Origin of the sequence: Nocardia arthritidis NBRC 100137, assembly GCF_001612765.1 — a bacterium.
GTDB lineage: Bacteria > Actinomycetota > Actinomycetes > Mycobacteriales > Mycobacteriaceae > Nocardia > Nocardia arthritidis.
In genome coordinates, this window is sequence record NZ_BDBB01000004.1 from 57,672 (window position 1) to 109,694 (window position 52,023).

Below are 52,023 nucleotides of genomic sequence, written 5' to 3' on the forward strand. Positions count from 1 at the left end.
GCTGAAGGTCACCGTCAAGCGAACCCCCGACGGATACGCATCGAATTGGCTGTGCGACAACGCGACAGCGGGCATGGTCTTCGACGCGCTGCCGCCCGCGGGCGTCTTCACCCCCGCGTCGCTCGACGACGACCTGCTGTTGTTCGCGGCGGGCAGTGGCATCACTCCGGTGCTGTCGATCCTGAAATCGGTGCTGGCGGCCGGGTCCGGGCACTGCACGCTGATCTACGCCAACCGCGACGAGCGCTCGGTGATCTTCGCCGCCGAGCTCGCAGGCCTCTCTGCCCGGTATTCCGGCCGCCTGCTCGTGGTGCACTGGCTGGAGAGTGTGCAAGGGCTGCCGAGCCGCGCGCAGCTCGCGGCGCTGGCCGGACCGTGGTCGGATCGCGAGGCGTTCGTCTGCGGTCCCGGTCTGTTCATGGACGCCGTCCTTGCGGCACTGATCGGGCTGGGGGCAGACCGCGAGCGCGTGCACGTCGAGAAGTTCGTGTCGCTCAACGGCAATCCGTTCGACAGCGGCACACCCGCAGTCGTCGACGCCGGCGACTGCGCCACCGTAGCGGTCGATCTCGACGGCGAGACACGCGAACTTCCGTGGCCGCGGCAGCAGGTGTTGCTCGACGTCCTGCTGGCCGACGGATTGGAAGCGCCCTACTCCTGCCGCGAGGGCGCTTGCAGCGCGTGCACCTGCCGGATCGTTTCGGGGCGGGTGGAGATGCGGCACAACGAAGTTCTCGACGAGGCCGATCTGGCCGACGGGTACGTGCTGGCCTGCCAGGCGGTCCCGATCACCGACACGGTGCAAGTCACCTATTCCTGAGGAGTACGACGAATCAATGGCTGATATCGCCTCGCTCGGCTACGTCCGGATCGCCGTCGCCGATGTGGCGGCCTGGCGCGCCTTCGCTTTCGACGTGATGGGCTTCGCGCAGGCCACCGGCCCGAATCCGGACAGTATGTACCTGCGGATGGACGAGCACGCCTATCGCTTCGAACTCGTTCCCGCGCAACACGATCGCGTGCTCGCCGTCGGCTGGGAGGTGCGCGACTATCGCGCCCTGGCCCGGGTGCGGCACACGTTGGAGCGGGCGGGCGTGGCCGTCGCACCGCTCGCCCAGGAACAGGTCGACGCCTTGCGGGTGGAGGAAGCCTTCATCTTCACCGATCCCGCCGGGTTCACCGTCGAGGTCTTCCACGGCCCGGTGCTCGACCACAGCCCGGTCGTGACCGCGCACGGCAACCGTTTCGTGACGGGGGGATCGGGGCTCGGCCATGTCGTGCTGCCGGTGCCCGACCTCGAGGAGGCGAACCGCTTCTACTGTGAGGTGCTCGGATTCCTGCCCCGCGGCTCGTTCCGGGTGCCCACCCCGCCGGAGGTGGGCCCGATTCGCGTGCGATTCCTCGGCGTCAACCGGCGTCACCACAGCCTCGCCCTGATCCCCGGCACCCGCTCAAACGGTCCGGGCCTGGTGCACATCATGGTCGAGGTCGACGAGCTCGACGCCGTCGGCCGCGCGTTGGACCGCGTCATGCGGGCCGGCTATCCGTTGTCGTCGACCCTGGGCCGCCACACCAATGACAAGATGATCTCCTTCTACGTCCGCACACCCGGTGGCTGGGATCTCGAATACGGCACCGACGGCGCATTGGTCGACGAATCCACCTACAGCGCCGAGGAGATCACCGCGGACAGCTACTGGGGCCACGAATGGTCCCGTGGCCGACCCGGCGAGGCGGTCACGCCGTGAGGTCCTAGACTGTCGATTCGAGGAGGAAGGAACGCTGATGAAGCGAAATCTGAACTGCCCCTGCGGAGAATCGATCGTCGGAACCGACGAGGACGATCTTGTGTCGAAGACGCAAGCGCACCTGGCGGACAAGCACCCCGGACACGACTACTCGCGCGACGAGATCCTGTTCATCGCGTACTGACCGAGAGCTCCGGGCGCGCCCGGAGCATCACGGCCTCGGACGCAGACCCTCGATCATGTGCGTCGTGGTCTCGTCCAGCAGTTCGTCGGCGGCTTCCACGGCGATCACGCCCGAGCCGACGAAGGTGGCCAAGCCCTGCAGTGCGGCGACCGCGGACAGCGCGATGCGCCGCGGGTCGCCGGCGATCACCTCACCCCGCTGCTGCGCTTCGGCGATGAGCGCGACCGGCATCGCGAACGCCGCGTCCACGGCGCGGGACATCACATCGCCCGCGGCAGGGCTGTGCCTGCGTGCGAACATGAGCGCCACGAGCGCGGAATTCTCGGTGGCGAATCGGAGATAGGTCCGGGCCAGGGCGCGGAAGCGCCCCTCGATCGCACTCGCGGCCGCAGTCTGCTCCAAGGCGGCGGCGAGACGCTGGAATCCCGACACCGCGATGGCGTCGAGCAATGCCTGCTTGTCCTTGAAATGCCGGGTCGGAGCGGCGTGACTGACTCCGACGTCACGGGCCAGCCCGCGCAGCGACAGGCCGTCGACACCGGACTCGCGCAGCGTCGCTTCGGCCCGCTGCAGGAGTTCGGCGCGCAGGTCGCCGTGGTGGTAGGACCGGCTTCGAGTGATCGGCATGGTGTTTGCAGGATAACAAAATGTAGGCATTGCCTACTTTGTAGGCGGTGACTACATTTACTCGCATGACGGTTCGGACCTTTACTGCCCCGATCGCGGTGCTCACGGTCTTCGCGGCGCTGCTCGCCACCATGTACCTCGGCTACGCCGGCAATACCGAGAAGAACTTGCACGACTTCCCGATCGCCCTGGTGAATCAGGACGTGGGTGACACGCTCGACGGCAAACCCGCCAACATCGGCGCCCAGGTCACCGACGCGCTGGTCGCCGGCATCCCGGCGGAGAAGGTCGACCTGCGCGTACTCGGCATCGCCCAGGCGCGCGAACAGTTGCAGGACGGCGAGGTGTACGGCGCCATCGTCATCCCGTCCGACTTCACCAAGCGTCTGGCCATTCTCGGCGCGGCCGCCGTGGTCCCCGGGGAGATCGAGCGGCCGGTGATCACGGTCCATACCAACCCGCGCATCGGTCCGTACACCACCGGCATCATGCAGCGCGTCGCCGATCGCGCGTTGAACCAGGTGGACGAGACCGTCGGCAAGAACCTGACCGGTCAGGTGAACGCCGCCCTCGCCGCGGGTCCGGGAGCGCCGGTCGAACTCACCGGCGCCGCCAGGTTGATGCTCGCCGACCCGGTGCAGATCGTCACCGCGCCGTACCGCCCCATGGACGATGGCGCAGGCCAAGGCCTCGTCGCCTTCTTCTACACCTTGATCCTGCTGCTGGCGGGCTTCACCGGCGCCATGATCATCCACACGCTCGTCGACTCGGTACTCGGTTTCACGCCAACCGAGTACGGTCCGTGGTTCGTCCACCAGCCGGCCACCGGGATCTCCCGATTCCGGACGCTGCTGGTGAAATGGGCGGTCGTCCTCACCGCGGCGCCGATCCTGTCCGGGATATTCCTCGCGGTGGCCGCCGCCTTGCGTGTTCCGCTGGGCAGCCCACTGCTGTTGTGGCTCTACGGAACAGTTGCCATCGTCGCCGTCGGCGTGACCGCGCTGGCCGTCCTGGCCACCTTCGGCACCGCCGGACTGCTGGTCAACCTGATCTTGTTCGTCGTCCTGGGCCTGCCGTCGTCGGCCGCCACTGTCCCACTGGAAGCGACGCCCGTCTATATCGCGAAACTGGCCGCCTTCGAGCCGATGCACCAGATCTACCTGGCCGTGCGCGCCATCCTGTTCTTCGACGCCCACGCCGAAGCCGGTTTGGGCCACGGGCTGTGGATGACACTGCTCGGCCTCGGAATCGGACTGTTCCTCGGCGTCACGGCCACGTACGCCTACGACCGCCGGGGACTGCACCGCGCGACAGCGCCTGTCGGCCGTGCCCCGGCCGTGGGCGCGCCTGCCGTCGCCCGGTGAACGGATCCGGGCGATCAGTCGCCGGTGGCGGCCAGCAGCGCGTCGAGCTTCTGCGGGTCGACGCCGAAGCCGGTGAGGTGGTTCAGCGGAATGGAGGCGATCATCCGCATCATGTCCACCCCGAGCGTCGAAGCGTCGCCCATACTCTCGGACATACCGCCGAACATGTCGGCCAGCACGGCCGCCGCCCTCGGATCGGCCAATGCCTCGCCGAGCGTCGACTCCGCCGTGATCGGGAGCCGCAGTTCGTCTCCGGCGACCTCGACCTGCTCGCTGACGCGTAGGTCTCGACTGGAAGCGCCTGCCCACACCCGGTAGGCGCCGCCTTCCACGATCCAGCGGTCGACGCGAGTGTCCCAATAGGCCAGATCGTCCCGGCGTAGCAACATCGAGATCTCCTCGCGTGCACCCGGTTCCAGTTCGGCGGTCACCGCGACGCCCTTCAGCTCGCGGGCCGGACGTGTCACGGAGGAGCGGGGCAGCGCGGTGTACACCTGCACCACCTCGCGGCCCGTGTGGGAACCGGTGTTGGTGACGCCGACGCGCACCGTGATGCCCGCTTGGCTCGCGGTGAGTGTCAGATCGGAGTAATCGAACGTGGTGTAGGACAGGCCGTGCCCGAACGGGTAGCACACATCCATCTCCCGGCTGTCATACCAGCGGTAGCCCACATACAGTCCCTCGCCGTAGCGCACATGCGAATTCTCGCCCGGGAAATTCAGATAGGCCGGGGTGTCCTGCAAGCGGACCGGCACCGTCTCGGCCAGTCGCCCCGACGGATTCACCACACCGAACAGCACGTCGGCGAGTGCGCCGCCCCCGGCCTGGCCGAGCAGCCCGCCGTCCAGGATGGCGGGCGCCGAAGCGGCCACCGTGCCCAGCCGCACCACGCCACCGTGCGCGAGCACCACCACCGTGTCCGGTCGTACCCGCACCACCGCGTCGAGCAGGTCCAGTTGCTCGGCGGGCAGTTCGAGGTGCTCACGGTCGAAGCCCTCGGATTCCTGCGTGGCGGCCAGGCCCAGGAACAGCACCGCGACGTCCGCGTTCGCCGCAGCGGCGACGGCTTGCGCGCGCAACGCGTCGTTGTCCGCGTCCGTGTCGTCCGTGGCGAAACCCCGGCAGTAGGAGACCGTTCCGGAGCCCGCGAGCGCGCGGATCTCGTCCAGCGGCACATCGAGCCGGGTTGGGTTGACGTGTGAGCTGCCGCCCCCCTGATATCGAGGTTCCGTCGCGAATTCGCCGATCACCGCCAGCGAGCGCCCCGGTGTCAATGGCAGCAGGCCACGGTCGTTCCGCAACAGGACGACGCAGCGTGCGGCGACCTCGCGGGCCAGGCGATGGTGGTCATCAGTGGTGTCGCCGGCGTCGGTCATGGCGCGACCGGCCACCACTCGCCCCGCCAGCGTCGCCACGTTCCGCGCGGCACGATCGACGTCCGCCGGATCGAGGGTGCCCGCGGCCATCGCCGCCATCACCTGGGCGTCGGAGACGCCGCTGCCGCCCGGCATCTCCAGATCCAGTCCGGCCGTCACGGCGGCGGGCCGGTCGGCCACCGCGCCCCAGTCGGAGACCACCGCACCGTCGAATCCCCATTCGCCGCGCAGCACGTCGGTCAGCAGCCAGCGATTTTGCGCGGCGGGCACACCGTTGATCCGGTTGTAGGAGCACATCACCGTCCACGGCCGGGCCGTGCGCACGATGTAAGCGAACCCGCGCAGGTAGATCTCGCGCAGCGGGCGCGGGTCTACGTCGGAACTCGACCGCATCCGGTCGTGCTCGGCATTGTTGGCGGCGAAATGTTTGACGGAGGCGCCCACTCCGGTGCTCTGCAGCCCGGTAACCCATGCCGCGCCGAGCAGGCCGGTGAGCAGCGGGTCCTCCGAGTAGTACTCGAAATTGCGTCCGCAGCGCGGATCCCGCTTGATGTTGACTCCCGGCCCGAGCAGCACGTCCACGTCCAGGGCGCGGGCCTCCCGGCCCAGTGCCGCGCCCACCCGGCGCACCAGTTCGGTGTCCCAGCTCTGCGCGAGCCCCACCGCGGGCGGGAAGCAGGTGGCGGGCAGGCTCTCGGCCAGCCCCAGGTGATCGGTCGCCCCCGCCTGCCTGCGCACACCGTGCGGGCCGTCGGTCATGGTCACCGAGGCGACGGGACCGATCGCCTTGGTGGTCCAGAAGTCCGCGCCGCTGCCGAGCGCGGCGCGCTGCTCCGGCGCCAGGTCGGCGAGGTCGGGCGTGCTCGTCATCGAGGCTCCTCGGGTCGAGACCGTTACCGAAAACAGTATGCCATTCGGTTTTCGTAGCCGTGCTGTTCCGAGTACAGTCACGGCGTGGTTCGGCGCGGCGCGTATTCGAAAGGGATCGCCAAACGTGAGGAGATCTTGGAGGCGGCGCTGGAGATCGTGGCACGCGTCGGATACAGCAGGGCGACCGTGCGTGAACTCGCCGAGACCGTCGGCCTGAGCCAGACCGGGCTACTGCACTACTTCGGCAGCAAAGAGCAGCTTTTCACCGCCATCCTGGCACATCGCGACGAGGCCGACCGCGAGGTCTTCACCACCCCGGCCGCGCCGCCCGATCTGCCCGCCGCGCTGCTGGGCCTGATCCGGCACAACGCGGAAGTCCCCGGCTTGGTGGAGCTCTACACTCGCTTCTCCGCGGAGGCCGCCCGCCCTGGCCACCCCGCCCACGAGTACTTCCGCGACCGCTACCGCACCGTCCGGGACGTCCTCGCCCGCGCCGTCGCCGACCTCCGTGAATCCGGCCGCCTTCCCGCCGATCTCGACCCCGGGCGCTTCGCCGTCATCGCCATGGCCCTGCTCGACGGCCTGCAGACGCAATGGCTGTACGACCCGGACGTGGACATGGCCGACCACGTGGCGTACCTGTGGGAGCTGATCGAGCGCCCGGCCGATCGGCCCGAACGGTTTCCCTCACCCCGGTAGTATCGAACTCAGCGGTTTCGCGTCGGCCGTACGTCATCGGCCGGGCGGCAGCCACGGGAGTGGGAAATGAGCGCACGCGACGGCCCCAGCCTGCGGCGGTGGCATCGCAGCACCCGGGTGCTGGTGCTCGCCGCCACGGTGTTCGTCGTGTCGTTGTTGATCGTGCCCCGGTTGATCAGGGGCTATGTCAGCTGGCTGTGGTTCGGTGAAGTCGGCTTCCGTGGCGTCTGGCTCACCGTGCTGCTGACGCGGTTGTCGCTGTTGTTCGTCATCGCGCTCATCATCGGCGGCGTCCTGTTCGTGGCGATGTGGCTCGCGTTCCGGTTCCGCCCGCTCTCCCTGCCGGAGTCCGGCGAAGAGGACAGCCTCCGGCCGTTTCGGACGATGGTGATCCGCCGTCCGCGGCGGTTCGGTCTGGGTGTCGCTGTCACGGTGGGACTCATCTGCGGCCTCGCCGCGCAGTCGAGCTGGATGACCATCCAGCTGTTCGTCCACGGCGGGTCGTTCGGTGTGTCGGACCCGCAATTCGGGCATGATGTCGGGTTCTTCGTCTTCGACCTGCCTTTCTACCGATTCGTCGTCAACTGGTTGTTCGTCGCCGTCCTGCTGGCCTTCGTCGCCGGGCTCGCGACGCACTACCTGCTCGGGGGGCTGCGGCTGTCCGGAAAAGCCGGCGGCCTGTCGCACGCGGCCCGCGTTCAGCTCGCCGTACTCGCCGGCGCCTTCATCGTGTTGAAGGCGGTCGCCTATTGGCTCGACCGCTATTCGCTGCTTTCCAGTAGCAGCAAGGAACCCACCTTCGCGGGCCCGGGCTACACCGACATCAACGCGGTGCTTCCGGCTCGCCTGATTCTGTTCGCGATCGCGCTCATCTGCGCGGCGGCGGTCTTCGCCGCGGTCGTGGTGCGGGATCTGCGGATTCCGGCGATGGCCGCCGCGCTGCTGCTGTTGTCGTCGATCCTGGTCGGAGCCGTCTGGCCGTTGGCCGTCGAGCAGTTCTCCGTCCGCCCGAACGCCGCCGACATGGAGCGCGTCTACATCGAACGCAATATCGCGGCTACCCGGCAGGCCTATGGGATCGGCGGCGACCGAGTCGAGTACCAGCCGTATTCCGGCGTCGGAACCAAGCCGCCGTCGGAGGTCCCCTCGGACGTCACGACGCTCGCCGACGTGCGTCTCCTGGACCCGAACGTGCTTTCCCGGACGTTCACCCAGCAACAACAGCTGAAGAACTTCTACAGCTTCCCGCCGCATCTGGACCTGGACCGTTACCGCATCGGTGGACAACTGCGCGACTACGTGGTCGCGGCGCGGGAGCTGACGCCGAGCGCGCTGAGCGGTAACCAGCGCCATTGGGTCAACCGGCACACCGTCTACACGCACGGCAACGGGTTCGTCGCCGCACCGGCCAACCGGGTCAACGCGGCGGTCCGCGAGGCCGCGGGCGATGCGGCCAGCAGCAACAGCGGATACCCGATCTACGCGGTCGGCGACATCGCCTCCCAAGCCGCCGGGCATCAGGTGATCCGAGTGGATCAGCCCCGCGTCTACTTCGGCGAAGTGATCGCCCACGCGAGTCCGGACTATGCCATCGTGGGCGGCGGCACGGCGCCACGCGAGTACGACACCGACACCACCTCGTACACCTACACCGGCGCCGGTGGCGTCCCGATCGGGAACTGGCTCGATCGCCTCGCCTTCGCCGCGACCTACACCGAGCGCAACATCGTCTTCTCCAAAGCGATCGGTCCCGGGTCGAAGATCATCTTCAATCGCGATCCGCGCCACCGCGTCGAACTCGTCGCACCGTGGCTGACCACCGACAACAATCCCTATCCTGCGGTGGTGGACGGCCGTATCGTCTGGATCGTCGACGCGTACACCTCGATCGACGGCTACCCCTACGCCAAACGCAGCTCGCTCGAAGCGCTCGAACCGGGGGACGATATCGACCGGGGATCGCCTCGGCAGGTCTCCTACGTGCGTAACTCCATCAAGGCCACCGTCGACGCCTACGACGGCACAGTGCGGCTCTACCAGATCGACCGGCATGACCCGGTCCTGGCGGCCTGGATGAAGGTCTTCCCCGGCGCGGTCGAACCCGAGGAATCGATCACCCCGCAACTGCGCGCCCACTTCCGGTATCCGGAGGACTTGTTCACGATCCAGCGCGAGATGCTCGCCAAATATCACGTCGACGAACCGCGGGAGTTCTTCACCACCAACGCTTTCTGGTCGGTGCCCAGTGATCCCACCGTGGAAACCAACCCGCACCAACCGCCGTTCTACGTCCTACTCGGTGGCCAAGGCAGCGCGGAGCCGTCGTTCCGGCTGGCCAGCGCGATGGTCGGCTACAACAGGGAATTTCTCTCCGCCTATGTCTCCGCCCGCTCCGATCCCGAGAACTACGGCAAGATCACCGTCCTGCAACTGCCCACCGACACCCTCACCCAGGGGCCACAGCAAATCCAGAACTCGATGATCTCCGACACCAGGGTGGCATCCGAGCGCACCCTGCTCGAGCGCTCGAACCGGATCCAATACGGAAATCTGCTCACCTTGCCGATCGCCGACGGCGGCGTGCTCTACGCCGAGCCACTGTTCACCGAGCGGATCTCGACGGCGCCGAACGCCTCGACCTTCCCGCAGCTGGCGCGAGTGCTGGTCAGTTATCGCGAACCCGGCACCGGCGGCGTCCTCGTGGGGTACGCGCCGACTCTCGCCGAGGCGCTCGACCAGGTGTTCGGGCCCGGCACCGGCCGGCTCGCCACACCACCCGGCGGCGGCCCCGGCGCTCCGCTGCCACCGGGCCAGCAGCCGGTGGCGCCGCCGTCGGGGCAACCGCAGGCGCAAGGGCAACCGCCGGTGGATCAAGCGAAGATCGCCGAACTGAACAAGCAGATCGATGAGATCCGCGCTGCCCTCGAGCGCTTGCAGAAGCAGCTGAACGAACTCGATCGCAACGGTCGCTGACGCGGGCGTCAGCGACCGTTATCGCGGCAGAACCTGATCCGATTGCGTTGCCGCCGAGACGCTTTCGGGGCCGGGGATACGCTGGGCGTCGGGTAGGTGAACGAGGATCAGGCCGACGCCCGCGATAAGGAAGTTCTGCAGCGCGGCCGACGACGCGTTCACATCGTCGTTGGCCCACATGCGGAACCATTCGCCGCCGACGGTCAGGAACCCGCCCAGGAACAGCAGCACCGCCATGGTCCAGCCCAGGCTGGACAGCCGCACGGCCGCATCGAGACCGGCTCGAAGCCGGCGCGGCCGTCCGGCCAGCACCCGGACCCACGCGGCTCCCGCGGCCAGTAGCACGAAGGCGATCAGGAACTCCCAGATCACGACCAGAATGTAGGCGACGAGCGCGACGTTGCCGTTGGTGATCGCGCGCCAGTCCGTTCCCGGATTGTGGATCGTCGCCTTCATCGACAGCACGGCGGCGACCCCGTTGCGATTGGTGTCGGTGTCCACGCAGTTGGTGAACGCGACGAACAGATAGTAGAAGCCGGTGATCGTGGCCAGTGTCGCCACCGCCATCCGGCGGCTACCCGCCACATCGAGAAACCTTGCGCCGCTGCGCGTCATCTGCCTACCTCGGGTCGACTGGCATGAAGGTCCGGACATCCAGGCGCCGACGATCATATCGGCGTACGCGTGCGTCTTCTCCCCATGGCGGGGGAGTCGGAGGCGGTCGAAAACCCTCTACCGCAAGTCTTTCCGTCCGCCGGGCGGAACGGCGATCTCGCGTGCCCGCCTCGGCCCCGGCGGGTTCCGCGGAACGGGTCGGAACGCGGCGACTGCGCCAACCGGGAGGGTGGCGCAGTCGCATACTTGCGGTCGGACGTCTCGGCGGCTACCGGGGCGCGGCGCCGCCGAGCCCGCGCCTCCTACTGCGCGGTGGTCTGCCGCTTCGGCAGCTTCCAGCCCGGGCGGGGGAAGTGGCAGGTGTACCCGTCCGGGTAGCGCAACAGGTAGTCCTGATGCTCCGGCTCGGCCTCCCAGAACTCGCTCGCCGGGGTTACCTCGGTGACCACCTTGCCGGGCCACAGGCCGGAGGCATCCACGTCGGCGATGGTGTCCAGGGCGACGCGCTTCTGGTCCTCATCGAGATAGAAGATCGCCGAACGATAGCTGGTCCCTATGTCGTTACCCTGGCGGTCCTTCGTCGAGGGATCGTGGATTTGGAAGAAGAACTCCAACAGGTCCCGATAGTCCGTCCGGGCCGGGTCGTAGACGATCTCCACGGCCTCCGCATGGCCCGGGTGGTTCCGGTACGTGGGATGGTCGTTGCGCCCACCGGTGTAGCCGACGCGTGTCGACACCACCCCCGGCTGCTTGCGGATCAAGTCCTCCATGCCCCAGAAGCATCCACCGGCCAGGATGGCCTTCCGTGTGTCGCTCACGCCTCCTCCTTCGCGAAGAGAGTCCTGTACTGCCCATAGCCTTCCGCCTCGAGGTCGTCGAGGTGGATGAACCGCAGCGCTTTCGAGTTGATGCAGTACCGCAAGCCGCCCGCCTCGCGGGGGCCGTCGGTGAACACATGCCCGAGATGACTGTCTGCGTGCGCCGAACGCACTTCGGTGCGGACCATCAGGTGGCTGAAGTCCCGCTTCTGCACCACGTTCCCGGCGTCGATCGGCTTGGTGAAACTCGGCCATCCCGATCCGCTGTCGAACTTGTCGACCGAGGCGAACAACGGCTCACCGGAGACCACATCCACATAGATGCCCGGCTCGTGGTTGTCCCAGTACTCGCCCGTGAACGCCCGCTCGGTCCCGTTCTCCTGAGTGACGTGGTACTGCTCAGGGGATAGGGCGGCGACCGCCGCGGGATTCCGGTTGTACTCCCGTGCCACATGACCTCCTCATATCGGCCCCACGTACAACCCGGGCGCAGGCCCGGAAAATCCCGGGCGAGCCGGGCGTCACACCACGGCCGGGCCGACCGCATGGCAGGGCCGCCCCACCTCGGCGCTACCGGCGGCTCCGGTTCCTCGCCGCCTGCTATGCCATGGGACTCGCGGCTGTTGCCGGAGCGGTGGCAACCGCGCTTTCCGCCTGCTTCGGCCGTGGCACCGTGAACACGGCGATCACGCAGAGAATCGCGACCACGAAGCAGGCGAGTGTGTACCAGAGATTCCCGATCGGGTCTCCCTCGCTCGTCCTGCCGTCGACGGCGCCGAAGAAGTCGGGCAGCGCGGTCACCCAGAGCAACGCCATCACGCCCAGGTACACCACGCTGTAGATACGGACGAAGTCGTTCGAATAGGGCACGCTGTCCGCGCCGTCGCGCCGCAGCCGGAGCCATCGGCGGGTGAGAATCAGGACGGCGACGACAGTGAGGACGACCAATTCGGCGGCGTAGAGCACTCCGCGCACGGTGGTACTCCCCATGCCGAATACCGTTGCGGGTATCGGCAACACGCCTGTGCCCAACGATGCCAGCACGCCGATGACGACCGTACGCCAGACCAATTGGACCCCGGAGAACGTCTGTCCCCGCTCGACGTGCCGGCCGACGAACCATTGGACGCAGAACGCCAGCGACATCGGCCATAGGGCGGCGAAGACGACCACACTCGGCAGCGGCACCGAATCGAACATCGGCTGATTGATCGGATTGTCGATCGACCATTCCCACCAGCGCAGCTGCGGGCCGAGATGGTCGAAGATCTCATAGAAGGCATGGTGGACGAAGCCCACGCAAGCGGACCCGATGAGCACCCCGTGCCGTCGGAAGACTCCGAGTATCCGGACGATCTCGAAGGCCAGAGTGGCCATGAACGGGTAGATCGCGACGATGTAGAGCGGTAATCGGCCCCAGAGGAATTCCACGGTGAACAAGTTGTGCGCGAACATCGTATCCACGTGTTCGTCGATGCCGAAGGCCGCCGGGAAGTACAGCGGGGGTTCGATGATGAACAGGTACGCGGTCGCGCCGAACCAGAGCACCAGGTTGGTGGGATCGCCGTGGCGGCGCAACCGCACGATCGCGTAGATCAGCGCGAGTACCGCGCCCAGGACGATCGTGACCTCGAGAACGGGCAGCGTCCAGTTCTCCAACGCGAAGGGGTTTCGCACCTCGACCGGTCCGCCCGCCTCCTCGCACGAGAAGCCGAGCGCCGTGGCGAGCCGGTCGAAGGTGGGTGCGCAATGATCAGCCATCGGTCCGGCTCCTAGGGGGCGACCGTGCCGGCGGTGTACCAGTGCGAGACGTCGTAGCCGTCCTCGTAGCGCTGGAACCACACGTCGGCGAGCGCGGGCAGCTTCTCGTGGTCCGGGTTGTGTTTGGGCAGCTGACTGCGCACGACGCCCGCCAACGCGACGAGTTGCTCACGGAGCGGGAGATGGTCGAACGCCCGCGGCATCGGACCGTGGTCCTCCGACTGGAGGAACGGCAACCACGTGCGTAATTTCTGCCTGCGACGGTAGGACGCGAACATCGACAACGCGTCGACCTTCCGCTCCTCCAGCGGGACGTGCCGGTTGAAGCCCGCGCAGGCCACCCTGATCACCTTCAGCACGTGACGGAAGATCGACGGCGCCATGCGCATCCGATACACGTCGCTCCCGACGACGGAGTCGAAGATGATCAGCGCCGAACTGCGATGTTCGACTTCTTCGACGAAATGCCAGATGAACAGGGACGCGACCCGGTCGTCTCCCGGCCGGAAGAGGGTCGCGTCGTTGTCGAGCATCAGTTTGAACACCGGGGTGAAGGTCGCCTCCAGATCGGCGGTGTAGGCGAGCCGGTATTCGACCGACGTGTTCACGGTGAGGCGGTCGAATTCCGCGATCACTTCGTTGAGCGTCTCCTGCAACCCCGGGTATCGCCGGATCAGGGCGTTGGCATGTTGGCGGTGCGCGGTGGAGTGCTGGCCTTCCTGCCGCACGAACGCGTCGGCTTCCTCGGCGACCTCGGGATCGGTGATCAGGGGCATGGCCTCGCGAATCATGTTGACGATCATCTTCTCGAAGCCGATCGCCAGGAATGACACCGCATTGGCCATCGAGGAGAAGGCCGGGTTCTCCTCGTTCCACAGAAAGGGCACGTCGTAGTCCGCGAACGCGAAGCGCATCTTCCGGACTTGAAGATCGGTCACTGGGCTGTACCTCGTCTTTCGGGATCGAACAGGTCCGGCGGCGTCTTCCGGTGCCGCCGAGCCGCGTTGGACGTGATCATACATACGACGACACCTGTGTATGATCAGAATCGATGCTCGAATCGCAGGAGGGTCGACGCCACCGCATTGTGATACCGTCGGTCCCTTGATCAGGGGTGTCGGCAGGCTTTCTGATCAGCGGGTTCGCAAACGACAGGCGTCGAGTCGAGGAAGCGGGCAGTGGCAGGAAGGCGCGGGTGGGGCGGGAGCCCGCCGAGAGACGACGAGGAAGCGACTCGTCGCATAGTCGCCGCCGCCGTCGACCTGATCGGCCGGACGGGGTCGGAGATCAGCATCGCCGATGTCGCGGAGTCGCTGGGCGTCATCCGGCAAACGGTCTACCGATACTTTCCCAGTGCCGATGCGCTGATGACGGCCGCGGCGATCGCGTCGGTCGACAGTTTCCTCGATCGGCTGGCACGACACGTCAGCGGTATCGAGGACGCGGTGGAAGCGATGACAGAGGGAGTGGTGTACACCCTGGCCGAGGTGCGTCGAACACCTCATCTCGGCATCCTGCTGTCGAGTACCTACTCGAACGTCCACCCCGAAAGCTTGACGTCCGAAGAGGCGCAAGCCTTCGGAATGACGATGATCAAACGCTTCGACGTCGATTGGGAGCGGTACGGCTACGACGACGAGTCGCTGCACGAGCTCGTCGAATACGTCCTGCGGACGATGCAGTCGTTCTTCATTTCCCCCGGCAATCCACCCCGCGGCGAGGAGGATCTGCGGCGGTATCTACGACGCTGGATGGGCGCTGCGATCATCGCCCAGCTGAAGCCGTCCGCAAGCGTCTAGCGCCGCTGGGTGGCACCCTCGGGCGTGGCCGCGTCACACGCGCTTGCTGTGCCGGCGGGGGAGATGCGGCGATCAGGTCGCGTTGTCCAGCCGCACCTTCACGAGCACCCGGCCGCGTTCGTCGCGCTGCGCTACCGCGTGCCCGTGCCGCTGAGCGCCGTCGAGCCGCAGCGTGATCGGGCCGCCCTCGTCCAGAAAGTTCCGCCACCAAGATTTCTTGTCCGGCATGGCGACCCCGATGACGAGTTCGTCTCCCTTGCGCCGGTAGTTGACCGGTGTGCTGAACGTCCGCCCTGATCGCCGCCCCACATAGGTGATCACCACGAATCCCTTGCCCAGCAGCTGCCCGAGCAGCGGCACGTCGAGGAGGGAAGCCACCCCGGCGTTCAGCGCTCCCACGGTGCGCCCCAGCGCCGTCTTCGGTTCCACAACGTCCTCCTGGCCGGTCCCGCGGACAAATCCGAACACGCCACTCTAACCGCCACACCGGTTCTCGGCCGTGCCGGCGGGTGGACCGTTCGGTCGACGTGCCCTCACCCGGGTCCGGAATTTCGTTTTCCGACGCTCGAGTTCTGGTTGGAGGCAGGATCCGTCCGTTGCTCGGCTCCTCGGCGGAACGCGCCGTGATACTCGTGCACGACCGTCCCTACGACGGCTGAAGGGTTCACGCGCAGAAGGGAATTCCCCATGACAACCAGCCTGCCCGCATTTCCCGCACCGGACGAGGATCTGCTGGACACCTGCATCCGGCTCCGGGAGATCGCGCCGGTGGTCGAGGTGGCGTTTCCCGGCGGCGTGCCCGCCTACCTGGCGCTGACGCACGACGCGGTGCGCGAGATCCTCGCCGGGGACAACAAGACGTTCGCCCGGGATCCCAAGCACTGGCCGGCCCTGTACGACGGTTCCATTCCGGAGGACTGGCCCCTGCGCGCCATCGTGCAGGGCGATCATTTGTCCACCAAGGACGGCGACGACCATCGGCGGCTTCGCGGCCTGATCAGCAAGGCATTCACCCCTGGCCGGGTGCAGGCGCTGGAGCCGCGGGTCCAAGAGATCATCGACCGGTTGCTGGATGAGGTCGTGGCCGCCGGTGACGGCGTCGACCTGGTGCCCACCTTCACCGAAGCGCTGCCGATGGCGGTGATCTGCGAACTGTTCGGCGTGCCGGAGCGCGAGCGGGATCGACTGCGGCGCTGGACCGCGACTCTGCTGGCGCACACCACTGCGCCCGAAGAGGCGTTCGCCACGCAGAACGCGCTCATGCTGTACCTGTACGAATTGGCGGATCGCAAGCAGCAGCAACCCGGTGAGGACCTGACCACGGGACTGGTGCAAGCCCGCGACGAGGGCGACAAGCTGACCGCCGAGGAACTGGTCGCGGTCCTGTGGATCATGCTGGTCGCCGGCCACGAAACCACTGTGCACATGCTCGGATACGCCATCTTGGCGCTGTCGCGACACCCCGATCAGCTCGCCCTGGCCAAGGCCGAGAATCGCTGGGCCGACGTGGTCGAAGAGACTGTGCGATACCGGCATTCGGTGATGATGACCAGCTGGCGGTTCACGTTGACCGACGTCACGGTGGCCGGCGTGTCCATTCCCAAGGGCAAGGCGGTCGGCGTCGCCTACCAGGCCTGTGGGATCGATCCCGCCGAATACGGCGAGACCGCGAACGAATTCGACATCACCCGCGAGCAGCGGGGCGGACATCTCGGGTTCGGCCACGGACCGCGTTACTGCATCGGCGCGGGCCTGGCCCGTCTGGAGGGCAGGCTCGCGCTCGCCTCGCTCTACCGGAGGCTGCCGGACCTCGAGCTCGCCATCGACCCCGCCGATATTCCGTACTCGCCGTCCTTCTTCACCATCGGTCCGCTGTCCGTGCCGGTCAAACTGGGTGGCGGAGCGCGGTAGCGCTCACCCGAGGACGAAAGGGAGCCGCGCGGCCAGCTCGTCCAGTTCGGCCTTCTGCGTCTCGGTCGGCGCCCGTCGACCGGTGCCGATCAGCAGCGCGTCGGTGTCGGAGAACGAGAGGGGGAACGCGGCCCCGGCGATCTTCTCCAGCATCGCGCGTGACCGGCCGAGACCCTCCGCGGGCGGCTCGGTCGCGGCAGGGAGGTGCGCGATCAGATCGAGGTGGTGCAAGGTGCTCTCCAGGACGTACGCGCACAGGTAGTCGCCCGCGGTGAGGACCTCATCGCGGGTGCCGACCCGCAGGTCGGGGTCTGCGAGGCGGGCCGCGCGCCCGGCGGCCGCGCCGACGTCCTCGAAGTGAATTTTCAGCAACCGCGGCTCCCGGTACGCCGCGGCCAGCCGCACGATCAGCGCGTCGAGCGGGTCGTCGCCGGTCGGCGCCGTATCGGCCACCTCCCAGTAGGTCACCGCGTCGCGCGTCGGTTCGGCTTCGGCAGGGGTCACGAGGGTGATCAGGATGTCCTGGGCGTCGATGATCAGGTGGCACACCAGGTCTCGCACGAGCCAGCCGGTGCAGCCGGACGGCTGCGCGAAATCCTCGTTCGAAAGGTCGGCGACCGCCGTGCGCAACGCTGTCCAGGAGCGTGAGAAGTCATCCACGGCCCGGAAGCTAGCAGTGCGCGGCGCGGCCCGCGACGAATTCGGCGCTCCGGGCTCGCCGAGTGGCCGAGACCGGTAGCTCGCGGCGGAAGGCGCGGCCATCATATTTGCGGCCGGGTAGTCGAATCTTGCAACGTTTTCGCAGGTCATCGGCCTGTTGCGAACAAGGAACGCATCAGCGATTCCTGGGACAACTGATCACATGCCGTGTCACGCTGCTGCGGTCCGCAAATTCGCAGCAAACTGGCACGGAAGGATCGATGACGTCTATGTCGCAAGGAGATCCGATCGTCGGGACGACGTCCGAACAGCTCTCGCGGATCGCCGTCGAGGGAGCATGGGACGCTCGGGGGCAGGTCCGCCCGGAAGCGGTGCAGTTCGCATCGAACCTGGTGACCGCGGTCCGGAAACGCAGTGGCGAGGGGCTGGTGCCCGACGACGTGGCGGACCTGGTGAGCCGGGCGCTGAACGTTGCCGTGCCGACGTTTCCACGCATCGAGGCGTCGGATGGGGTCGGGCTGTCGGCGCACATGCTGCGGCAGACAACCACCCGGCCGTGCCCGCTGGTGGTCGTTCCCGCCGGATGGACACCGTTCGGGTGGCCGTTGTTCGAGTACGCCTACCTCGTGCTGGCCGCCAAGGGTTATCACGTGCTGGCCTACACCCCACGCGGCATCGGCCTGTCCGCCCTGCCGGGGACGAACATACCGTGGTTCGGCACGTCCGAAGGCACGGTCGACGTGGCCGGTCCGCGGGATCGGGTGGACGGTTCCACGGTGCTGACTTACGCGATCGATGAGCTGGCCCCCAGCCGCGTCGCCTTCATGGGCGAGTCGTACGGCTCGGGCATCAGCCAGATCGTGGCCGCGCACGACCCACGAGTGAACGTCGTCGTCGCCCTGAGCACCTGGGGCAACCTCGCCACCAGCATGTACGACAACGGCACCCGCCACCTCAGGGCGGTCGAAGCGCTGATCGGGTTGACCGGCGGAGCCAAAGAGGACAAGTTCGACGACGAGGCGCTGGAGATCCTGGCGAAATTCGCCGAGGGCGACGACATGGACCCGGTGGTCGATTGGGGCACCGAACGCGCTCCGGAAAGTTACGTCGGTTCCCTCGCGGTTCCGACCTTCTTCTCGAACACCTGGCACGAGGGCCTTTTCCCGGTCAACCAGGTTCTGGAGACCTTCGAGAAAATCCCGGGCCGGAAACGGTTGAACATGTGGATCGGCGACCATGCCGCGCCGGAAGGTCCCGGCTTGATCGCTCCGCCCGCGGCCGGTGCCGGGCCGAACGTGCCGCTGCTCGAGGCGTACGCCTGGCTCGATCACTACCTCAAGGACGAGCAGAACGGTGTCGACGGGTGGCCGGAGATCAGCAATCAGGTCATGTTCACCTACGTGACCACGCCGGCCTCCGGGAACGATCAGAACGTGATCATCGAGCCGGCGCGCCGCGAGGAGAAGGCGTCGTGGGCCGACGTCACGACCGACGGCGAATCACTGGCCCTGACCGATGAGCGCGAGGGTGGAGACGGCGCGCTGAGCCCCGACGTCGCTTCCGGATGGGAACGCAGTTTCATCGTGGGCGAGCAGCCCGAGGTCGTCGCCATGGACAAGCTCATGGTGACCGGCCAGGAGGAGTGGGCGGGCAACCCGAAGATCTACCGGACCGCCGAGATCGACCGCACCCACGCCCTGGTCTGGTCGACGGGGCCGCTACTGGCGGCGCGCGATGGCGCAGCGCGGCAGATTCGCGGGATCCCCCGGCTCCAGGTGACCGTGGACAGCACCGACGAATCGGCGACCGTGGTGGCCTACCTGCTCGATGTCGACGAGCACGGTTCGGCGACGATCGTCACGCACGAGCCGAAGACCATCGAGTCGGACCTGCCCGCCACCGTCTCGTGGGAGTTGCAGGCGGCCGCCTACGACGTGCCGGACGGTCACCGGTTGATGCTGGTCATCGACGGCCTGGATCCCTTCTATTCCAGCGCCAACAGCGTCGGCGCACGGATCACCATCAGTTCCCCGGATGGCGCTCCCTCCTGCCTGGAGTTGCCGCTCGGCTGACCGCTGCGCGTGGCCCGGGACAGCCCTCGGTTCCGGGCCACGTCCGAGGTGACGGCCGGGGGAGTCCCGTGCCATCGGCGGTCGAGCGGTCGATCGCAGCACCGCCGGGAGCCGGAGTCGGACGCGACCGGCATCGGTCGCAGCGGCCCGGGCGCGTGGCCGGCTCGGTAGTCTGCAGAGGTGTCCGCCGCGCCTGCCGACGCCGACGCACCGATCGTTCCGGTGCGAGACGGAGTGTTCTTCACGCTTCCGGCGGCATTGCCGCGCGGTCGGCACAATCTGGGGCGCGAGCAGGTGATGGCCGCCCAGCGGGAACGGCTGCTGGCCGCGGTCACCGAATTGCTCGCCGCTCGCGGTTACGCCGGATTCGGGCCCACCGACGTCGCGAAGCGGGCCGGCGTCTCGCTGGCGGCCTTCTACGACGCGTTCGCCAACAAGGACGAATGTGTCTTCGCGGGATACGACCGCTTCATCCAGGTGCTGCTGACCCAACTGACCGGCGCTGACATCAGGGGCCGAGACCGCCGGTCCATCGTCGCCGACGCGCTCGGTCGGTACCTTCGCTCCTTGCAGAACGACCTGGTCGTCGCTCGCGCCTACCAGGTGGAGATCGACGCGCTCGGGCCTGCGGTGCGGCGGCGCAGACGGCGCTCGATCCGGCTGTTCGCCGAGTTCATTCGCGGTCTGGTGCAGGCCGCGACCGGCAATCGGCAACCATTGCTGTCCGTCACGGCTTACATGGGCGTGGTCTACGCCGTTCGCCAACTCACCGCCGACGCGCTCGACGAGTCGGACGCACCGGATCTGCCCGCGCTCAGCGCCGACCTGGAACCCTGGCTCACCGATCTCTTCCGCGAACGCTGAGGCGACCGCGTCGCCGGCTTGACACGACAGTCACCGTCCCTCAGCATTGGCGTAAATAATTTTACTCCGATACCTGCCCCGCATCCGCGTGGCCGCAGCCGAATGTCCGATACCGCCGTCGTCGTTCGCGACGGATGCCTGTCGTCGAAAATGACCATCGAATGGCCGTAACAATCGCACTTTTCACGCGTGACCTGCGCGTGCACGACAATCCAGCCCTACTGGCCGCGGTGCGCGAGGGTGCCGGGGTGGTTCCGCTCTTCGTCGTCGACGACCGGATCGTCGGCAGTGCCCACCCGGCCGGGAACCAGCTGCGCTTTCTCTCCGCCGCGCTGGCCGAACTGGATGCCGAACTGCGCTGCGCCGGAGGGCAACTGGTGATCCGGCACGGTGACTATGTCGACGCGGTGGATCGGGTGGCGGCACAGGTGCACGCCGACAGCGTCCACATCGCCGACGACGCCACCTGGTACGGCCGGTGCCGAGCACGAGCGCTGCGCGAACGGCTGGCGCGACGCAGCTGCCTACTGCACACCCATTCCGCCACCCTCACCGCCGTCGATCCGTTCGATTGCGCCTCGGGCGGACCGAACGACCCGGTTCCGGACTTCGCTACCTACTTTCGCCGGTGGCTGGAGGTTCCCAAGCGGCGTCCGCTGGACACGCCCACCGAGTTGATCGTCCCGCGCGTCGACAGTGATCCCGTACCGAAGTTCGACGAACTCGGCGACGCCGCTGTCTCACCGCAACTGGCCGTCGGCGGCGAGATCACGGGTCGCGCGCTGTGGCGGGGCTGCACCACCGACCGGAAACAAACACGCGACCCCTCCAGCGGCGATCTTACGCGGGAGGGATGTTCCCGGCTGTCGCCCTACCTGCATTTCGGTTGCCTGTCCGCGGCGGAGATGGTGTATCGCACCGACATGGCGACGGCGGACGGACGCGCCTTCGTCCGTCTGCTCGCCCGGCGCGATTTCCGGCTCCAGTTCCTCGCCGCCCGCGCCGGTATCGCGCGGTCCGGTGACCGCCCACGTGATCGACAGGCGCACGATCCGGTCGCAGCCCGTGCCTGGTGCGACGGCCGTACCGGATACCCGATCGTCGACGCGGGCATGCGGCAATTGGCCGCGCAGGGATGGATGCCGGAACGCGCCCGGGCGATCGCCGCCGGTTTCCTCACCACGACGCTGCGGGTGGACTGGCGAGTCGGCGCCGACCATTTCCGGCGGTGGCTGCTCGATGCCGACGCAGCGAGCGACCGCTGCACCTGGCAGCAGGCGGGACGTCTGTACCGGGGAGCTCTCGGCACGGCCGAACGCTACGACCCGCACGGTAACTATGTGCGGCGCTGGATACCGGAACTGGCTTCGCTGCCGGGTTCGGAGATCCATCGTCCGTGGCGCCATAGCGTGCCGACCTCGGTCTATCCCGCTCCCATCACGGGCACCACCAGCAACTGACCGGCCGGTCCCGCGGTTTCGCGTGCTCGCTGCCGGGTACCGCCGCGACGGACGTAGTTCGTCAGCCCGACTCGAGAGCCCGAGGGGAGATCAACTATGGCAACCACGATCGACTCCACCACCGACGCGATCGATTTCCTCATCCATCAGCACGGCCGGATCAAGCAACTGTTCATCGAGACCGCCGACACCTCCGACCCGGTGGAGCGGGAGAGCAAGTTCTTCGAATTGCGACGCCTGCTCGCCGTGCACGAGACCGCCGAAGAAGAGATCATCCACCCGCGCGCCCGGCGTGAGATCGGTGATGGCGCGTCCATCGTCGACGCACGGCTGGAAGAGGAGAACAAGGCGAAAAAACAGCTCGCCGAGATGGAATCGCTCGACATCAGCTCGATGGAATTCCAGGTGCGGCTGGCGAAGCTGCGTGCAGCGGTGCTGGCGCATGCCGACCACGAAGAACGGGAGGAATTCACTCGGCTGCGCGAGGAACTCGACGACGAAGCCCTGCGACGATTGTGTAAGGCGGTCGAACTCGCCGAGACGATGGCGCCGACCCGGCCGCATCCCGGCGTGGAATCGGCGACCGCGAACGTGCTGGTCGGTCCGTTCGCCGCGATGATGGACCGGGCCAAAGACATGATCAGCAAGCCGCGGCACTGATCCCGACGAATGCCCGCGGCGTGCGGCCCCGAAGTGCCGCGCGCCGCGTCGTCGGACGCCCGACTGCCCGTCAGGCCCGTCGCAGGTCAGTCCGGGATGTGCAGTTCATGGGTGAACGGTTTGGTGCCTTGGACCGCGGGCTCGCCTTCCGGGTTGGTCTCGGCGCCGTGATTGACTCGCTCGTCGGAGTCGAGCCATTCGGTGACCGGATTATCGATGTAGCGCCATTCCGTGCCCGCGGGCCACGGTCCCTGTCCTTCGTTCCAGGGGCCGCGGGCGCTCGCGGCGCCGTTGGACATGTTGAACGCGACATTCTGGAACCGGTCGTCGCCGGGCAGTGCTCCCGGCGGGAAGTTGACCGGCAGTTCGTTCAGCGCCGCGGTGAACTGCTGGAAGTGCGCGATCTCGCGGGTCATCAAGAACGAAAGCGTGTCCTGCACACCGGGATCGTCGGTGAATTGCTTGAGATACTCGTAGACGATCTTGGCGCGAGACTCCGCCGCGAGATTGCTGCGCAGGTCGACCGAGGGTTCGCCGTTGGCGTCGACGTACGAACCCGACCACGGCACGCCCGCGGCGTTCGTGACCACGGGCCCGCCGCCGCTCAGCGCGAAGTACAACGGATTGGCCGCGGCCTGATGGATCACCTGGTTACGTCCGTCGGACGTGGACACCATCGGCATCCAGTCGCACCGCTCGTTGGCTTGCTTCAGATCGTCGTTGAGCCCGTCGAGCAGCATGGTGATCATGGCGCCGACGATCTCGAGGTGACTGAGTTCCTCGGTGGCGATGTCCATGAACAGGTCGTAGGTTTTCGGATGCTTACCGCGCAGCAGGAACGGATGCGTTACGTGTTCGCCGGCGACGATACGGGCTCCGATACCCGGTCGTTCGCAACGACACGAGCGGCGGAAAGGGGCACAGCACTGTGTCGCTTTCGGTCACGGGCGGTGACGCCGCTAGCGGCGGCGTGGCCGCTGACTTTGGTGAGACGGACGTCCGATCCGCATCCGCCGGGACGGCGCGAGCGGTGCGCTGCGACCGGTCTGCCCGGTACGCATCGCGGATACCAGTTCCGCGCAGATCTCATGCGCGCCGAAGCGAGGCGCCCAACCGAGTTCCCGTCGCGCCTCCGACGAGTCGATCAGGCAGACGCGGTCGGCCAGGGTCAGCCATGCCGGGTCTCCAGCTCCGCCTTGGACACGCTGTAGGCACTGCCTGGCACCCCCGACAGCCGCCATCCTTCCGACACCCGCCGCCAGCGTTCGGCCGGGGTGTAGGCGGCGCACGAGGAGGCGGCGATGAGCTGGGGCACTGCCGCGTCCGCCACGGCACGCAGCACATTGTCGGTGCCGATCGAGTTGGTCCGCCGCATCGGCGGATCACCGCGACGCGGATGGATCGCCCATGCCAGGTGAACGAGGAACATGGGCACCGGCGCAGGCGGCACGCAGGGTCTCGACCGAGCCGGCGAGCCCGATATCGCAGGACACCCACCGCACCGATGAATACGGTTCGCGTGCGCGGTCGGGGATGCGGCGAGCGATTCCGACGATCTCGCAACCATCGGCCCGCAACGCGCGCAGCAACGCCGTCCCCACATTGCCGCTGGCGCCGGTGACGACCACCTTCATACGCGGCGCCGCTCGAACCCGTTCCGGACCATTGCCGGGGCGTCGTGGTGATCGGCGACCTCGAGCCAAGCCGCGCCGTCGGCGGGCAGGGCGTCCGCCGTCAGAGGCTCGCTGGTCAGCAGCACCCGCTGGTGCCGGGGCAGCGCGATCGGCGCGCTCGAAATGTTCACCACGCAGACCAGGCCCGGGGAGCGATGGAGGGCCAACACCCTTGGAGCGCTGGGCAACCACGACCAGGCGCCTTCCCCGAGCGCGGGATGGTCGCGGCGCAGACGCAGCGCCCTGTGGTAGAGGTCCAGTATCGAATCCTGTTCCCGCATCTGGAGTTCGGCTGTCGATGACACCCAGCGCTGGGGCTGTGGCAGCCAAGGTGGCGTGCCGTCCGGACCGAACCCGAAGGGGGACCGGAACCCGCTCCACGGCAGTGGGACTCGGCACCCGTCGCGGCCGCGCACCGTGTGGCCCGAGCGCTCCCAGGTCGGGTCCTCGAGCACCTCCACGGGAAGATCCTCGACCTCCTCCAAACCGAGTTCCTCCCCCTGATAGAGGTACGCGCTGCCGGGGAGCGCGAGCATCAGGAGCAACGCCGCCCTGGCGCGCCGCCGTCCCCGCGCCACGTCGACAGGGCCGTGCGGTTCGTGTTGCGAACCGCCACCGCGGGTGGACGCCCGCCCGTAGCGGGTCACATGCCGGGTGATGTCGTGGTTGGACAGCACCCAGGTCGGTGGGGCCCCGACCGCCTCCAGTGCTTCGGTTGTGCAATCGACTACGGCCCGCAGCGCGGCGGCATTCCAGGAGCACCGCAGGAAGTCGAAGTTGAACGCCGTGTGCAGTTCGTCCGGTCGCACGTAGCAGGCGAGGCGCTCGGGTTTGGCCACCCACGCTTCGGCGACGAAGACGCGATCCGGCCCGTAGGAATCCGCGATCTCGCGCCAGCCGCGGTAGATTTCGTGTAATTCCGGCCGGTCCCAGTGCGGGTGGCCGGTCCGATCCGGCGGTTCCATGATGTCCTCGTGATCGGTCTCGATATCCGGCAGATCGGCGTGTTTGACCAGCCCATGGGCCGCGTCGACGCGGAAGCCGTCCACGCCTCGATCCAGCCAGAAACGCAGGATCGACTCGAATTCGGCACGGACATCCGGATGCGCCCAATCCAGGTCCGGCTGGTGGACGTCGAACAGGTGCAGATACCACTGCCCGTCCGTCACCCGAGTCCACGCCGGGCCGCCGAACACGCTTCGCCAATTGTTGGGCGGACCGCCGGTGGGCGCGCCGTCCCGGAACAGGTAGCGGGCTCGCTCCGGCGAACCCGGCCCGGCCGCGAGCGCCTCCCCGAACCAGGGGTGCCGATCCGAAGTGTGATTGGGGACCAGGTCCACAATGACGCGCAGGCCGTGCGCGTGCGCTTCTTCGATCAACGCTTGCGCGTCCGCCAGCGTGCCGAAGCGCGGATCGATGTCGCGGTAGTCCGCGACGTCATAGCCTCCGTCCGCCATCGGCGACGGGTACCAGGGAGTTATCCATATCGCGTCCACCCCGAGGTCGCGGAGATAGGGCAGCCGAGACCGGATACCGGCGATATCGCCCACGCCGTCGCCGTTACCGTCGCAGAAGCTTCGGATGTAGATCTCGTAGATCACGGCGTCGCGCCACCAGGGGGCATCCGCAGCCATCGTCACGCTCTCCTCTCGGTTCGCTGCAGGTCGGGTACCCGGAATCGAAAGTCGTAACGTCGCGTGTTCCGAGGGCGGGCAGGGGTGGCCGCGACCGCGGGTGTGGTCGCTGCCCGGCCGGGTAGTCGCGGAGCATGGCTACTACAGCTCCACTTCCGGAAGATCGAGCAGGCGCTCCGCGGCGAGCCGTGGTGACCGGGGGAGACTCCGGGATCGGTGCGGCGATCGCGGTCGCGCTCGCCGCAGGCGGGACCGACGTCGGTCTGACCTTCCACAGCGACCGGCGCGGCGCGGAGGATACCGCGGCGCAAGTGCGCGAACAGGGGAGGACCGCCGCCGTGCGCCACCTCGACCTGGCGAACCTGCCGTCCGCCGCGTCGGTCGTCGACGAACTCGCCGACGAACTCGGCGGCCTCGATGTGCTGGTGAACTGCGCAGGTACCGGGTCGGCTCAGAAAGTGATGGAGATGGACTTCGACACCTGGCGGCACGTGCTGTCGGTCGACCTCGACGGCAAGCTATGTCACCGGCGCGTCCTACGTCGTGGACGGCGGCATGCTTCTGATGGGCCCGCAGGCGAGCAGCCTGCTGACCGACGAGAAATGGCGCACGCCCTGACCTCGGATCCGGCTATCCCTACCCGCTGCGGGGCAGCGCGCTGAGTTCGAGCAGTCTGTCGACCAGGGTGCGCGCGTCGGGAAAGCCCAGCACCCGGGCGGCGATGTGCAGGTCGTCGAGAGTGTACGGATGCGGATCGGCCACCGGGACCCAAGTCTGATAGCGGGTAGTTCGCTGTCGAGAGAACTCATTTCAGCAGACGGCATAGCGGGCACTTCTCCTTTCCAGGGGGAGTGCCGGACCGATCGCCCGGTCAGCACTCGAGCCAGGCAATGACGCGAGCGCCGTGACTGCTACCGCTCCGCTACCGGGGGGAGGCAGCTGGCGGGTGGATCGACGAACACGCAGATGGCCGGGCCACGGGTGGGGCGATAGTCGCCGGCGACTCCGCCCGCGGCGATCACCTGCGTGTAGGTGCCGACGGCGTCGGTGGGGCGGCGAGTGAGGCCGGGGTCGGTGCGCACGTCCACGGTGTAGAGCCCGAATCGTGGTGTGTAGCTGCCCCATTCGTAGTTGTCGGTGAGACTCCAGTAGTTGTATCCCATGATGTTCATGCCGTCGGCCGCGGCGCGCTGGATCCAGTAGACGGTGTCGCGCAGGTGATCGCTGCGGGTGTACCCGTCGGCGCGGGGGCGGCCGTTCTCGGTGGGCATCCCGTTCTCGACGATGTAGAGCGGTTTGCCCGGCAACCGGCGCGAATAGTATTGCAGCGCATAGTAGATGCCCTCGGTGCGCAACGGCAGGTCCCAGATCTGCGGTCCGGGCAGGTTGGGCATCGCCGAACCGCTGGCCCGGGCGATGGACTCGATCAGCGACTGCGCCGGGTCGTAGGCGAAGTAGTAGTCGACGCCGACGTAGTCGAGGCGATCGGCGATGCGATCGATCAGCGGGCCGTTGACCTGCGCCTCCGAGCCGGCGACGTAGCCCACGTTGCTGGTCACCTGCGCACCCGGCTGCCTCTGATGGATGTAGTCGTAGGCGGCGTTGTGTACCTGTGCGACCCGGTCCAGCATCTCGCCGGCGTCCGCGGCGCCCCTGCGGACCTCGTGCACGATGTAGGCGACGGGCTCGTTCACGGTCACCCACAACGGGTTGCGGGTGGCGTAGCGGTCGACGACGGCGCGCATGTTGGCCAGCCAGTCGTCGACCATGCGCGGGTTGCGCCAGCCCCCTCGGTCGGCGGCCCAGCCGGGATACACCCAGTGATCGAGCGTGATCATGGGTCGCATCCCGGCCTGTTCAACGGCGCCGATGACGGAGTCGTAGAAACGGAATGCGGCGTCGTCCCAGACTCCCGGCGCGGGTTGCAGTCGGGCCCATTCGATTCCGATCCGGAACACCCGCGCACCGAGGTCCGCGGCGAGCTGGATGTCCGACGCGTATCGGCCGTAGAAGTCGACCGAATCGCCCAGGCCGTCGTATCCGGGGGTGGCTCCGATGTACCGCGTCCAATTGCTGTCGGGCGCATGGCCTTCGGACTGGAAACCAGAAGTCGATACGCCCCAGAGGAAATTCCCGCCCAGAGCCGGTAGGCCGGCCACCGGCTGTACGGGCGGGGTGGCCGGCGATTGCGTGGCGAGCAGCAGCGTGGATGCCGCGCCGGCGAGCGCGGCCAGGACGTACCGACGGAACCGAGATCGCATTGGCCCAGAGTAACTGGGGCAGTCCATCGAGTGGCGGAATCCGCGTATCAGCGCGCGATTCGAAGACGCGGACGATCCCGGCCCCTGGTTTGCCGTCGCTATTGCATGGCGAAGCGCAAAAGTGCTTGCATGTCACCTTGTTTGATCTTGCCTTGGCGGTTGAGGACTTCGAGCTGCCATTGGTCGCCGTTGCGGAAGGCGCGGGCCACCGCATTGGCGTTGTCGGTGCCGAGCAGTGAGGGCCAGATGTCGGCGACCTGCTGGCTGTTGCCGCCGGTGGCGTCGTAGACCTTGAAGGAGATGTTGTTGGCCTTGTCGAAGGAACTGCCCTTCTTGAAGGCGGCGGCGACGAAGATGATGGCGTCGATCGCGGTGGGGACGTCGGCGAAGGTGACGTGGATGGTCTCGTCGTCGCCGGAGGCGGCGCCGGTCTGCTCGTCGCCGGTGTGCGCGACCGAGCCGTTGCCCAGTGGGTCGAGCGAATCGAGTCCCGCGAAGCGCACCGGTTCGCTGCCCTGCATGAGAACGGCGACCAGATCCAGGTCAACACCGCGTTTGCGGCGCGCCCAGCCGAGTGCGCCGCCGCTCGTGCCGGAGGACGGATCCCAGCTCACCCCCACACTCAACTTCGTGATCCCCGCGAGGTCCGCGGCACCGTCTTCTTTTCTGAGCGTAATCACGACATCAGGATACTGATGCAGCCCCGCCGCGCCCGCGATGACGAAAATCCCGGCTGCTCACGGCGCTCCGGATTCGTCGCGGAACGCTATCGCAGGACCCGGCCGCCTGCGCGCCGGAACGATCACCGCTGCACGCGGCGTGCCCACCATGCCTTGACCAGGCCGGTCGCGCCGACCTGCGCGCGCCTCCGGTTCGGCACGGTGGCGCGGCGGTCGAACACCGCGAAATCGCTGTCCTCGATGCGGTCGAGGATCTCCGCGTACAGCGTGGTGGCCGTAGTGACGCACGGGCGTGAACGAGGGTGCAGCAAGGCGATTCCGGCGTGTGCGAAGCGGTAGATGTCGCGGGTGATCGCATGCTGCGCCGCCAAGGCTCCGCGGACCCGAGGCTCGGTGCGCCGGTGCTTCAGGCACCAGCCCAGGAGATCGCGGTCGACGCCGAACGCGGCCAGTTCGTCGGCGGGCAGATAGACCCGGCCACGAACCAGGTCTTCGGCGATGTCCCGCAGGAAGTTGGTCAGTTGGAACGCCTTACCGAGCGCGGCGGCATGGGGTGCGGCCTCCTCGGCGCAGATGGCGCCCAGGACCGGGAGCAACTGCAATCCGATGACTTCGGCCGAACCGTAGATATAGGTGTCGAGTGCGGCACGGTCGGGATAGTCGGTCACCATCAGATCCATCCGCATCGAGGCGAGGAAAGCGTCGAACAGGGCCGCTGGAATGCGATACCGATCGGCGGTGTCGAGAATCGCGGGAAGCACGGCGTCGGCACCGGCGTCACGATCGTGGAAGTGCCCGGCGAGTGCGTCCAGCTGCCGGGCCCTTTCGGCAGGTTCGCGACGCGGGTCGAACTCATCGAGGATGTCGTCGGCGCGGCGCGCGAATCCGTACAGGGCGTGCACCGCCGGGCGCTGATCGGGCGCCAGCAATCGGGTCGCCAGGAAGAAGGTCTTTCCGTGGCGTGCGTTGAGCTGCCTGCAGTACCGGTAGGACCGGTGCAGAGGCGGTTCGCTGATTCCGGTTTCGGGTGCGGTGCGGGTCATCTCGGCTCCCATCACTGTGATCGATCGATTCGGCTGGTGCTGAGCGTGGCTCGCACGGGTACGGTGCGCCGGTGCCGTTGCGGCTGGAGACCGGTGACGCGATCCGCGGCGAGCCGCCCGGAGATCAGCACCGGCGGAATCCCCACTCCCGGCACGGTCGAGCCCCCGGCCAAGACGACGTTGTCGATACCGCGGATCATGTTGGCCGGCCGGAACGGACCGGTTTGGGCGAACGTGTGCGCGAGCGCGAACGGGCTGCCCGCGCGCATGCCGCGGCGCGCCCAGTCGGCGGGTGTGTCGACCCGCAGGATCTCGACATCGCCGAGTCGTGCGCCGAGTCGTTGCTGAGCGATCGTCAGGATCTGCTCCGCGTAGCCGGTGCCCGCTCGCTGCCAATCGATCCGGCGGCCTTCGAGATTCGGCACCGGCGCGAGGACCGACAGCAGGTCGCGTCCTGCCGGAGCCGTAGCGGGATCGGTAGCGGTGGGCCGGGTGACCAGCAGTGAAGGATCACCCATCACCTGTCCGCGCACGATGATGTCGTCGAACGATTCCTCCCAGGCCGTCCCGAACAGCAGGCTGTGGTGCGCGATTCCGGCCGCGGGCGCGCACGCGAGATGGGCGATCAGCGCCGACGGGGCGGAGGTCAGCGGGACCGGACGCCGCGGTGCCCGCGCGAGGAGGCGGTACGCCTCGTGCAGTTCGGTCGTCAACACCACGGCGTCGCAGGGGATGCGGTCGCCGTGCTGTGTGAGCACGCCGGTGATCCGCGAGCCTACGCGGTCCAGGGCGGTGACCGCGGTGTCGTAGCGGAAGCGGACACCCGCATTTGTCGCCGCGCTTGCCAGCGCAGCAGGAAGCGCACGCATGCCACCACGCGGGAAGAACACCCCGCCGACGGTGTCCATGTAGGCGATCACCGCGTAGGCCGCCAGCGCCCGGTTGGGCGCGACGCCCGCGTACAGCGATTGAAAGGTGAAGACACGTCGCAGGTCCGGGTCGCGGATGTAGCGCCGGACGGCGCTATCCCATCGCCCGAACCCGCCCGCGGCGATCAGCCTGGCCAGTGCGGGAGTCGCCATCGACAGCGGCGAATCGAAATTCGCCGAGATGAACCGGTCCATCTCCGCGCGATACAAACGCGTCAGCCAGCGCCGCAGACGGCGATAACCGTCGGCCTCGCCGGTCCCGGCGAACCGGCGGATCTCCTCGTGCATCCGCTCGGCGTCGGTGTGCACCTCCAGCGTCCGGCCCTCGGCGAAATGCGCCCGGTACGCCGGTTCCACGGGTATCAGCCGCACATGGTCGTCAGCCTGTGCTCCGGCAGCGGCGAAGACACTCTCGACGATGTCCGGCATGGTGAGGACCGTCGGGCCGGTGTCGAAGTGGTAGCCGGCGACCTCCGCGTGCCCGGCTCGTCCGCCCGGCACCGAGTCGCGTTCCACCACGATCACTTCGCGCGATCGGCCGGCCAGGTGCAGGGCTGCGGACAACCCTGCCAAGCCTGCCCCGACGATCACGATTCGGTCGGTAGCGCCTTCGACGGTGCGCATCGGTTCAACCTCCGGTCAGGCGACGCGTTCGGTGCAGGCGGCTGCCATGTACGCGAGGGCGGCACGCATCGGTGTGGAAAGATTCGCGGCGTCCAGCGCGCCGTGTGCGCTGTCGACCAGTTCGGCGATCATCGTCTCGATCCTCGCGGGGGCGCCGGATTCGGTGATCAGCGTTCGTGCCCGGGCGATCTCGGCGGTGCCGAGCCGGGGACGATGCAGCAGATCCGACAGTTCGGCCCGCGCCGCCGAGGTCGCCAGTTCGCGCGCGAGGACCACAACGCTGGTCGCCGTCCGTTCGGCGAGGTCGCTGTCGGCGGGTTTCCCGGTCACGGCCTGCGACCCGAAGATGCCGAGAATGTCGTCGCGCAACTGGAACGCCTCGCCGATCGCGGCGCCGTAGCGGCCCAGGGCGTCCACCACGGTCGCGCCGCAGCCGGCCATCGCGGCGCCCATCTCCAACGGGCGTCGCACGGTGTAGTTGCCGGATTTGGCTCGTGCGATCGCCAGGACCGAGTCCAGCGCCGGCTCGAGGCGCGCGTCATTGAGCAGATCCGCGAACTGGCCGGTCGCCAGCTCCACCCGCATGCTGTCGTAGCGCGGCCATACCCGCGCGAGCGCGGACTCGGCGAGCCCGCTTTCCCGGAGCATCTGCTCGGCCCACACCAGGCACATATCCCCGAGCAGTGTCGCGGCGGATTCGCCGTACCGGTCGGAGGAGCCGGGCGCACGGGTGCCGCGGTGCGCCGCGGCGAACCGGACATGCGCGGACGGGGCGCCGCGCCGCGTCGCGGACTGGTCCATGACGTCGTCCTGCACCAGTGCGAACGCGTGCAGCAGTTCCAGACCGGCCGCCGCGCGCAAGGCTGCCGGGTCATCCGGCGCCCCGCACAGCCAGCCGAGGTACATGAACGTCGACCGCACGCACTTGCCGCCCAGGGCGTATTGGCGCAGAACGTCCTGCGCACCCAGGCGAGTGAGCGCGACAGGGCACGCTCGCGCGAGAAAATCAGTGATCTCGTCGAGTACCTTTCGGCGCACCGCGTCCCGCCACAGCGAAAGGGAGGGTGCGGCACCGAGCGCCGGAATTCCCCTGACCGAATCGGTTGCTGCCGGCTCGGACGACACGACGCTCATTCCCGCTCCCCTTCGTTCGCCTCGGACGCCTACTTCTAGCTCCGCGATTTTACTCATAATGATGCACTATCGAGGCGAGAAGCAGCCCTGCCATGTCTGAAAGTCACCCGCGAAGCCGAAACCGCCGCTACATGTCGGGGTCGAGACGCCGGTGACCGCGACCGTCGCGCCGGGACCGGCGATTCCGATCGACAACCCCGGGCGCACACCGGTTGTCGTGACCGTCGCGCCGGGGCCGAGCGCGATCGCAGCCGGGCCGGACAGCGCCGCCGAGTTCGAAGCGGCGACGCCACCGTTCTGTGCTATCGCCAGGGACAGGCTGGTCGGCGCGGCATCCGCGGTGGCTTTTCCATCGAAGCCGTACGCGGCTGCGGCGCCGCCTGCGCCACTGGTCGCCGAGCACGAGGCGCCACCGTCGGAGTTCTGGGTCGCCGCGAGGCCCGGAGCGGGGCAGCCCGCCGGGGCGGCGGTGGCGGCCGGTGCGGCGAACAGCAGGCCCAGTGACGCCGCGCCCGCACCGGCCGTCAAGCCGATCGAGCGCGTGAGGGTAAGTCGGTCCATGACGTTCTCCTTCGGGAGTTTTGATGTTCCGGGCTTCACACTACGCGCTTAATGATGCAAAATCGACGCATCAACTGATTGTTCCGGAAGGAGTGCAAGACGTGCTGACGCGGAGGCCTCCGGACAGCCGCTGGGTCTGCGGCGTCATGGGAGTTCGGCCTCCGGTATCCGCGCACGTCGGTTTCCGGCCGGGCGCGGACAACTCGCCCGGCACTCCGGACCATCACCATCCCGGGGGGAGGCGGTCCGGCGATGGGTGACGAACAATCCGCCCGTTACACAGTGGGTGCGGTGGCGGCCAGGCTCGGCGTTCCGGTCGCCACCCTGCGCAGCTGGAACCAGCGCTACGCGATCGGCCCGCCGAGAGATCGGCCGGGCGCACACCGGCGCTATTCCGAATCCGATATCGCCGCCTTGCGGCGCATGATCGAACTCGTCGGAGCCGGCGCCACACCGGCCAGTGCGGCACGACAAGCACGCGCCGAAGCTCCGGAAGGGGCAGCGGGTCGCAGCGCCCTCTTGGCGGCGGCCGAACAGCTCGAACCCGATCTCGCGCTCACCGAGGTCATGGCCGGTTTGGCGCACGACGGTGTCGTCGCGACCTGGAACCGGCTGTGCCGTCCGGCATTCGCGACGATCGTCACCGGGCAGGCCGGTGGCCGGGGTCTGATCGACGTAGAGCATCTGCTGTCCTGGGCGGTGCTCGCCGGCCTGCACCGCATGTTCCCGCCGGTGCGGCGCCCGCGTTCCCAGCCGCCGATTCTCCTGTCCTGCACCGCGGGGGAGTACCACGTGCTGCCCTTGGAGGTGCTGCGGGCCGCGCTGGCCGAGCGGGGTGTCGTGGCGTTGCTGCTGGGCGCGGCGGTGCCCGACTCGGCCCTGACCGACGCCCTGTCGCACCACGACCGCCCGTGCGTGCTCACGCTCTGGTCACAGGTGCCCGCCACCGCCACGGCGGAAACGATCTGTGCCGTGCGCCGGAACGCGGCACGGGTGCTGGTCGCCGGACCGGGCTGGTCCGCGGTCCGCCTGCCGCCCGAGGTGCCCTACGTCCGCACGCTGGAGGACGCCCTCGCGGCTCTGCGCGAGCTCGGGCGCGACGCCGGGTGAATGCGTTCGCCACCGGCCCGGCGCGTCTCGAACCGTTGACGTCGCAGCGCCGACGGCGCATCCGCGGTCGCGTGCGTCATCCGCTCCCGCGAAGCGGTCGCGTGCGTCGTCACGGGCGTGCGCCGCAGGGGGAGCGACCGAGACAGCGCACCGCATCTGGCTACGGGCGGCAACCGCCTTCATCGAACGCGGCATTTCGGCAGGGGATTCACTGCGGTGGACGCAGAAGGTATTCCCCGGCGAGCTGGACGGCTTCGCGTTTGCTGTACCCGGGGTGGTCGGCGACGATGAAGTGGCGGCCGATCGCGAGGGCGAACGTCAGGGTGGTTCGTGCTTCGATCTCGTCGGGGTCGGTGACGAAAGCTCCGAACATCGTGCGCAGGAAGTCCATTCGCTCGTTGTCGATACGCCGCAGGCGCGCCGCGACGGACTCGTCGTGGCGCGCCCAAGCCCGCACCGCGATATCGATCCGGTGCAGGTCCTCCGCGAAGGTCAGTTGTCCCGCTCGGCGGATCCGCTCGGCGGCATCGCCGCCCTCGGCCTCGGTCTGGGCGATGACCGCCGTCGTGCACCGGCGTTCCCACTCGTCGAGCATCGCCGTGAGCAGCGCGGGACGGCCGTCGAAGTACCCGTAGAACCCGCCTTTCGTAACGCCGAGCTCGGCGGCGAGCGTCTCGACGCGGACGGCCTCGGGGCCTCCGCGGGCAAGAGCCTCGAGGCCCGCCTCGATCCAGCGGGCGCGTGTGGTGCGGGGTACGGCTGGAATCTGGCCACCTCCATTGATCGCGCTGATGTTATACGTTACCGTACAAATCAATTATACGGCACCGTACAAAAGGTGCTGCGCAGCAGCCATCGGAAGGTCACGATGAACACCAGGAAACGATTGCTCCGCTGGGCCGCCGCGATCATGGTCGTGCTGGGTACCGGGCACCTGTTCTTGCTGGCGCTAACCGCCTGGGCGGACATCACCGGCTGGGTCGATCGGGGGATATGGGCGGCCGTCCCGCTCGCGCTCGCGGACGGAGATGCCGTACAGACGACGGAGTCGCTGCAGAACAAGGTCACATTCTGGGCCGGCCCGGGCTGTTTCGCCGTACCGCTGATCCTGTTGGCTGTGCTGATCTGGCATCTCGCCGGCCGCGGCGTGCCCGTGCCCACCGGGATCGGCTGGGGCCTCGTGGCATGGTGCGCGCTGGGGGGCGTTCTTCTGGTGCCATCCCCGTTCTTCGTCGGAATCATCGCCGGGGTACTCGTCATCGTGGCGGCGCGGAAGGATGACCGACCGGCGGCCGTGTCAGCTTCGAGTACGGAGATGCGAAGCTGACCTGTCCGCGCCGCTTCACGGCCCGAGCGCGCACGCCGACGGCCGACCTGTTCTGCGGCGCGAGTGCGATAGGGCTGATCGTCTCAGTCGGCGACCAGCCCGTCGCCCGGCTACCTCGACGGCACGATCGGGGTGGCTCCGGCCGGTCCCGGCGCAGGAGGTACCAGCGCACCGGCCGGCGTATTCGTACTCGGTGCCGACCGCCCGGGTGGCGGCGCCAGTATTTGCAGTGGCAGTGCCGGTGCCTGCGCGGCGGGCCCGCGGCTGCTGGGTGCGGGCTTGTCGTCGCCGCACGCGGGAGCACTGTGTGCTTCGGCGCAGGTGGACCCCGGACCGGCCGGAACGATCGGCTCGGCGGACGCGCCGGCCGCGGCGATGATCAACGAGACCGACACGCCGACCGGCGCCATCCAACGGCGCATGTGGATCACAGCCATATCGGGTCACCGTAGACAGCGACCGAATTGTCGGCTGTGGCCGTGGATATCGACACAATCGCGAACGAGCGCAGGCTCACTGCGCCCGCACACGCATCGATCTTGATCTGGATCTGGTCGACCGAGATCGAACCATGCGCTCCCGCAAGCGGTTTCGTACCGAGCGTGATGCTGTTGATGGTGCCGGGCTTGATCGTCGTCGACATGTTCGGCAGGGCAAGCGCGCTGCCGCCGACCGCGAGACCTGGGGAGGGGGCCACGGTCACCATGGCGTTCGGGCCGATCGCCGCGGACAGGCCCACGGTGAGGCCGTTGGACACGTCGGCCTGGCAGCCGATCTGATATCCCAGCTGCAACGTCCCGGAGTTCACCGCTTCCCGGCCCTCGCCGCCGATGTCGGCGGCCGCCGACAAGGTGACGAACCCTTCCCTGCTGAACGGCGTCGCGGCGAGATTGGGTACGCGCTGCACGTCTTCGGCGGTCTTGCTGATCCGCAACTCCCAGCCGTCCTCGGTCTCGACGACGCGAGATTTGTCTGCCATTTGGTCCGCGGTCGCGGGTGCGGCGGTCATGCCGAGCGCCGCGGTCGCAGCGATGCCGAGCATCGCTATCGTCGAGCCGTTCAATGAAGTCCTTAGTGCTGGTAACAGTTCGACGTGATAGTACTGATCCGTCTCGCGCCGTGGCGCGCCAAACACCCAGCACTGGGTAGCAGGGGATTCGCTGGAGTGGAGCGCCGGTCAGCGGTGGATATATCCCCTGGTGAGCGGGGCGTCGTCCAGGCGAGGGGCGATCGATTCACCGCCGAGCGCCTGCCGCAGAATCGCCTGTTCGTCCTGGATGACGTGCATGACGGCGTTGATCAAGGCGAGGTGGGTGAACGCTTGCGGGTAGTTGCCCCAGTGGCGGCCGGTCCGGGGGTCGATCTCCTCCGCGTACAAACCCAACGGGCTCGCGTAGCCGAGGAGTTTCTCGCACAGTTGTCTGGCTCGTTGCTTCTCGCCTATCTCCGACAGCGCCGAGACCAGCCAGAACGAGCAGATCGTGAAAGCGCCTTCCTCGCCTGCGCATCCGTCGTCGGTCTCACCGACGCGGTATCGCAAGACCAGGCCGTCTTCGGTCAGTTCGTCGGCGATGGCCAGCACGGTGTTGCGTACCCGATCGTCATCGGGTGGCAGGAAACGGACCAGCGGGATGAGCAGGGTCGACGCGTCCAGCGCCGTGCTGCCGTAGTACTGGGTGAACACCCGGCGGGAGTCGACGGCATGTGCGCAGATGTCGGCATGGATCTCGTCGGCGGCCTGTTGCCAGCGCTGTGCCCGGTCCAAATCCTGGTGGATGCGAGCCAGCCGGGCGCCGCGATCGGCGGCGACCCAGCACATGACCTTGCTGGAGGTGAAGTGCTGGGCTTGCCCGCGAACCTCCCAGATGCCATGGTCGGCCTCGCGCCAGTAGGTGAGAGCGCTCTTGACCGCGCGGCCGAGCAACGGCCACGCCCGGGCGTCGATTTGATCTTGATGGCGGGCGTAGAGGTAGACCGCGTCCAGCGCCGCGCCCCACACGTCGTGCTGGCGTTGCCGGTATGCCTCGTTGCCGACGCGCACCGGGGTGGCGTTGTCGTAGCCACGCAGGTGGGGGAGGGTCTGTTCGGCGAGATCGGTTTCGCCGCCGATGCCGTAGACGATCTGCATGTCCTGGGCTTCCTCGGTCAAGTCGAGGATGTAGGAGAAGAAATCGTTCGCCTCCCAGCTGAAGCCCAGTGTGTACAGGCCCCACAGGGCGAAGGCGGAGTCGCGGATCCAGGAATAGCGATAGTCCCAGTTGCGCTCTCCACCAGGGGTTTCGGGCAGTGACGTGGTGGCCGCGGCAGCGACGGCGCCGGTCGGGGCGAAGGTCAATCCCTTGAGGGTCAGTGCGCTGCGGGTGAGTTCCGCGGTCCACGGATGATCCGGGAATCGCCCGCCGGCCAGCCAGTGCCGCCAATGGTGGATCGTCCGCAGCAGCCGCTCTTCGGCCTCCTCCGCATCGCCCGGGGCGTCGCGACTACCCCAGGCCAGGGCGCAGAACCGGGTGTCGCCCGTCTTCAATAGTGTGCGGGCGACCGCGTGCGTGCCTTCCAATCCCAAGCGCATGTCGGTGCTCAACGTCAGTTGCAGATCGGTCCCCTCGGCGCCGGCCTGGGCGAGGTGATAGCTGCCGAGATAGTCCCACCGAGCGCGATACCTGCCGTAGTCGAAGGCCGGTTGGCAATCGAGCCCGAACTGGATCTGACCGGTCTCACAGTGCACCGTGCGCAGCAGGATGTGCTCGGCGTCGTAATCGGTGGGGGTGCGTCGATGCGCACTCCGGCCCGGTGTCTGGTGCCGCCATGGCCCCACCAGCAGCACATCGCGCACTGTCGCCCACCCATCGCCGCTGCGCCAGCTCGTCTCCATGACCATCGTGCCCGGGATGTAGCGACGGTCGGTGGGCACCACGAAATCGGCGGGAGCGAAGCGGAACGAGCCGGCGGATCGATCGAGAATGGCCGCGAACACGCTCGGAGAGTCCATGCGGGGCAAGCACATCCACTCGATGGCTCCACTGGGGGAGATCAGGGCGGTGACCTCGCAATCGGAGATGAAGCCGTAGTCGTCGATGCGCGGGAACGCCGTGAGCCGCGGTGTGCGTTCGATCTCGTCCATGCGTTTCTCCATCGTCGTCTCGGCGCTTACCGTCCGGTCGGAGTCATGTGACGCTTACACCAGCCCACCATCTCTCGGGTCGGCTCGGCAAGCCCTCGGCAACTAACGAGCCTCGTCGGCCGGGAACGCCTCCGGGCTGACCAGCCGACGGGCGGCCAGGACCGTGGCGGCGCGGCGTTCGGTGCGGTTGCGATGGTCGATGCGGGTGGCGTGCATGGCCGCGGTACGGGCCAGGTCGGTCAGCATGACGATCAGGGTGATGGGCTGGAATTCCGCCGTGATCAGCCCTTGGCCTTGCCCGCGCCGGATCTCGGTGAGCTTTCCCGCGATGATCCGGCGGATGGCGTCTTCGGCGGCGGGGATGTGGGTCTGTTCGATCTCGGCCCAAGCCTGCAGGCGAGCGTTGTCGGGGTGCGTGACGTAGTGGTCGAAGAGTCGTCCCACGTAACCCGGCAGGTCCGCGGCGTCGAGGGCGGTTTCGTTGGTGGTCTGGGTGACCCATTCCTCGGTGACCGCGGCGTACAACTCGTCTTTGCCCGCGAAGTACGCGTAGAGCCGGTCTTTGCTCGCCTTGGCCGCCTCGGCGATGCGATTGATGCGCGCGCCGGCGATGCCGTACTGGGCGAACTCCGCTTTGGCCGCGGCGAGAATCCGTTCCCGGGTGGCCTGACCTGCTGCGCGCATGGACGAATCCTATCTTGCCGAACCTTTTGGTTCGGATATACAGTTTCCGAACCAAAAGGTTCTGGAAACCGCACGTGGGAACGAGGATGGTTATGGGCGCTACAGGGACTGACTGGCGAGATCTCGCCGCGCGAGAGACCGGGGTGACCGCGGCCGAGTTGGATGCGCTGTGGGCCGATCTGCCCGTCGCGCGCGCCGAGGACATCCTGGGTGAATGGAAGGGAGCGGCGTTTCCGACCGAGCATCCGCTGCGTAAAGCGCTCTCGGTCAGTCGCTGGTACGGCAAGACGTTCCACAGCGTGTCCGACGCGAAGCCGTTGATCTGCCGCGCGGAGGACGGGTCGCTGTTCTCCGATATCGAACTCGGCGGTGGTGGGGAAGCGACGCTGTGGAATATCGAGTTCCGCGGCGAGGTGACCGCCACCATGGTCTACGACAGCCGCCCGGTCTTCGACCACTTCAAATGGCTCGACGAGAACACGCTGATGGGCATCATGAACGGCAGGCCCGACGTGGTGCTGGCCCATGGCGAGTACTTCTACTTCCTGCTCGAGCGGGTCTGAGCGATGGTGACCACCACCGCGGTGCTCTCGCGTGACCCGGCCGCGCCGTTCACCGTCGAAGCCGTCGAGATCGATGAACCGCGCGTCGACGAGATCCTGGTCCGGGTCCAGGCCGCCGGGATCTGCCACACCGACCTGGTCGCCCGGGCGGCGGGCGCGGCCGACCGTCCCGTGCTGCTCGGGCACGAGGGCGCCGGAGTGGTGGAGGCCGTCGGCGCCTCGGTGACCGGTGTACGGCCCGGTGACCGCGTCGTGTTGACGTTCCGGCACTGCGGAACGTGCCGGAATTGCCGAGCCGGACGGCCGGCATATTGCGTACGTGCTGCGAAACTCAACCAGTTCGGCGCCCGGGCGGACCGCTCTTCACGGGTCACCATCGCGGGCACTTCGGTGCTGGACGGGTTCTTCGGTCAATCGAGCTTCGCCGCGTACGCGTTGACCACCGCCGACAACACGGTGGTCGTCGACACGCAGGTCGATCCGGCAATCCTGGCTCCACTGGGCTGCGGCTTCCTGACCGGCGCCGGAGCGGTACTCAATGTCCTGCGACCGGACCGGGATGCGCGTGTCGCGGTCTACGGCGTGGGTGCGGTCGGGATGGCGGGCGTGCTGGCGGCTCTGGTGAGCGAGGTCGCCGAATTGGTCGTGGTGGAGCCGTCGCCCTTCCGGCGGGCGCTGGCGCTGGAACTCGGCGCCACCGCGGCCCTGGATCCGGCGGCCGACGACATCGTGCCCGAGGTACGGAAGCTGACCGACGGCGGGGCGACCCACGCACTCGATACCACGGGATCGTCGCGTGTGCTCGCCACAGCCGCCGCCGGGGCGGCGCTCGGCGGCACCGTGGTCGCGGTCGGCCTCGGTACCGGCGTCCCGGAGATCGACTTGCGGGATATCGTGCTGGGCGGCAAAGGGATCCGCGGCTGCCTCGAAGGCGACGCGGTGCCCGCGACCTTCATCCCGCACCTGCTGGACCTGTACGCCGCCGGGCGCTTCCCCATCGACCGACTGGTGACGACGTACCCGCATACCGACATCAATGTCGCGCTCGCGGAGCAGCGCGACGGAAAGGTCGTCAAGCCCGTCCTGACCTGGTGACCGGACCGTGGGCATCCCCGTCGAGGACCAGTTGCGCTGATGCGGGGACACAGATGCTGTCAGCGTCCGCCGCGCTTCGGCGGGCAGGTCCCGCGACGCTGCATGATCTCCGGAACGTGTGGAACCGCCGGGTTCCGCGCACCTCGCGACGGATCCGCGAAGTGGTACCGAAAGAACGGTTTGTTTGTGATCGCGGGTGGTATCCGCTGCACGTATCGGCTCGACAGCGCGGTCGTGCCGGTACGCGATCGGGGCATCCCCGCTGCTCGACGACCGGCCGGTTCGACCTACGTCACGAATAGCTCGCGCCGCACGAGACGAGATGCCCTCTTCCAGAGGATGAACGGCGCGAAGGATTGCATCGTGATCGAGGACATGAACACGCCCATCTCCGACGACGACGACCGAGACCGGATCATCTGGCCCGAGTCCAGCGCTTCGAACGCGTGGTGGGCGGATGTCATGGGCCACCGATTCCCGCGATCCCAGACCACGACCTCGAGTTGACCTCGCTCCGGCCCAGCCCGGACGCGGTGCCGAGGGCGGTCACATGAACCGCCCACCGGTCACCTCGAGCACGGTCCCGGTCATATACGACGACAGATCCGAAGCCAGGAACAGCGCGACGGAGGCGATCTCGCTCACCTCCCCCGCCCGCCCGAGCGGTATCTCGGCCATCTTCTGATCCCACACGTTCTGCGGCATCGCCTCGGTCATCGCGGTGCGAATCAGGCCGGGCTGGATCGCGTTGACGCGCACGCCCAGGTGCGCGAGTTCCTTGGCGGCGGCCTTGGACAGGCCGACGATGCCCGCCTTGGCGGCGGAGTAATTGGTCTGGCCCGCCAGCCCGATCTTGCCCGACAGCGACGACATGTTGACGATGGCTCCGCTGCCGCGCTCACGCATGATCGCGCCGGCCAGCCGGGTGCCGTTCCAAGTGCCCTTGAGGTGCACCGAGATCACCTGGTCGAACTGGTCCTCGGTCATCTTGCGCATGGTGGCGTCGCGGGTGATCCCGGCGTTGTTGACCATCACGTCGAGCGGAGAGAAGGACTCCGCGGCCGCGTCGAGCAGAGCCTGCACCTCGTCGGCGACGGTGACATCGCAACGCACGCCGCGCGCGACGGCCGCGCCGCCGAGACGTTCGGCGGCCCGCGCGGCGGCGGTCCCGTCGATGTCACCGACGACGACGCGCGCGCCCTCGGCGACGAATCGCTCGGCGATCGCGTAACCGATTCCCTGGGCGGCGCCGGTGATCACGGCGGTCTTGTCGCGTAGCAGTGGGCCGGTCATGAATTTTCCTCACGGTTGTCGGTCTCGGGGACGTCGCCGATGTGCCGGATGCGCTGGGCGCGTCCGATTATCGGCTTGTCGACCATGATCGACGACCGCCGCGGGTCGCGGTGCCGTGCACCGCGCCCGCCACTGCCGCGGCGTCAGCGCGAGGCCATCACCCGTGCATACCGGAAGCAATGGCGTGGCCATCCAGCCGAGCAGGGGGTGCTACCGGGGTGCTACATGCCGGAGTCTTCTTGATCCGGTGAACGGTGCAGGTTGCGCAGTCCGTCGATGATCTCGATCGCTGTCAGGGGAGATGGCGCGGCAGCGTTGTGGATCCGGGCGGCGAGGCCTGCCGGGCAGCCGGGGCCGGGCCTGGAAGTGGTGGCGCATGCCGTACAGCCCTCGACGGCATCGGCGAGATGGGCTTCGACATTGCGCGCGTCGAGCGCGGCGATCAAATCGAGCCCACTCAGAAAGTTGATCGGCATGTCGATGGGTTCCTCTTGCTGAATGTCCGATCGGGGCGTGCGAGTCGCCCGCGCTTGTTCCGGCCGTCTTCAGGCCGCACAGCCCGACTCGACCGAGGCGGGACGGGCTGCAGCGGTATCCGGGGGTGAATCCATTGCACGGCCGACGGCATTGTCGGCCTGCCGACGGCATTGTCGGGGCGGATGTCCGGTGACGGCGTTGTCGTTCGGACGAGGAGCAGCACGCGTATATATAGGCTCCGCATCGGTAATGTAACAGATGGATATACCTATTGGGAACCCTCCGGCAAACTGTGCCTCAGCGGCGTAAAGGCGCGGCTAGGCGAGGTGGTGCGTGGGTGTGACGGTGCGGATCCGAAGCAGGATGTCGAACCAGTCGCCCACTCCGGCGCCGGCGATGTGATGGTCCGCGTCGCGGTCCGGGCGGTAGGTGCCGATGATCAGGCGCAGTCTGGTCGCTCGGTGTAGCCATCGCCGGACCGGGCCGGGCGGCGCGGTGCGCAGGTCCAGTAGATAACCGGCGTGGTCGGGATGATCCAGCACGCTGTCGGCGAACTCGCGCGAGGGAGCCGGGACCGTCAGATTCGCGCGCAGCTCGCCGGAGTGAAACGCGATCGCCAGGGACAGGTAGCCGGTGCCGAAGCGCTCGCGCAACAGGAATCCGGTGGTCGGGAACTCCTGGGACATCGCCGCGATCGTCAGCCGCGGGGCAACCGCGGTGTTCGAGATCCCCTCCCAGTACACGATCCGCTGTCCGGTGCGCTCGTGCCAGGCGGCGATTCGGTCGGCGGCGTCCGCGGCCTCGGCGGCGAAGTCACGGCGCCCGGAGGCGGTGCTGAATTGGTGGTATCGCACGATGAGCCGCGCCGCGTCGAGCGCCGTCGGTTCGTCGGCGACCCCCGGTAGCGATTCGACCAGCGCCAACGCGTCCCGGGCGTGGTCGACGAAGGGGCGGCCGGGATGGGTGCCCCCGGCCCGTTGCAGGTGCTCACCCACTCGGTGTGCGGAGAGTATCGGGTCGTAATGCGCGCGCAGGTCGGCGAGCCGGTCCGGCGCCACGGCGGCGACGAAGTCGCAGACCTGCGCGTAGTGCGCCGGCCGGGCCGCTTCGGGCGTCAATCCGAACAGCCGCACCGGATCGTCCTGATGCGCGCGATTGAACTCGCGTATCCACTGCAGTACGGCGAGGGTCTCGGTATTTCGCCAGGGAACCCACGCGTCGCCGAGTAGTTTCCGAGGATCGCCCTGGCCGGTGCGGGTGTAGTCGTCGAGGGCGGCGACCACCGTCTCGTCGTCCAGCAGGGCCAGCGCACGGAAGCCCTTGCGCTCCACCAGCGTCCGCAGGACCCGGTGTGCGGTGACGGATACTTCGTGCCCGGCTCGGGTGGACATGCCGATGCCTGCGACCACAACGTCTTCTATCAGGTCGGCGAGCGCGGGCAGCGTCTCGGGTGACCTGTCGGCGTGCGGCACGTCGAACGGTCCGGCCGCGTCACGAAGCCACTCGGCGACCTCGACGGCATCGGATTTCCGCTGCGTCATCGTGCACTCCCGACGGTTGAACAGCTGCCTACGCCGCGTGGCGTCACCCGCAGCGCAAAGCACCTTTAACATCAAAGGCAATTACGTTTGATGACAAATTAAATTGGCGAGCTGCCGATGTCAATCACGCGCAGTCGCGGGGAGTCGATCGAAGCGCGGTTGCTGATCGAAGCGTTCGATGCGGATTCGGCGGCGTAGCCGCGCACCGAACTGTCCCGCCGCAGCGGAGTCGCCGAGGCCACGACGCACCGGCCGGCGAACACTCTCGTCGAGTGGGGCGTCCTGGAGCGCGCCGGCAGAGGACAAGGCGCAGTGGAAGAACGAGTACGACCGTCAGCAGGCCGCCTGGACCGGCCAGACCAGCGCCGCCGGGGAAAGTTGTTCAGGCGGTGGGCATGCCCAACAGCCGGGCCCGCCTGGTGAGGGTGAGTCCGATTCCCTCGGCGGCCGCGCGGACCGCTGCCGCGTGGTTCTCGGGATGGAACCGGTGGGACGGCCCTGCCACACTGATCGCGGCCACGACCTGGTCGGCCTCGCGAACCGGGGCGGCGACGCACACGAGGCCGGGAGTCGATTCCTCGAATTCGAAGGCCACGCCGTCGGCCGCGATCCGATCGAGCTGGTTGCGCAGCGTGCCGGGCAGGATCATCGTTCGCGGGGTGTGGCGCCGAAGCGGTCCTGTCAGCACCTGGTCGCGCAGCGCCGCGTCGGCGTTGGCCAGCAGCACCTTGCCGATGGCCGTGCAGTGCACCGGCATGCGGCCTCCGATCCGGGAGGGGGCGCTGGCCTGACGACGCCCGCCGATCTTGGTCAGGTACACCACATCCGTGCCGTCCAGAACGCCCAGATGCACGGTCTCGTGAATGCGCGCGTTCAACTCCTCCAGGAACGGAATCGCCACCTCTAGCAGGCTGCGCTCGACCGAGGCGCGCATCCCGAGCTCGAACAGATGCCCGCCGAGCCGATATCCGGCCTCGGTCCGGTCCAGCAACCGCACCGCCACCATGTCCGACAGCACCCGGTGCAAGGTGCCCTTCGGCATCCGGGTCCGCCGGGCGAGCTCGGCCAGGCTCAACGCGGTGTCATCGATCGAGAACGCCTCGAGCACCGCCATGGTCTTGCCCAGAACGGTCGAGCCGTCTACCGCACGACCGGCAGCCGCAGATGACACCGTCGACCTCCAACCCTTCGTGCCCGATTCACTCTACTCGGATGGCGTTCGGCTCAGCGGAACGCATCGCTGGCGGGCCTCTCCCGCCTGCGGCGACAGTGGGATCACCGTTCCACACTTCCTCACGAATTCCGGGATCCCGATGCCAACACCTCCAGGCCCTGACCGACCTTCGGCGGACACCGCCACGATTGCCGCCGCCGACCTGCTCGGCGCGGCGGCCCGCTGCGGCACCCCGTGCGCGCCGGTGCGCGATCTGATCGGTTCCGACGATGTGGCCGCGGCATACGCGGTGCAGGAACTGCTGACCGCCGAGCGCGTCGCTGCGGGTGCGGAGATCGTCGGGCGCAAGATCGGCTTGACCTCGCCGGCGGTGCAGCGCCAGCTCGGCGTCGATCAACCGGATTTCGGAGTGTTGTTCGACGATATGTACTACCCGCAAGACACACCGGTGCCGCTGAGCCGGTTGCTGCAACCGAAGCTCGAAGCCGAGGTCGCGTTCGTGCTCGCCGCGGACTTGGTGGACGGCCCGCTCGATGACGAGCAGATTCGCGGCGCGGTCGGCTACGCCGTGGCCGCGCTCGAGATCGTCGACAGTCGCATCGCGGGCTGGGACATCACCTTCGGCGACACCGTCGCCGACAACGCCTCCAGCGGCCTGTTCGTCCTCGGCGCCGACCATCGCACGCTCGATTCCTTCGATCCTGTCTCGGCGCAGATGCGCATGTCCATCGACGGCGCCGAAGTGTCGACGGGAGCCGGCGCCGCCTGTCTCGGCGATCCGCTGCACGCCCTGGCCTGGCTGGCGCGGACCAGTCGGGAGTTCGGCCGTCCGCTGCGCGCCGGGCAGATCGTTCTCTCCGGAGCGCTCGGACCGATGGCCCCGATCCAGGGCCCCGCCACCGTCACCGCCGACATCACCGGGCTCGGCTCGGTGACCGCGACCTTCATCCAGGAGTGAGACCCATGAACGACAACCCCGCCAAGCGCAAAGTCGCGGTGATCGGGTCGGGCAATATCGGCACCGATCTGATGATCAAAGTGATCCGGCACTCGACGGTGCTGGAGATGGGCGCGATGGTCGGCATCGACCCCGAATCCGACGGCCTCGCCCGCGCGCGCAGGTTCGGCGTCGCGACCACGTTCGATGGCGTCCATGGCCTGCTGGAGTTGCCGAACTTCGACGAGATCGAGGTGGTCTTCGACGCGACCTCCGCCAAGGCCCACGCCGCGCACGCCGCCGTGCTCGAACCGCTCGGCAAACGCCTGATCGACCTGACGCCGGCCGCCCTCGGCCCGTTCGTCATACCGGCGGTGAACCTGGACGAACATCGGCACGCCCGCAACGTCAACATGGTGACCTGCGGCGGGCAGGCTACCATCCCGATCGTCGCCGCCGTCTCCCGCGTGACGCCGGTCACCTACGCCGAGATCGTCGCGTCCATCGCGTCGAAATCGGCGGGGCCGGGTACCCGCGCCAATATCGACGAGTTCACCGAGACCACCGCGCACGCGATCGAAGCGGTCGGTGGCGCCCAGCGCGGCAAGGCGATCATCATCCTCAATCCGGCGGACCCGCCGCTGATCATGCGCGATACGGTGCTGTGCCTGATCACCGCGCCCGACTCCGGCACGCACGAGGCGATTCGCGAGTCGGTGGAGCAGATGGTCGCCCATGTGGCCACCTACGTGCCCGGTTACCGCCTCAAGCAGAAAGTTCAGATCACCGCCGTCCCGCAGGATCAACCGGTGCACACCCTGCTCGGCCCGGACGCCGCGGCCGCGCCCACCCATCAGGTGACGGTCTTCCTCGAAGTCGAAGGAGCCGCCCACTACCTCCCGGCCTACGCGGGCAACCTCGACATCATGACCGCGGCGGCCGTGCGCTACGCCGAATCCATCGCCGACACGATCGCCGCCGCACCGGCAGGACGGGAAGCGCTCCGATGACCACCCAGCTGTTCATCCAAGACGTCACCCTTCGCGACGGCATGCACGCGGTGCGCCATCGCATCACTCCCGACGACGTCGGGCGGATCGTCGCCGCGCTTGACGCGGCGGGGGTCGACGGCATCGAAGTCGCCCATGGCGACGGCCTCGCCGGAGGCAGCTTGAATTACGGCCCGGGGAGCAACACCGACTGGGAATGGATCGAAGCAGCGGCCGCCAATCTCACGCACGCCCGGCTGACCACGCTGTTGTTGCCCGGTATCGGCACCATCGAAGAACTGAGGCACGCCTACCGGCTGGGCGTCCGGTCGGTACGCGTGGCCACCCATTGCACCGAAGCCGATGTGTCCGCTCAGCACATCGCCACCGCACGGGAACTCGGCATGGACGTCTCCGGATTCCTGATGATGTCGCACATGGCCGCACCGGCTCGCCTGGCCGAACAAGCGAAATTGATGGAATCGTATGGGGCGCATTGTGTCTACGTCACCGATTCCGGCGGCAGGTTGACGATGAACGGCGTCCGCGACCGGGTCCGCGCCTACCGCCAGACGCTCGATCCGGGCACCGAGATCGGTATCCACGCGCACGAGAACCTCTCGCTGTCGGTGGCCAATTCCGTGGTGGCGGTCGAAGAAGGCGTCACCCGGGTCGACGCCTCGCTCGCCGGCCACGGCGCGGGAGCGGGCAACTGCCCGATCGAACCTCTCGTCGCCGTCGCCGATCTGTACGGCTGGAAGCACGACTGCGATCTGTTCGCTCTGCAAGACGCCGCCGACGACTTGGTGCGGCCGCTGCAGGATCGCCCGGTGCGTGTGGACCGCGAAACCCTCACACTCGGCTACGCCGGTGTCTACTCGTCCTTCCTGCGCCATGCCGAAACCGCGTCGCGGCGCTACGGCATCGACGTGCGCACCATCCTGCTCGAGGTGGGACGCCGCGGGCTGGTCGGCGGACAAGAGGACCTCATCGTCGACATCGCGCTCGACTTGTCGGCCGGCGCCAGCGGGTAATCGCCCGGATATCGCCGGGTTCGTGGAGGAGCCTGTCCGGCGCTTCCTTTGCGCGCGTGCGAGACTCGCTCCGATGCTCACCTACTTTCAAGCGACTGTCATCGGTGCGGTGCAGGGGGTCACCGAACTTTTCCCGATTTCCAGCCTGGGGCACTCCGTGCTGGTCGCGGCATGGCTCGGAGGCGATTGGGAGAAGCTGACCGGCGAAGGCGATTCCGGTACAGGCACACCGTATCTGGCGTTCGTGGTGGCGCTGCACGTGGCGACGGCGGTCGCGCTGCTCGGCTACTACTGGCGGGACTGGTGTGCCATCGTCGCAGGTTTCCTCACCACGCTGCGAACCGGGCGCCTCGACACCATTCCGCAGCGGCTGGCGTGGCTGATCGTCATCGCCACCGTTCCGGTCGGCGTGCTCGGCTTTCTGCTGGAACATCCCTTGCACGCCTTGTTCGGGGCGCCGATCTACGCCGCAGTCTTCTTGGCGCTCAACGGTGTCGTGCTGATCATCGGTGAGGGACTGCGCCGACGGAACGAACCGTCACTGGCCGAATACGGTCGGCGGTTCGCCCTGCGGGAGGCCCGCAACGGCACTCTCACCGCCGAAGCGGAACCTCGCCGCCAATCCGACCGGCCCTTGGCCGCCCTCGGACCGAGGGACGCCCTCGGTATCGGCTTCGCCCAAGTCGGCGCGCTGCTGACCGGTTTCAGCCGGGCAGGCCTGACCATGGTCGGCGGTTTGTGGCGTGGCCTCGCACACGAGCATGCGGCCAAATTCGCCTTCCTGCTGGCCACTCCGGCGATTCTGGGCGCGGGGCTGCTCGAGATACCGGAGCTGATCGGCCCGAAGACCGACGGCATCAGGGGGCCGGTGCTGGTCGGCGCCCTCGTGTCCGGGGTGTCGTCGTGGCTGGCAGTGCGGTTCCTGGAGAGGTACTTCCAGACCCGCACGCTGCTGCCGTTCGCCGTGTACTGCCTCGCGGCGGGCGCCGTCTCGGTCGTCCACTTCAGCTGAGGTCTCCCTCCGCTGGGCGCTCGAGTGACCGAGGTGCGATCAACTGGCTTCCCATTCGTCGGCCTGCGCTTCATTGTCGGGGTCCAGGATGACCGTTGCGCCGACGGTCCCGCCTGAGATCAGTTCGATCAGTGCGGCGGAGGTTCCCGTCTCGCCGCGGTGCAGGATCTGCGATTCATAGGTGAGTTCGGCTTGGTCGCGCAATTGTGCGGCGGCCGTGGCCAAGTCGTCGTAGCTGAGGGTCCGCTCCCCGAGGAAGGCGGTGTCGCTCCCGCGAAGTGTGCGGGCGCGGTGAGCGTAGGTGACCGGCCGGGGTGATTCGGCGGCGATCTCGGCGACGACGGTCGGGTCGTCGAGGGCGAGCCAATCGACCGTGTCGCTGGACCGGCTGTCGCCGACCGTGAGGCCGACTTTGATCTCGAGCTCGTGCGGCAGCGGTGTGTCGAGTGCGTCGACCGGGACCACGGCGGCGCCTGTTTTGAGTACCGCCCAGGTGGCGATGACCGCTTCGATGCCGCGATCCAGCCGCACCGCCACGCCGGCGCCGGGGCCACAGCCGCGCGCGATGAGCACCCGCGCCAACCGCGACGAGCGGGTTTCGAGGTCGTGGTAGGACACGTCGATATCGTCCGCGACGATGGCGGGGGCCTCCGGGTCGTCTTCGACCGCGGCGACGAGTGCCTGGGCCAGTGTGGTGCCGGCCGTCGTTGCCGCTGCCTGCGGTGCGGCGGCATCCGTTCTGGTTGTGATCCGTTCTCGTTCGGTTGGGTCGAGGATGTCGATGTCGCCGATGGGGGTGTGGGGGTTGGTGGCGATGGTGGTGAGGATGCGGTGGAGGCGGTGGCCGAGGGTTTGGATGGTGGTTTCGTCGAACAGGTCGGTGGCGTAGGTGAAGATGGTGTCGAGTTCGGCGGGGGTGCCGTCGTGGTGGTGGCGGGGGTTGATGTTGACTTGCAGGTCGAATTTGGCTGCGACGGTGGCGGTGTCGAGGGCGGTGATGGTGAGGCCGGGCAGCTGCAGGGTGGGTTGTTCGTTGTTCTGGAACGACAGCACGACCCCGAACAGGGGGGTGTGGGTGGTGGCGCGGCCGGGGGCGACGACTTCGACGACGCGTTCGAAGGGGATGTCGGCGTTGGCGAAGGCGGCGAGGTCGGTGTCGCGGGCTCGGTCGATGAGTTCGGTGAAGCTCATGGCGGCCTCGACGCGGGTGCGCAGGGTGAGGGTGTTGACGAACATGCCGACCAGGTCGTCGAGGGCGCGTTCGCCGCGTCCGGCGATGGGGGTGCCGATCGCGACGTCGGGGTCGCCGGTGAGGCGGGCGAGCAGGACCGCGAGGGCGGCGTGGACGACCATGAACAGGGTGCAGTTGTGTTCGCGCGCCAGTTCGGTGAGGGCGTGGTGGATTTCGGGGGAGACCCCGAATCCGGTGTTCGCTCCGCGCATCGAGGGGATCGGGGGGCGGGGGCGGTCCAGGGGTAGTTCGGCTTCGCCGGTCAGTCCGTCGAGTTGGGTGCGCCAGTAGGCGAGTTGGCGGGCGGCGACGGAGGTGGGGTCCTCGTCGGTGCCGATGACGTGGCGTTGCCAGATCGCGTAGTCGGCGTATTGCACTTCCAGCGGCGCCCAGCGGGGGGAGTTGCCGCCGATGCGGGCGAGGTAGGCGGTGACCAGGTCGCGGGCCAGGGGTGCCATGGAGGCGCCGTCGGCGGCGATGTGGTGGGCCACCATCGCCAGGAGGTGTTCGTCGGGGCTGGTTTCGGCCAGCAGGGCGCGGACGGGGACTTGCTCGGTGACGTCGAAGCCGGTGAGCATCAGCTCGGTGATCGGGGTGATCGGGTCGTCGGTGGTGATGACGTCCAGCCCGGCGGGCAGGGCTTGGTCGACGGTGAGGATCTGCTGGAACGGCAACCCGCCCGGCCCGCCGGCCGGATACCGGGTGCGCAGCGATTCGTGGCGTTCGAGCACATCGGCCAGGGCGTAGCGCAGCGCGGACACATCCAGCGCGCCGTGCAGGCGGATGGCGAGGGGGATGTTGTAGGCGGGGGAGGTGGGGTCGAACTGGTTGAGTACCCACATCCGTTGCTGGGCCAGCGACAGCGGGATCGGTTCGGTGCGTTCGGTGCGGGTCAGGCGGGGGCGAGCGCCGCCGCCTGCGCCGGGCACGACCCGCGCGGCCAGCGCGGCCACGGTGGGTGCTTCGAACAGCTCACGTACCACCACGTTCGCGTCGAGGGCTTCGTTGATCCGCGCGACCACCCGGGTGGCCAGCAGCGAGTTGCCGCCCAAGGCGAAGAAGTCGTCATCGAGCCCGACTTCCCCGGCGCCCAGCAGCCCGGCGAACACCTCGGCCACGGCCTGCTCCACCGGCGAACCCGGCGCTCGGAAAGCGACGGCGCTGTTGACCTGCGGGGCGGGCAGCGCGCGGCGGTCGAGTTTCCCGTTCGGGGTCAACGGCAGCGCGTCCAGCACCACGATCGCGTCGGGCACCATGTAACCGGTCAAGAACTCCGCGACCTGCCTACGCAGCACCGACGCATCCGAACTCGTCCCGGCATCGGGCACCACATACCCGACCAAGCGGTCACCGGCGTGCTCGTCGGCGCGCACCACTACCACCGCCTGGCTGACCCCCGGACACCGCAGCAGCGCCGCTTCGATCTCCCCGAGCT

General features: G+C 68.0%; 51 protein-coding genes and 1 pseudogene (1 of these 52 cut by a window edge). 23 read left to right on the forward strand and 29 right to left on the reverse strand.

Annotation, left to right across the window (positions count from 1 at the left end; genetic code table 11):
* The 3 genes in view from NA8_RS03825 to NA8_RS32410 are tightly spaced (at most 37 nt apart) and all read left to right on the forward strand, a layout consistent with a single transcriptional unit that may run on beyond the window.
* Positions 1-820 carry the 3' portion of a ferredoxin--NADP reductase gene (locus NA8_RS03825; protein WP_281198947.1) on the forward strand. Its footprint begins 248 nt before the window's first position, so the window shows 820 of its 1,068 coding nt (coding positions 249-1,068); its start codon lies off the left edge, out of view; the stop codon is at positions 818-820.
* 16 nt (positions 821-836) lie between these two features.
* A complete protein-coding gene (locus tag NA8_RS03830; protein WP_063048964.1) occupies positions 837-1,748 on the forward strand; it encodes a VOC family protein in 912 nt (303 codons plus the stop codon).
* A gap of 37 nt (positions 1,749-1,785) precedes the next feature.
* Positions 1,786-1,932, forward strand: coding sequence for a DUF1059 domain-containing protein (locus NA8_RS32410; protein ID WP_084466500.1), 147 nt, complete (start codon positions 1,786-1,788; stop codon positions 1,930-1,932).
* Positions 1,933-1,959: 27 nt separating this feature from the next.
* Here NA8_RS32410 and NA8_RS03835 read toward each other — a convergent pair whose 3' ends face one another.
* The gene (locus NA8_RS03835) at positions 1,960-2,559 is read right to left on the reverse strand and encodes a TetR/AcrR family transcriptional regulator (protein WP_063048965.1); all 600 of its coding nucleotides are present in this window, start codon (positions 2,557-2,559) and stop codon (positions 1,960-1,962) included.
* 65 nt (positions 2,560-2,624) lie between these two features.
* Here NA8_RS03835 and NA8_RS03840 point away from each other — a divergent pair, with 65 nt between their 5' ends.
* On the forward strand, positions 2,625-3,923 hold the full coding sequence (locus NA8_RS03840; RefSeq protein WP_063048966.1) for a YhgE/Pip domain-containing protein: 1,299 nt from the start codon (positions 2,625-2,627) through the stop codon (positions 3,921-3,923).
* Positions 3,924-3,937: 14 nt separating this feature from the next.
* On the opposite strand, the gene NA8_RS03845 is transcribed toward NA8_RS03840, so the two are convergent.
* Positions 3,938-6,169 (reverse strand): glycoside hydrolase family 3 C-terminal domain-containing protein, encoded by a 2,232-nt coding sequence (locus tag NA8_RS03845; RefSeq protein ID WP_063048967.1) that lies wholly within the window; start codon positions 6,167-6,169, stop codon positions 3,938-3,940.
* A gap of 84 nt (positions 6,170-6,253) precedes the next feature.
* Between NA8_RS03845 and NA8_RS03850 the strand changes: the two genes are divergently transcribed.
* A complete protein-coding gene (locus NA8_RS03850; protein WP_174550036.1) occupies positions 6,254-6,868 on the forward strand; it encodes a TetR/AcrR family transcriptional regulator in 615 nt (204 codons plus the stop codon).
* A 66-nt stretch (positions 6,869-6,934) separates the two neighbouring features.
* Complete coding sequence (locus tag NA8_RS03855) at positions 6,935-9,841, forward strand: UPF0182 family protein (RefSeq protein ID WP_063048968.1); 2,907 nt, start codon at positions 6,935-6,937, stop codon at positions 9,839-9,841.
* A gap of 18 nt (positions 9,842-9,859) precedes the next feature.
* On the opposite strand, the gene NA8_RS03860 is transcribed toward NA8_RS03855, so the two are convergent.
* The 5 genes from NA8_RS03860 to NA8_RS03880 all read right to left on the reverse strand — a co-directional run bounded on the left by NA8_RS03860 (position 9,860) and on the right by NA8_RS03880 (position 13,973).
* Positions 9,860-10,456, reverse strand: a complete 597-nt coding sequence (locus tag NA8_RS03860; RefSeq protein ID WP_157106514.1) for a DUF2165 domain-containing protein — start codon at positions 10,454-10,456, stop codon at positions 9,860-9,862.
* A gap of 302 nt (positions 10,457-10,758) precedes the next feature.
* The gene (msrA, locus tag NA8_RS03865) at positions 10,759-11,274 is read right to left on the reverse strand and encodes a peptide-methionine (S)-S-oxide reductase MsrA (RefSeq protein ID WP_063048970.1); all 516 of its coding nucleotides are present in this window, start codon (positions 11,272-11,274) and stop codon (positions 10,759-10,761) included.
* Positions 11,271-11,726, reverse strand: coding sequence for a peptide-methionine (R)-S-oxide reductase MsrB (gene msrB / locus NA8_RS03870; RefSeq protein ID WP_063048971.1), 456 nt, complete (start codon positions 11,724-11,726; stop codon positions 11,271-11,273). The genes msrA and msrB overlap by 4 nt, the downstream gene beginning before the upstream one ends.
* A 148-nt stretch (positions 11,727-11,874) precedes the next feature.
* Entirely contained in the window at positions 11,875-13,035 is a 1,161-nt protein-coding gene (locus tag NA8_RS03875) for a hypothetical protein (RefSeq protein ID WP_063048972.1), read from the reverse strand.
* 11 nt (positions 13,036-13,046) lie between these two features.
* Entirely contained in the window at positions 13,047-13,973 is a 927-nt protein-coding gene (locus tag NA8_RS03880) for a metal-dependent hydrolase (protein WP_063048973.1), read from the reverse strand.
* Positions 13,974-14,213: 240 nt separating this feature from the next.
* On the opposite strand from NA8_RS03880, the gene NA8_RS03885 reads away from it, so the two are divergent.
* Positions 14,214-14,834 carry a TetR/AcrR family transcriptional regulator gene (locus tag NA8_RS03885; RefSeq protein WP_063048974.1) on the forward strand — a complete coding sequence of 207 codons (621 nt, stop codon included), beginning with the start codon at positions 14,214-14,216 and terminating at the stop codon, positions 14,832-14,834.
* Between the two features lie 72 nt (positions 14,835-14,906).
* Here the strand turns inward: NA8_RS03885 and NA8_RS03890 are convergent, their stop codons facing one another.
* On the reverse strand, positions 14,907-15,263 hold the full coding sequence (locus tag NA8_RS03890) for a nitroreductase/quinone reductase family protein (RefSeq protein ID WP_063048975.1): 357 nt from the start codon (positions 15,261-15,263) through the stop codon (positions 14,907-14,909).
* Between the two features lie 258 nt (positions 15,264-15,521).
* On the opposite strand from NA8_RS03890, the gene NA8_RS03895 reads away from it, so the two are divergent.
* On the forward strand, positions 15,522-16,745 hold the full coding sequence (locus NA8_RS03895; protein ID WP_063048976.1) for a cytochrome P450 family protein: 1,224 nt from the start codon (positions 15,522-15,524) through the stop codon (positions 16,743-16,745).
* Positions 16,746-16,748: 3 nt separating this feature from the next.
* Here the strand turns inward: NA8_RS03895 and NA8_RS03900 are convergent, their stop codons facing one another.
* Positions 16,749-17,405, reverse strand: a complete 657-nt coding sequence (locus NA8_RS03900; RefSeq protein ID WP_063049008.1) for a maleylpyruvate isomerase N-terminal domain-containing protein — start codon at positions 17,403-17,405, stop codon at positions 16,749-16,751.
* Positions 17,406-17,674: 269 nt separating this feature from the next.
* Between NA8_RS03900 and NA8_RS03905 the strand changes: the two genes are divergently transcribed.
* The 4 genes from NA8_RS03905 to NA8_RS03920 all read left to right on the forward strand — a co-directional run bounded on the left by NA8_RS03905 (position 17,675) and on the right by NA8_RS03920 (position 22,461).
* On the forward strand, positions 17,675-19,477 hold the full coding sequence (locus NA8_RS03905; protein ID WP_218019396.1) for a CocE/NonD family hydrolase: 1,803 nt from the start codon (positions 17,675-17,677) through the stop codon (positions 19,475-19,477).
* A gap of 180 nt (positions 19,478-19,657) precedes the next feature.
* Positions 19,658-20,341 carry a TetR/AcrR family transcriptional regulator gene (locus tag NA8_RS03910; protein WP_063048978.1) on the forward strand — a complete coding sequence of 228 codons (684 nt, stop codon included), beginning with the start codon at positions 19,658-19,660 and terminating at the stop codon, positions 20,339-20,341.
* Positions 20,342-20,502: 161 nt separating this feature from the next.
* Entirely contained in the window at positions 20,503-21,801 is a 1,299-nt protein-coding gene (locus NA8_RS03915) for an FAD-binding domain-containing protein (RefSeq protein WP_063048979.1), read from the forward strand.
* Between the two features lie 96 nt (positions 21,802-21,897).
* Positions 21,898-22,461, forward strand: coding sequence for a hemerythrin domain-containing protein (locus NA8_RS03920; protein WP_063048980.1), 564 nt, complete (start codon positions 21,898-21,900; stop codon positions 22,459-22,461).
* Positions 22,462-22,547: 86 nt separating this feature from the next.
* Here NA8_RS03920 and NA8_RS03925 read toward each other — a convergent pair.
* The 4 genes and pseudogenes from NA8_RS03925 to NA8_RS03940 form a co-directional block, all read right to left on the reverse strand.
* A pseudogene (locus tag NA8_RS03925) lies at positions 22,548-23,303 on the reverse strand (manganese catalase family protein); the annotation flags it as partial.
* 326 nt (positions 23,304-23,629) lie between these two features.
* Positions 23,630-23,836 carry an NAD-dependent epimerase/dehydratase family protein gene (locus NA8_RS34635; RefSeq protein ID WP_063048981.1) on the reverse strand — a complete coding sequence of 69 codons (207 nt, stop codon included), beginning with the start codon at positions 23,834-23,836 and terminating at the stop codon, positions 23,630-23,632.
* A 7-nt stretch (positions 23,837-23,843) separates the two neighbouring features.
* Positions 23,844-24,095, reverse strand: coding sequence for an NAD-dependent epimerase/dehydratase family protein (locus tag NA8_RS34640; protein ID WP_063048982.1), 252 nt, complete (start codon positions 24,093-24,095; stop codon positions 23,844-23,846).
* On the reverse strand, positions 24,092-25,768 hold the full coding sequence (locus NA8_RS03940; protein WP_063048983.1) for a glycoside hydrolase family 13 protein: 1,677 nt from the start codon (positions 25,766-25,768) through the stop codon (positions 24,092-24,094). Before NA8_RS03940 ends, NA8_RS34640 begins: the two co-directional genes overlap by 4 nt.
* Positions 25,769-25,902: 134 nt before the next feature.
* Between NA8_RS03940 and NA8_RS03945 the strand changes: the two genes are divergently transcribed.
* A complete protein-coding gene (locus NA8_RS03945) occupies positions 25,903-26,430 on the forward strand; it encodes an SDR family NAD(P)-dependent oxidoreductase (protein WP_084466502.1) in 528 nt (175 codons plus the stop codon).
* Here the strand turns inward: NA8_RS03945 and NA8_RS35465 are convergent.
* From NA8_RS35465 to NA8_RS03975, 7 genes are all read right to left on the reverse strand, one after another.
* Positions 26,405-26,530, reverse strand: a complete 126-nt coding sequence (locus NA8_RS35465; protein ID WP_281198948.1) for a hypothetical protein — start codon at positions 26,528-26,530, stop codon at positions 26,405-26,407. The two genes, NA8_RS03945 and NA8_RS35465, sit on opposite strands and share 26 nt — an antisense overlap.
* A gap of 149 nt (positions 26,531-26,679) precedes the next feature.
* Complete coding sequence (locus tag NA8_RS03950) at positions 26,680-28,029, reverse strand: family 1 glycosylhydrolase (RefSeq protein ID WP_063048985.1); 1,350 nt, start codon at positions 28,027-28,029, stop codon at positions 26,680-26,682.
* A 98-nt stretch (positions 28,030-28,127) separates the two neighbouring features.
* Positions 28,128-28,709, reverse strand: coding sequence for a TerD family protein (locus NA8_RS03955; protein WP_040871596.1), 582 nt, complete (start codon positions 28,707-28,709; stop codon positions 28,128-28,130).
* A 122-nt stretch (positions 28,710-28,831) separates the two neighbouring features.
* A complete protein-coding gene (locus NA8_RS03960) occupies positions 28,832-29,752 on the reverse strand; it encodes a phytoene/squalene synthase family protein (RefSeq protein WP_063049009.1) in 921 nt (306 codons plus the stop codon).
* Positions 29,753-29,763: 11 nt separating this feature from the next.
* Complete coding sequence (gene crtI, locus NA8_RS03965) at positions 29,764-31,305, reverse strand: phytoene desaturase family protein (RefSeq protein ID WP_063048986.1); 1,542 nt, start codon at positions 31,303-31,305, stop codon at positions 29,764-29,766.
* Between the two features lie 15 nt (positions 31,306-31,320).
* Positions 31,321-32,439, reverse strand: coding sequence for a polyprenyl synthetase family protein (locus NA8_RS03970; RefSeq protein ID WP_084466503.1), 1,119 nt, complete (start codon positions 32,437-32,439; stop codon positions 31,321-31,323).
* A gap of 66 nt (positions 32,440-32,505) precedes the next feature.
* Positions 32,506-33,000 carry a DUF6764 family protein gene (locus tag NA8_RS03975; RefSeq protein WP_063048987.1) on the reverse strand — a complete coding sequence of 165 codons (495 nt, stop codon included), beginning with the start codon at positions 32,998-33,000 and terminating at the stop codon, positions 32,506-32,508.
* Positions 33,001-33,252: 252 nt separating this feature from the next.
* Here NA8_RS03975 and NA8_RS03980 point away from each other — a divergent pair, with 252 nt between their 5' ends.
* Positions 33,253-34,110, forward strand: coding sequence for a MerR family transcriptional regulator (locus tag NA8_RS03980; protein WP_063048988.1), 858 nt, complete (start codon positions 33,253-33,255; stop codon positions 34,108-34,110).
* A 208-nt stretch (positions 34,111-34,318) separates the two neighbouring features.
* Here NA8_RS03980 and NA8_RS03985 read toward each other — a convergent pair whose 3' ends face one another.
* Positions 34,319-34,927, reverse strand: a complete 609-nt coding sequence (locus NA8_RS03985) for a TetR/AcrR family transcriptional regulator (RefSeq protein WP_245663661.1) — start codon at positions 34,925-34,927, stop codon at positions 34,319-34,321.
* Between the two features lie 21 nt (positions 34,928-34,948).
* Between NA8_RS03985 and NA8_RS03990 the strand changes: the two genes are divergently transcribed.
* Positions 34,949-35,437 (forward strand): DUF6463 family protein, encoded by a 489-nt coding sequence (locus tag NA8_RS03990; RefSeq protein WP_218019397.1) that lies wholly within the window; start codon positions 34,949-34,951, stop codon positions 35,435-35,437.
* 427 nt (positions 35,438-35,864) lie between these two features.
* On the opposite strand, the gene NA8_RS04000 is transcribed toward NA8_RS03990, so the two are convergent.
* The 3 genes from NA8_RS04000 to NA8_RS04010 all read right to left on the reverse strand — a co-directional run bounded on the left by NA8_RS04000 (position 35,865) and on the right by NA8_RS04010 (position 39,242).
* On the reverse strand, positions 35,865-36,500 hold the full coding sequence (locus NA8_RS04000; RefSeq protein WP_245663662.1) for an MspA family porin: 636 nt from the start codon (positions 36,498-36,500) through the stop codon (positions 35,865-35,867).
* A 114-nt stretch (positions 36,501-36,614) separates the two neighbouring features.
* The gene (locus NA8_RS04005; RefSeq protein ID WP_084466509.1) at positions 36,615-38,558 is read right to left on the reverse strand and encodes a glycoside hydrolase family 15 protein; all 1,944 of its coding nucleotides are present in this window, start codon (positions 38,556-38,558) and stop codon (positions 36,615-36,617) included.
* Between the two features lie 102 nt (positions 38,559-38,660).
* Positions 38,661-39,242 carry a TetR family transcriptional regulator gene (locus NA8_RS04010; protein WP_063048990.1) on the reverse strand — a complete coding sequence of 194 codons (582 nt, stop codon included), beginning with the start codon at positions 39,240-39,242 and terminating at the stop codon, positions 38,661-38,663.
* 92 nt (positions 39,243-39,334) lie between these two features.
* Between NA8_RS04010 and NA8_RS04015 the strand changes: the two genes are divergently transcribed.
* From NA8_RS04015 to NA8_RS33445, 3 genes are all read left to right on the forward strand, one after another.
* Positions 39,335-39,805 (forward strand): DUF4334 domain-containing protein, encoded by a 471-nt coding sequence (locus tag NA8_RS04015; protein WP_157106515.1) that lies wholly within the window; start codon positions 39,335-39,337, stop codon positions 39,803-39,805.
* Between the two features lie 6 nt (positions 39,806-39,811).
* Positions 39,812-40,900 carry an NAD(P)-dependent alcohol dehydrogenase gene (locus NA8_RS04020; RefSeq protein WP_174550038.1) on the forward strand — a complete coding sequence of 363 codons (1,089 nt, stop codon included), beginning with the start codon at positions 39,812-39,814 and terminating at the stop codon, positions 40,898-40,900.
* 363 nt (positions 40,901-41,263) lie between these two features.
* Positions 41,264-41,407: a hypothetical protein gene (locus NA8_RS33445; RefSeq protein WP_157106516.1), complete on the forward strand. Its 144-nt coding sequence runs from the start codon at positions 41,264-41,266 to the stop codon at positions 41,405-41,407.
* A gap of 39 nt (positions 41,408-41,446) precedes the next feature.
* Here NA8_RS33445 and fabG read toward each other — a convergent pair whose 3' ends face one another.
* From fabG to NA8_RS04035, 3 genes are all read right to left on the reverse strand, one after another.
* Positions 41,447-42,193, reverse strand: a complete 747-nt coding sequence (gene fabG, locus NA8_RS04025) for a 3-oxoacyl-ACP reductase FabG (protein ID WP_063048993.1) — start codon at positions 42,191-42,193, stop codon at positions 41,447-41,449.
* Between the two features lie 221 nt (positions 42,194-42,414).
* Entirely contained in the window at positions 42,415-42,669 is a 255-nt protein-coding gene (locus NA8_RS04030; RefSeq protein WP_063048994.1) for a hypothetical protein, read from the reverse strand.
* A gap of 318 nt (positions 42,670-42,987) precedes the next feature.
* Positions 42,988-44,211 (reverse strand): erythromycin esterase family protein, encoded by a 1,224-nt coding sequence (locus tag NA8_RS04035; RefSeq protein WP_063048995.1) that lies wholly within the window; start codon positions 44,209-44,211, stop codon positions 42,988-42,990.
* Between the two features lie 210 nt (positions 44,212-44,421).
* Between NA8_RS04035 and NA8_RS32420 the strand changes: the two genes are divergently transcribed.
* The gene (locus tag NA8_RS32420; RefSeq protein WP_245663666.1) at positions 44,422-44,634 is read left to right on the forward strand and encodes a helix-turn-helix domain-containing protein; all 213 of its coding nucleotides are present in this window, start codon (positions 44,422-44,424) and stop codon (positions 44,632-44,634) included.
* Here the strand turns inward: NA8_RS32420 and NA8_RS04040 are convergent.
* A complete protein-coding gene (locus tag NA8_RS04040; RefSeq protein WP_063048996.1) occupies positions 44,594-45,325 on the reverse strand; it encodes an IclR family transcriptional regulator in 732 nt (243 codons plus the stop codon). The two genes, NA8_RS32420 and NA8_RS04040, sit on opposite strands and share 41 nt — an antisense overlap.
* Before the next feature lie 199 nt (positions 45,326-45,524).
* Between NA8_RS04040 and NA8_RS04045 the strand changes: the two genes are divergently transcribed.
* The 4 genes from NA8_RS04045 (at position 45,525) to NA8_RS04060 (ending at position 49,357) form a co-directional block, all read left to right on the forward strand.
* Entirely contained in the window at positions 45,525-46,343 is an 819-nt protein-coding gene (locus tag NA8_RS04045; RefSeq protein ID WP_063049014.1) for a 2-keto-4-pentenoate hydratase, read from the forward strand.
* A 5-nt stretch (positions 46,344-46,348) separates the two neighbouring features.
* Complete coding sequence (locus tag NA8_RS04050; RefSeq protein ID WP_063048997.1) at positions 46,349-47,332, forward strand: acetaldehyde dehydrogenase (acetylating); 984 nt, start codon at positions 46,349-46,351, stop codon at positions 47,330-47,332.
* A complete protein-coding gene (gene dmpG / locus NA8_RS04055) occupies positions 47,329-48,345 on the forward strand; it encodes a 4-hydroxy-2-oxovalerate aldolase (protein WP_063048998.1) in 1,017 nt (338 codons plus the stop codon). Before NA8_RS04050 ends, dmpG begins: the two co-directional genes overlap by 4 nt.
* A gap of 73 nt (positions 48,346-48,418) precedes the next feature.
* Positions 48,419-49,357, forward strand: coding sequence for an undecaprenyl-diphosphate phosphatase (locus tag NA8_RS04060; protein ID WP_063048999.1), 939 nt, complete (start codon positions 48,419-48,421; stop codon positions 49,355-49,357).
* 39 nt (positions 49,358-49,396) lie between these two features.
* Here NA8_RS04060 and NA8_RS04065 read toward each other — a convergent pair.
* Positions 49,397-52,023 (reverse strand): condensation domain-containing protein (locus NA8_RS04065; RefSeq protein ID WP_157106517.1); only part of this gene is annotated, 2,627 nt, incomplete at its 5' end.

Excerpts from the sequence above, each read along its gene's own strand:
- NA8_RS03830 (WP_063048964.1), top strand. The coding sequence starts at position 837 with ATGGCTGATATCGCCTCGCTCGGCTACGTCCGGATCGCCGTCGCCGAT.
- NA8_RS32410 (WP_084466500.1), top strand. The coding sequence starts at position 1,786 with ATGAAGCGAAATCTGAACTGCCCCTGCGGAGAATCGATCGTCGGAACC.
- NA8_RS03835 (WP_063048965.1), bottom strand. The coding sequence starts at position 2,559 with ATGCCGATCACTCGAAGCCGGTCCTACCACCACGGCGACCTGCGCGCC.
- NA8_RS03840 (WP_063048966.1), top strand. The coding sequence starts at position 2,625 with ATGACGGTTCGGACCTTTACTGCCCCGATCGCGGTGCTCACGGTCTTC.
- NA8_RS03845 (WP_063048967.1), bottom strand. The coding sequence starts at position 6,169 with ATGACGAGCACGCCCGACCTCGCCGACCTGGCGCCGGAGCAGCGCGCC.
- NA8_RS03855 (WP_063048968.1), top strand. The coding sequence starts at position 6,935 with ATGAGCGCACGCGACGGCCCCAGCCTGCGGCGGTGGCATCGCAGCACC.
- NA8_RS03860 (WP_157106514.1), bottom strand. The coding sequence starts at position 10,456 with ATGACGCGCAGCGGCGCAAGGTTTCTCGATGTGGCGGGTAGCCGCCGG.
- NA8_RS03875 (WP_063048972.1), bottom strand. The coding sequence starts at position 13,035 with ATGGCTGATCATTGCGCACCCACCTTCGACCGGCTCGCCACGGCGCTC.
- NA8_RS03895 (WP_063048976.1), top strand. The coding sequence starts at position 15,522 with ATGACAACCAGCCTGCCCGCATTTCCCGCACCGGACGAGGATCTGCTG.
- NA8_RS03905 (WP_218019396.1), top strand. The coding sequence starts at position 17,675 with ATGTCGCAAGGAGATCCGATCGTCGGGACGACGTCCGAACAGCTCTCG.
- NA8_RS03915 (WP_063048979.1), top strand. The coding sequence starts at position 20,503 with ATGGCCGTAACAATCGCACTTTTCACGCGTGACCTGCGCGTGCACGAC.
- NA8_RS03920 (WP_063048980.1), top strand. The coding sequence starts at position 21,898 with ATGGCAACCACGATCGACTCCACCACCGACGCGATCGATTTCCTCATC.
- NA8_RS34635 (WP_063048981.1), bottom strand. The coding sequence starts at position 23,836 with ATGCGGCGGACCAACTCGATCGGCACCGACAATGTGCTGCGTGCCGTG.
- NA8_RS34640 (WP_063048982.1), bottom strand. The coding sequence starts at position 24,095 with ATGAAGGTGGTCGTCACCGGCGCCAGCGGCAATGTGGGGACGGCGTTG.
- NA8_RS03940 (WP_063048983.1), bottom strand. The coding sequence starts at position 25,768 with ATGGCTGCGGATGCCCCCTGGTGGCGCGACGCCGTGATCTACGAGATC.
- NA8_RS03945 (WP_084466502.1), top strand. The coding sequence starts at position 25,903 with ATGGCTACTACAGCTCCACTTCCGGAAGATCGAGCAGGCGCTCCGCGG.
- NA8_RS03950 (WP_063048985.1), bottom strand. The coding sequence starts at position 28,029 with ATGCGATCTCGGTTCCGTCGGTACGTCCTGGCCGCGCTCGCCGGCGCG.
- NA8_RS03960 (WP_063049009.1), bottom strand. The coding sequence starts at position 29,752 with ATGACCCGCACCGCACCCGAAACCGGAATCAGCGAACCGCCTCTGCAC.
- crtI (WP_063048986.1), bottom strand. The coding sequence starts at position 31,305 with ATGCGCACCGTCGAAGGCGCTACCGACCGAATCGTGATCGTCGGGGCA.
- NA8_RS03970 (WP_084466503.1), bottom strand. The coding sequence starts at position 32,439 with ATGAGCGTCGTGTCGTCCGAGCCGGCAGCAACCGATTCGGTCAGGGGA.
- NA8_RS03975 (WP_063048987.1), bottom strand. The coding sequence starts at position 33,000 with ATGGACCGACTTACCCTCACGCGCTCGATCGGCTTGACGGCCGGTGCG.
- NA8_RS03980 (WP_063048988.1), top strand. The coding sequence starts at position 33,253 with ATGGGTGACGAACAATCCGCCCGTTACACAGTGGGTGCGGTGGCGGCC.
- NA8_RS04005 (WP_084466509.1), bottom strand. The coding sequence starts at position 38,558 with ATGGACGAGATCGAACGCACACCGCGGCTCACGGCGTTCCCGCGCATC.
- NA8_RS04010 (WP_063048990.1), bottom strand. The coding sequence starts at position 39,242 with ATGCGCGCAGCAGGTCAGGCCACCCGGGAACGGATTCTCGCCGCGGCC.
- NA8_RS04015 (WP_157106515.1), top strand. The coding sequence starts at position 39,335 with ATGGGCGCTACAGGGACTGACTGGCGAGATCTCGCCGCGCGAGAGACC.
- fabG (WP_063048993.1), bottom strand. The coding sequence starts at position 42,193 with ATGACCGGCCCACTGCTACGCGACAAGACCGCCGTGATCACCGGCGCC.
- NA8_RS04030 (WP_063048994.1), bottom strand. The coding sequence starts at position 42,669 with ATGCCGATCAACTTTCTGAGTGGGCTCGATTTGATCGCCGCGCTCGAC.
- NA8_RS04035 (WP_063048995.1), bottom strand. The coding sequence starts at position 44,211 with ATGACGCAGCGGAAATCCGATGCCGTCGAGGTCGCCGAGTGGCTTCGT.
- NA8_RS04040 (WP_063048996.1), bottom strand. The coding sequence starts at position 45,325 with ATGGCGGTGCTCGAGGCGTTCTCGATCGATGACACCGCGTTGAGCCTG.
- NA8_RS04045 (WP_063049014.1), top strand. The coding sequence starts at position 45,525 with ATGCCAACACCTCCAGGCCCTGACCGACCTTCGGCGGACACCGCCACG.
- NA8_RS04050 (WP_063048997.1), top strand. The coding sequence starts at position 46,349 with ATGAACGACAACCCCGCCAAGCGCAAAGTCGCGGTGATCGGGTCGGGC.
- dmpG (WP_063048998.1), top strand. The coding sequence starts at position 47,329 with ATGACCACCCAGCTGTTCATCCAAGACGTCACCCTTCGCGACGGCATG.
- NA8_RS04060 (WP_063048999.1), top strand. The coding sequence starts at position 48,419 with ATGCTCACCTACTTTCAAGCGACTGTCATCGGTGCGGTGCAGGGGGTC.